Below are 57,671 nucleotides of genomic sequence, written 5' to 3'. Positions count from 1 at the left end.
ATCAGGCCCTTGCGGTTGAAGCCGTTCTGGTACACCGGGTGCTGGCGGCGGGTGGCGCGGAAATCAGCCAGAATCCAGGGCGTCATGCCGCGCAGGCCGGCTATTTTGCTCAGCATCAGGAGTTGATTTTGGTATAGCGCCTCCTGGTATTCCTCGCTCCAACGGGTGTTGGCATCGCCGTGGTAGCCGGCCAGGGCATCACCGCCAAATTCGCTGATGACCACCGGCTTGTTGTATTTGATGTCGAAAGTGTAGTTGGGCACGTCGCTAAGCTTGTCGCTCCAGTACCAGCCGGCGTACTCGTTGAAGCTGGTCAGGTCTAGCTCGGCGCCCAGGGCGTCGTCTACCGTCACCTGGGAGCCGTCGCGGTGCAGCTCCAGGGCCGCCGCGATGAGGCGGGTGTCGTCCAGGGCGCGGGCTTTGCGCACCAGGCTGGTCATGAATTTCAGGCGCGCCTCGCCGGGCGGGGTTTCGTTGCCCACCGACCAGACCACGATGCTGGCCCGGTTTTTTCCCATCGAAATCAGGTCGGAGAGCTGGGTTTCGGCGTTCTGGTAGGTGGCCGGGTTTTGCCAGGCGATGGTCCAGTACACGGGCACTTCGGCCCAGACCAGCAGCCCCATTTCGTCGGCCAACTTGAGCATGATTTCGTTGTGCGGGTAGTGGGCCAGGCGCACATAGTTGCAGCCCAGCTCCTTGGCCCAGGTGAGGAGCATGCGCAGGTCGCCCTCGCCGCGCGCCCGGCCGGGAATCAGCGGGTTCTCGTCGTGAATGGAAATGCCGCGCAGGAAGAGGGACTTGCCGTTCAGCAGAATGTCCTGGCCCTTGGTTTGAATGGTGCGGAAGCCGATTTTGTCCTGCACCGTTTCGCTGCCGTTAGTCAGCGTCACGGCGTAGAGCTTGGGACTCTGCGGCGACCACAGCTGGAGCTTCCGGGCCGGGATGCTGAAGGTGGCCCGGCCATCAGCATCGGTTTTGAGGCTTTGCCTGAGGCCGGCTTCGGCGATGTTCAGCGCGACCAATTGGCCGGATTTGCCCGCGCCATCAAGCTGCACGTAGCCAGTGAGCCTGGTGGGGTCGTTTTTGGCCAGCTGCACTTTATAATCGACAATAAACGTCTCGGGTGCTTCGGCAATGAATACGTCGCGGGTGATGCCGCCGTAGTTCCACCAGTCGGTGTTGATGGTCGGTACCGCCTCCGGGTGGCGGGTGTTATCGGCCTTCACCACCACGAAGTTGTCGCCACTCGGGTTCAGCTTGCCCGTCACCTCAAACTGAACGGGCGTGAAACCGCCCTGGTGCATGCCCAGCTTCTTGCCATTGAGGTAGATGTGGGCCTCGTAGTTTATCGCCCCGAAATAGAGGAAATACCGTTTCCCGGCCGCCGGCTTCAGCTTGAAATTCTTCTTAAACCAGATGGTGCCCTCGTAGTACAGCAGCTTGGCATCCTGCGAGTTCCAGTCGCCGGGCACTTGTAGCGCCGCTGAGTGGTCGAAATCGTACTCAATCAGCTCGGGCTCCTGCGCCGTGCTGGGCTTCTGGTTGTCGTAGTAGCCGCCCTTGCCCGACGGAGACTGGTCGAAGGGCATGCGGCGGTAGTCGTAAAAACCGGTTTCGTAGGGGTCGAGGATGTAGTTCCAGCTGCCGTTGAGGCTGAGCACGCGGCGGGCCGGCGCATTCTGAATCAGGCTGGTTTGGGCCAGCGCTGAGGGGCCGGCGAGGATGCCGGCCATCAGTGATAAAATGGCAAAAAGTTGCAGCAGGGCGGGTTTATTCATGAAGCGAACAGAGGTGTTATGAGGCAGGAGAAACGGGAAGACAACGCCATTGGACCATTGCAGTGGCCCGGCGGCGATGGGTAGAACTTCCCATTTCGCCAGTTCACCAACACGGTTAAAATGTGGAAACAGCTGGTAAAAGCCGGCTGGCCGCGAACCCTGCCCAACAGGAAATCGCGTACCGGCCGCGTTGGGTTTAGTAGCCCGGGTTTTGCGTCAATCCGCCGCCCACGTTCCGGTCAATTTCCGACTGTGGAATGGGCATCAGCAGGTTTTTCGCCGTCAGGTTCGTCACGTAGATGGGGTTGCCGTTCAGGCGCAGCGTGCGCGACACCAGGGTGCCGGTGCGCACCAGCGTGACACGGCGCTGCTCTTCGCCGATGAGCTCGCGGGCCCGCTCGTCCAGAATGAAGTCGAGGTCGATGCTGGCTGCCGATACCGGTGGGGCCTGGGCGCGGGTGCGCAGCACGTTGATGCTGGCGGCGGCTCCACCGGTGTTGCCCTGCTTAAACTGGGCTTCGGCCAGCAGCAGGTAGGTTTCGCCCAGGCGCATCATCGGCAGGTCTTTGACGGTAGGGAGGCCGAACTCATCGAGCGGGTTGTACTGGTTCCACTTCGTGATGTAGGGCGTGATGCGGTAGGCCGTGTCCGAGCCGGTGACGATGACGCGCCGGCCGAAGAGCGTGGGCTTGGTGGGGTCGTTGTAGTAGAAGCGCCGCCGCAGGTTGTACCTGGAGTTGCGCATGTCGCCGGGGGGGTACAGGCGGTAGTCCACCCACTGGCTCAGGCGAATGCGGCCAATGCCCCGGCCCCCGAGCGAGTCGGCGATGAGCATGCCGTTGATGGCGTAGTAGCCCGGTATCCACACGCGGCGCTGCTGGCCGCCCTGGTAAGTGGCGGGCTCGATATGCACGCCGCCGGGCACGTTCAGCTGCTGCTCAATGCCCCAGATGATTTCGGTGTTGCCCTGGTTACGGCGCTGGTTGCCCACCACGAACATATCCGAATAGTAGTCGCCGGGCGAAGTGGCTTTCACGCCGTAGCGGGCCCGAATCAGGTTGTACTGGCTGCTGCCCAGAATGGCCTGGCACTGCTGCTCGGCCAGGTTGTCCTGGTTGGTGCGCAGGTACACTTCGGCCAGCAGCTGCCGGGCCGCGCCCTGCGTGATGCGGCCCGAGGCGGCTTTGCTGGCCAAAAACAGGTTGGGGATGGCCGTGGTCAGGTCGTTGACGATAAAGGTATTCAGGTCGGCTACCGGGGTGCGCGTGAAATCGGTGCGCGGCGTGGTCACCGGTTCCTGCACCAGGGGCACGGCCCCGTAGAGCGTCGTCAGGAAGTTGTAGGCGTAGGCGCGGTAGAAGCGGGCTTCGGCGCCGATGCGGTTTTTGTAGCCCTGGCGCACCGTGGCCGGGGCGTTGGCCGCGGCCTGGATGAGGATGTTGGCGTTGTTGATGATGCGGTAGCAGGCCGTCCAGTAAAAGGCAGCGCCCGCGTCCTGCGACTGCAGCTTCTCGTAGTTGTAGTAGGGCACTTCGGCGCCCTGCGGCGGGCCGGCAATGCTGGCCACGTCCGTCCCGACCTGCATCACGGCCAGCAGGGCCTGCGGCTCGGTGGTGGTGTACATGTCCCGCATTATCGACATGAGCCCGGCCATGCCCGCCTCAATGCCCAGCGAGTCGACCAGCGTGGTTTGGGGCGTGTAGAGCGACTGCGGATTTTCGTCGAGGAAGTCTTTTTTGCAGGAGAAGAGCACCTGGGTCAGGCCCAGCAGGGCCGCGACGCTGAGTAGGATTCGTTTCATGGGAATTCTGAGAGAAGATGGTGGGAGTTAGCGCAGGCCCAGGTTGATGCCGAACACGTAGGAGGCCACGTTGGGGAAGTTGGGGACGCTTCCGAAGGCGCCTTCGGTGTTGCCGGCCCCGAAGCCCTGGGCGTAGTTCTGCTCGGGGTCGTAGCCAATCCACTTCTTCCAGGTGTAGAGGTTGCGGCCGCTCACGTACACCGAAAGGCTGCCCAGCTTGGCGCGGTCCAGCAGCGCCGTGGGGATGGTGTAGCTCAGCGTCACGTCTTTGAGGCGGGTGTAGCTGGCGTCGCTGGCATAGCCGTAGCCGCGCGAGTTCGTGTAAGTCAGCGAGGGCCGGTCGTTGCTCATATTCTCAGCCGTCCAGTAGCCGATGTTGGCCGGCTGGTTAATTTTCCAGGCGTAGTCGCCCCGGTTCAGCAGGTCGTTGTTCTTGAGAATGCCCTGGGCCGTCTGGAGGAACACGCGCAGGCTCAGGCCTTTGTAGGTGAACGTGTTGGTGAGGCCCGCCGTGTAGTCGGGCAGTGTCGAGCCCAGGTACTTGCGGTCAGTGGCGTCGATTTTATGGTCGCCGTTCTGGTCCACGAACTTCAGGTCGCCAGGCTTGGCGCTCGGGTCCGTGCCCGCCACGTCTTCGCCCACCTGCCACACGCCCGCCAGCTCGTAGTCGTAGACGGCTTCCAGCGGCTTGCCGATAAAGCGCTTGCTGCCGATGTCATCGGCCCCGTTGCCGAGCAGTTCCAGCACGCGGTTGCGGTTCGCCGAGATGTTAAAGCTGGTTTCCCAGGTGAAATCATTGTGCTGCACGTTCACCGTGTTCAGCGTCACCTCAATGCCGCGGTTCTGCACCGAGCCAATGTTGTCGAGGATGTTGACGTAGCCCGTGATGGTAGGAAGGTTTCTTTGCAGCAACAGGTCCTTGGTAGTGGCATCGTAGTATTCCACGGTACCGCTGATGCGGTTTTTGAGGAAGCCAAAGTCCAGGGCCACGTTGCCGCTGCGGGTGCTTTCCCACTTCAGGTTGACGTTGCCCAGGTTGCCGGCCCGCAGGCCCACGGTGCTGATGCCGCCCGACACGTAGTTGAGCTGGCTCTGGCCCGTGATGGTCTGGTACGGGTTGATGCCCTCGTTGCCGGTCAGGCCGTAGGACAGGCGCAGCTTGAGCAGGCTGAGCACCGGATTGTCCTTCAGAAAAGCCTCGTTGGTAACGTTCCAGGCCAGAGCCGCCGACGGGAAGGTAGCGTACTTGTCCGTGCCCGCGCCAAACACCGTCGAGCCGTCGCGCCGGGCCGTGAGCGTGAGCAGGTAGCGCCCGTCGTACGAGTAGTTCAGGCGCCCCATCTGCGAGACCAGGGCCCGGCGCTCGTCGTAAGAGCTGATGGTGGACGGGATGCTGCCCGCCCCGATGTTGTTGTAGCCGGTGGCGTCGTTGATGAAGCCGCTGCCGTTCTCGGTCGTCGTGATGAACGTGTTTTCCTGCGCGCTGTACAGGGCCGTCAGGTCGAAATGGTGCTTGCCGAAGTCCTTGTTATAGGTCAGGATGTTTTCGAGCGTGTAGTTCCGGCGCAGGTCGTTGGTGATGGTGGCCGCGCCGTTATTGTTGTTGTCCTGCCGGCCCCGGTAGTTGGCCGAGTAGTATGGGCGGTTCGAGTAGTTCCCATTGAGGCGGTAGGTTAGCCCATCCACGAACGTAGGCTTGACCTCGAGGTAGCCCGTGCCCACCAGCTGGTTGTTGCGGTTCACGCGCTTCTGGGTCAGGTCGATGAGCGGGCTCGAGAAGTTGCGCTCCGGGAATTCGGGGAAGATATTGTAGGTGCCGTCGGGGTTGTACACCTGCCCGTAGGGGCTGGAGGCCAGAGCCAGCGAGAGGCTGGCGCGCCCGCCGTCGTCGTTGGAGTTGGCATAGAAGGCAGAAGTGCCCACGCGCAGCCACGGCGTCACATTGGCATCGATATTCGAGCGGAAGCTCACCCGCTGAAACTGAAAGCCTTTCACGGTGCCCTGCTGCTTGAAATAATCACCCGAGACGTAGTACTTCACGTCGGGCGTACCGCCCGACACCGACACGTTGTGGTCCTGGATGTAGCCCTGCTGCGACACTTCCTTTATCCAGTCGGTGGTGGTCCCGGCGTTGAAGTTGGGCAGCTCGGAGGAGTAGGGAGTGGGCTGGGGGGTGATTTTGGCCTGCACGGTGTAGGCCTTGTACTTGGCCAGGTACTCCTCGCCGCTCATGGGCTTGAGGGTGTTCACCATGTACTCGGGGCCGCCGTAGCCGGCGTAGCGCACCTGCGGCTTGCCGGTTTTGCCGCGCTTGGTGGTCACCAGAATTACGCCGTTCGAGCCCCGGGTGCCGTAAATGGCCGTGGCCGAGGCATCCTTGAGAATCTCAATCGAGGCGATGTCGGTGGGCGTGATGTCATTCAGGTTGCCCGGAAACAGCGGCACCCCATCCAGAATGATGTACGGGTCGGCATTGGCCGTAATGGAGCGCACCCCGCGAATGCGGATACTGGGCTGCGAGCCCGGCACGCTGGAGCCCGACGTGACCGTAACCCCCGCCACGGCCCCCTGAATAGCCGCCGCGACGTTGGCCACGGGGATGCGTTCCAGCCGGTCCTGCGGCACCGACGTGACCGAGCCGGTCACGTCCTGGCGTTTCTGGGTGCCGTAGCCCACCACCACTACCTCGTCCAGGGATTTGGTGTCGGTGGCCAGCACCACGTCGAGCGTGGGACCAGTCACGGTTTTCTCTAGGCTCACAAAGCCCACCGAGCTAAACACCAGCGTGGCGTTTTCGGGCACATTCAGGGTGTAGCGCCCGTCCACGCTGGTAGCAGTGCCGTTGGAAGTGCCTTTCACCAGTACCGTCACGCCGGGCAGGCCCTCGCCGTTGGCCTGGGTTACGCGGCCCGATACGGGCACTTCGGCCAGGGTGGTCGGGATAGTGGGCGTGGGGACCGACGAGGAAGAGAGCGCCGGAATCGATTGCGGAATGGGCAACGTCGAAGTTTCTCCTGGGCCCGTGGCCGGAATGGGGGCATTCTGCGGCACAATGACGTACAGGCCATCTTTCAGCAGCTCAAACCGCAGGCCGTTGTGCTCCGAAAGGTAGCGCAGGGCCGCCGGCAGCGATTTAAACGCGGGATGCGCCGGGTCCAGGTACTTGCCACTCATCACCTCGCCCCGATAGAAGAACGTGACTTTGTAGCGGGTTTCCAGTTCCTTTAGCACGCCGGACAATGGCTGCTGCTGGGGCATGGTGCGGAATCGGCCCTGTTCCGCAGGCGAGGTCTGGGTGACCAGGGCCAGGGTTCCTTGGGCCCGGCTGGCCCCAACGGGCAGGCTGCCCAGCACAAGCGCTAAGCAGGCGTAGCGAGTAAAATTTGCCATGAGTAAGCAATGGGTGGGATAATGAGAATGAGACAGAGCAAGTACTAAACCGCGCTAGCGGCTGGCGGGCAAAAATCGTACGTGACTCCCGTTGCGTACAATCTTTATTTCTAATGATTTAGCTAGTGCGTCCAGTAACACGTCGGGGGTAGTAGTGGGCACCTGGCCTACCACCGTCTGACGCATAATAGCCGGGTCCGTTACTTCCACTTGCAGGCCATACGAATCGCGCAGCAGCTGCACGACGTCCCGCATGGGGGTTTGGTCGAATTTCAGCCGGCCCTGCGTCCAGTCTGAATACAGGGCCGGCCGCACGTGCCGGCGCGTCAGCCCAGGCTGCACCGCCGAAGTTTCCACCAGGTCGCCGGGCTGCATCAGTAGGTTCTCGCGGGTGAGCAGGGCCTGGCGCTCCACTGCCACCTTGCCCGAGCTGAGCACTACTTTGGTACTGCCCGGCCGGCTGTTCACGTTGAACTCGGTGCCCAGCACGGCTACGTTCAGCCCCCCGGCGTGCACCACGAACTTCACATTGGCCGGCGCGCCGGCAATATCCATGACCGCCGGCGGCGCCAGGTGCGTCACCTGGAAGTAGCCTTCGCCCGTCAGCCACACCTCGCGGGGCGAGGCAGGGGTCCATTGCGCGGCGGTCGTGAGGGTGGAGTTACCGTTTAGCACCACCACCGAACCATCGGGGAGCGTGAGCCGGCGCTGCTGGCCGTGGCGGGTAGCAAACCGTGCGGCTTTCCCGGCTGGCGCGGCGGGACGATGCAATTGCCACCAGCCCAACCCCACCAGCAACAGGAGCACCGCCAAGGTCCCCGTGAGTACCCGCAGACGCCTTTGCACGCGCAATTGGGGCCGGGCTGCGGGGATATTCAGGGCCAGGCGCAGGCGCTGCAGTTCCTGGGGGAGCAGGTAGTCGGCCAGGGGGTAGGGACGGGCCTGGCGCAGCCCCTGGACCAGTACGAAGGCCTGGTCAGCTTCCGCTTTTTTCTCGGGGTGCTCGCTCAGCCACGCCTGCCAGAAACGGCCTGCTTCGGAATCAGCCAGCGCCACGAAGGCCTGAAACGATTCGTCAACAACAAAATCATCAACCGAGTACTGGGTAAAATCCATGAGCGGGGTAGTAGAGGCCTCGGCCGTTTGCTTCTACCATGGTGCTCCCGCCGTTTTGTACTCGTTACCAGGCCAACTTTTTTTGAAAAATATCAAAAGCCGATGGTTATCAAAGTGTTAATTTAAAAGGCCTTTGAAAGCCGCGGCTAATTGTCCCGACAGCAGGAGTAGCAACATGGGCAGGGTGAGGCTTTGCCGCAACAGCTTGATGCCCTGATGCACCAGGTTGCGGATGGACTGCTGGTTGAGTCCCATAATCTCCGAAATCCGCTCATAGTCAAACCCATCGAAAAACTTCAGGTAAATGGCTTCGCGCTGCCGGTTGCTCAGGCGCCCCAGCGCGGCCAGCAGCTGCGTGTGCTGCTCGGCCGTGAGCTGCTGCGCAATCAGGAAATCCTCGGGCGAATACTGGATTTCAAACTCCACCGGGTAGTTGCTTTCCAGCAAGCTGCGGCGCTGCTGCGCCTTTATTTCGGCCGCCACCTCGTGCCGCATCGACTTGAAGAGGTAGGGCTTTATTTCCTCGACGGCGCTTAGGTGCTGCCGGCGGTGCCACAGCCGCTGAAACAAGTTCTGGATGCAGTCTTTGGTCAGCTCCTCGTCGCTGGTCAGGCGCAGGCCGTAGCCGAAAAGCTCCCGGTAATGCGCCTGAAAAATAGCCTCAAAGGCTTGCTCTTCCCCCGCCAGAAACCGATTCCAAAGGGTGGCATCAGACGAGGGCATTATCCGCAAAGCCTAAAGTGAAGGAGGGCCCGGTTGGCAGGGTGAACGAGCAAGTTGATAAATGTATTTGGTAATCTGGTAATGTCGGCTGGTGCCGTTGCGATTTTGGGCGGGCGGGGTGGCGTTGAATGACCGATTGGGACTAAGCAAGCGAAGCGGCGACCCGTTAGTGGGCGCCGCTTCGCTTGTTTTGCCAGAAAGTAATCAGTTGGTTTTGAGCAGTCTAATGCGCTGTTGGGCGTGGCCGGCGCCCTCCACCGTCAGCACGTAGCTGCCGGCGGCGTAGGGGCGCAGGTCCAGGCTGAGGGTGTTGGTACCCGGCTTTTCGGTCAGGGCTTCGGTGCGCACCACCTGGCCGGTAGCGGTGGTCAGGCACCAGCGGCCGGGGCCCGCCGTGGTGGCTTGCCAGTGCACGGTGGCCTGGTCGGTGGCCGGGTTCGGGAAAATGGTGGCGGCGTCCTGGGGCTGGGCGGCTTTGGCCGCCAGCGTGGTGGCAGGGCCAAAGGCTTCCATTTCCCAGAGCGAGTAGCCGAACGTGCCGGAGCGCCGCGTGCCGGTAATGCGCAGGTAGCGGCCCTGGCCGCTGAGGCCGGTAAGGTCGTCCACGCCGCCGTCGCTGTTCACCACCGTTATCAGGTTGGTCCAGCTCAGCCCATTCACCGAAGCTTCCACCCTGTAATCCACGGCATACGAATTCTGCCAGGTGAGCAGGACGCGCGAAAAGGTTTTGCTCGTGCCATAGTCGAGGGTAATGGCCTGCGGGTCGGCAAAAGCGCTGCTCCAGCGGGTGTTGATGTCGGTGTCGACGGCGTTGGCCGCGCCCAGCGTCGCGCTTTCCTGCGAGGTGGCGCTGGCCGAAACCGGCACCAGCTTGCCCGCTTCCCAGCCCACGGGCGCGGCCACGTATTGCTGGCCCAGGGCCGTGAGCTGGCCGGAAGCAGGGGCCAACAGGTTGATATTCGGAATCTGGCCGTTGCGGCCCGAAAACCAAGCGTAGCGACCAATGATGGGGTCTTTTTCCAGGTAGTTTACCGCGTCCAGCATGTATTTCTGCTGCATGGCCAGCGTGATGCCGCTGCTGGGCGTGAAGTCGCCGCAGGCAAACTCGGTGAGCCAGATGGGCTTGTTGTATTTGCGCAGCTCGTTGATTTTATCGCGCAGGTATTTCTCCTGGCACACGTAGGTGTGCACGGCAATGGCGTCGACCCGGGCGGCGGGGTAGGCCGCAAAAAAGGCGTCGAGCCACTTCACCGGTGAATTCATGGTCACCCCGTTTTCCACCACGCAGCTGCCGCAATAATTCAGGGCGGGCGAGATGAGCAGCAGGTTTTTTTGCTGGGCCACGGCTTCGAGCACCGGCCACAGGGCGGCGGCCTGGCTCGGCGTCATATTGGCCTGGCTGGTGAAGTTGGGCTCATTGAACCCCAGCAACGCCTGCGCGCCGACGGGAATGCGGCCGGCCAGGGCGGCCGTGGTCACGGTGGTGCCGTTCAGGCTGCCGTTCCATTGCATGGGGGCGTACTCCACGTTCAGGCCGGGGTACACGCTGGCCGCCCCGGCGTCAGGGATGGACGACCAGTTGTACCACCAGCTCAGGCCGGGGGCCAGCACCTGCAAATCGGCGGCGGAATTGTAGCCGTAGGCCATGCCCCGCTTGGCACTTTTGGCTGCGGTCTGGGCCTGGGCGGCGCTGGCTATTGCCAGCAACAGGGCCAGGACCACGTAGCAAATACCGGCGTTTAGCGGAGCTTTCCGGGGAGCATGGGTAGCCATTATCATAAGCGGTGGGGGTTTAGCAACCGGCTTCAGCGCCTACCTGAAGTGATTGCGGTGGGGATTTTGGGCAGCAGCAAATCTTCGCGCGAATCGAAAGCATGAATGGCAAATGCAATGTCATCTGCCGAGTGATTCAGAAAGTCGGGCCAGGGGGTAGAGTGTGGCCATTCGGTTCTACCATGGCCGACCTGCGTTTTTGTACTCATCAAAAGCCCGAATATTATTTGGATAACCAGGAAAAGCTCTGTAAAACAGTTGATTAATTTAAAAATTATGCCGTATAGCTATGGTTGTCAGTCTGTTGAAGTTAGAATAGCCCCTGAAAACGTTTGCGTAAATAAATTGGCCTTCGCCTTCAGGTTTTACCGATAAATTGCCCTAAACTTGCCGCCGACTCACCGGTAGCCTACTGCCGGTAAGCAAGCCGCCTCCGGCCCAAAAACCTGATGACCAGCGGTTGCTGCTCAAGCAATCAGGCTCCTGCTGCCTCACGGGCACCTAATTCCCTCTCCATGCAATTCCTATTACCCGGCCGAATAGGTCGTTGGCTGGCCGTTGCGGCCGGGCTTTTGGGCGCTATGCCCGCGGCTGCCCAAGTATATAAAAACCCTAAAGCACCGGTCGAAGAACGGGTGTCGACCCTGCTGGCCGACATGACGCTGGCCGAAAAGCTCGACTACATTGGCGGCTATAAATATTTTTCCGTTCGCGGCATCGAGCGGCTGGGGCTGCCGGAGATTCTGCTCAGCGACGGGCCGGTGGGCTTGCGTGGGGAAGGCAAATCCACGGCCTACCCGGCCTCCGTTCTCACGGCCGCGTCCTGGGACACGGCCGCCGCCCATGCCCTGGGCCGCGCCCTGGGGCAGGATGCCCGGGCCCGCGGGGTGCACGTGCTGCTGGGGCCGGGCGTGAACATCTCCCGGGCACCAATGAATGGCCGCAACTTCGAGTACCTGGGCGAGGACCCCTACCTGGCGGGGCAGCTGGCCGTCAGCTACATCAAGGGCGTGCAGGGCCAGGGCGTGGTGGCGACCGTGAAGCACTTCGCCGGCAACAACCAGGAGTGGGACCGCAACCACGTCAGCTCCGACATCGACGAGCGCACCTTGCAGGAAATCTACCTGCCCGCCTTCCGGGCGGCTGTGCAGCAGGGCCACGTCGGGGCCGTGATGAACAGCTACAACCTGGTGAATGGCGAGCACGCCACCCAGAACAACCACCTCAACCGCGACATCCTGAAAGGCCAGTGGGGCTTCGACGGCATCCTGATGTCGGACTGGGTGGCCACCTACGACGGCGTGGCCGCCGCCAAAGCCGGCCTCGACCTGGAAATGCCCTCCGCGGCCTTCATGAACAGCGCGACCCTGCTGCCCGCCCTGCAAGCCGGCACGCTGTCGGAGGGCGTCATCAACGACAAAGTGCGCCGCATTTTGCGCATCATTTTCCGGTTCGGCTTCTACGACAAGCCGCAGTTGGCCCGCACCATTCCGGCCGACAACCCCGCCACGGCGGCCGTGGCGCTGAATCTGGCGCGGGGGGGCATCGTGCTGTTGAAGAACGAGCAGCATATCCTGCCGCTCGCCGGCTCCGTGAAATCCGTGGCGCTCATCGGACCCAATGCCAAGGCCTACGCGGCCGGGGGCGGCAGCTCCCTGGTGCCGCCGTTTCACTCGGTGTCGCTGCTCCAGGGCCTGCAGGCGCTGGCACCAGGCGTGCGGGTGAGCTACGCGGCGGGGACCACGCCGCCGTTGGAAGAGCTGGCCGAAAAGGCTCCGTTTTACACCGCTCCCGGCTTGTCGGTGGCCGGGCTCAAAGCCGAGTACTTCGCTAACCAAACCATGGAAGGCTCCCCGGCTGCTACACGCACCGAGGTCGTTATCAACCACGTGTGGCCGGCCGCGCCGGACGTGGCGGGCCTGCCGGCTGACCATTTCTCGGCCCGGTACACCGGGGTGGTGCGCCCCGCCAAAGCGGGCCTCTACAAGTTCGCGGTGAAAAGCGACGATGGCACCCGCCTCTTTGTGGACGACAAGCTGGTTATTGATAACTGGCACGACCAGGGGCCCACCCTGCGCAGCGTAGCCTTGCCGCTGGAGGCCGGCCAGGAACACGCCGTGAAGCTGGAATACTACGAAAACGGCGGCGGGGCCCAGGTAACGCTGGCCTGCTACGTGGAAATGCTGGACTTCAGCGAGGCCACCCGGGCGGCTGCCGCGGCGCAGGTGGCCGTGGTGGCGGTGGGTTTCGACAACACGTCGGAAGGGGAGGGCTCGGACCGGACTTTCGCCCTGCCCGAGCACCAGGCCGCCCTCATCAGCGCCGTGGCCAGGGCCAATCCCAACACCGTGGTGGTACTTAACGCCGGGGGTAACGTGGACATGGCCACTTGGCTGCCCGCCGTAAAGGGTCTGGTGCACGCCTGGTACCCGGGACAGGAAGGCGGCACGGCCCTGGCCGAAATCCTGCTGGGCAAGGTGAACCCCAGCGGCAAGCTGCCGGCCAGCTTCGAGCGCCAATGGGCCGACAACCCCACCTTCAGCAACTACTACGACGCGGATGGCGACAAGCGCGTAGCCTACAAAGAGGGCCTCGCCGTGGGCTACCGCTACTTCGACCAGAGCCCGGTGAAGCCGCTGTTTCCCTTCGGCTTTGGCCTGTCGTACACCACGTTCGGGTATTCCAATCTGAAGGTTCAGCGCACGGGTAAGGGGGCCGCCACGGTCAGCTTCACCCTCACCAACACGGGCCCGGCCGATGGGGCCGAAGTGGCCCAGGTGTACGTGCATCAGGCCAGCAGCCCCGTGCCCCGGCCGGTAAAGGAGTTGAAAGGCTTCGCGAAAGTCTTCCTGAAAAAAGGCGAGTCGCGCACCGTGACCGTGCCGCTGGACGCGGCCGCCTTTTCCTATTTCAAAACCGACAAAAACGCTTTTGGGTACGACCCCGGCACTTTTGACATCCTGGTGGGCTCGTCGTCGGCGCTGGTCAAGCTGAAGGCCTCCGTCCAGATACAATAAGCCAAGCCTACACACTGCGGAAAATACAGCGTACTCAGAAAAACCGTCATGCTCATCTCGGGTCCGCGCAGCCGAAGCATCTCTACCGCTTCGTTTCAACGGCTCATACGAAGCGGTAGTGATGCTTCGGCTGCGCGGACGCGAGATGAGCATGACGGTTCCGGGAGCTTCCCAGCCGGTTCCGAGTGATTTTTCCAAATGACGAAACAGCCTTCCTTCTAAAAATCAAATGCTCACACGTTTCGCCTTGCTACTCGCGCTGATAACGCGTTTGGCCCTGCCCACACTGGCCCAAACGCGGGTACTCGAGTCCATCAATACCAACTGGCAGTTTCGCAAGGGCGATGGCCAGGACTTTGCCAAAACCCCTCCCCCGGCCGACGGCTGGGAGAAAGTATCCCTGCCCCATACCTGGAACACCACCGATGTGCTCGACGACCAGCCCGGCTACTACCGCGGCGTGGGCTGGTATCGCAAAACCATTTTCGTGCCCGCCGCCTGGCGGGGCCAAAGCGTGTACCTGCACTTCGAGGGCGCCAACCAGGAAACCGATGTGTATGTAAATGGGCAGCTGGCCGGCCGGCACGCGGGCGGCTACACGGCGTTTCGCTTCCCAGTCGATAAATTACTGAAATTCAGTGCCGATAAGCCGGCGGCCAACGAGGTGCTGGTAAAGGTGGACAATAGCCATAACCCGGCCATTCCGCCGCTTTCGGCGGACTTTACGTTTTACGGCGGCATTTACCGCGACGTGTACCTGCTGGCGGCCAACCCCGTACATTTCGACCTCGATAACCACGCCTCCAGCGGTACCTTCATTACCACCCCAAGCGTGTCGGCCCAGGCGGCGCAGGTGGTGGTAAGCGGCACGCTGGCCAACGAAACCGCCGCGCCGCGCAATGTGGTCATACGCACGCGCCTGCTCGACCACCAGGGCCGGACCGTGGGCCAGCAGCGGAGCCCGGTTAGGCTAAAGGCGGGCCAGAAGCAGCCGTTTCGGCTGGCCTTCGGCCAGCTGAGCCAGCCGCACCTGTGGTCGCCCGACGACCCGTATCTGTACCGGGTGGTGACTTCCATTGAGGAAAAAGGCCAGCCGCTCGATGAAGTTTCGAGCCCATTGGGGCTGCGCTGGTACCGCTTCGATGCCGCCGAAGGCTTTTTCCTGAACGGCCAGCCGCTGAAGCTCGTGGGCACCAACCGGCACCAGGATTTTCCGGGCCTGGGCAATGCGCTGCCCGATGCCCTGCACGAGCGCGACATTCGGCTGCTGAAGGCGATGGGCGGCAATTTCCTGCGCATCTCGCACTACCCGCAAGACCCGGCCCTGCTCGCGGCCTGCGACCGGCTGGGCCTGCTGGCCTCGATGGAAATTCCCATCGTGAACGAGATTACCGACTCGCCGGAGTTCTTCCAGACCTGCGCAACCATGCAGACTGAGATGATTCGGCAGAACTTCAACCACCCCAGCATCATCATCTGGGCCTACATGAACGAGGTGCTGCTGCGCATGCCGGAGAATACCCGCCAGGACGACGCCCAGCGGCAGACCTACCTCGGCCGGGTGGCCGACCTGGCCCGGCAGCTCGACGCCCTGACCCGGCGCGAAGACCCGGCCCGCTACACCATGATAGTGAATAACGGCGTGTTCGACCTGTATCATCGCGCCGGCCTCACCACCATCTCGCAGCTGGTGGGCTGGAACATCTACGCCGGCTGGTACGGCAACAACACCAAGCTGGAGGACCTGAACAAAATTCTCGACCGCCACCACGAGGTGCTGCCCACCGTGCCGCTGCTCGTGACCGAATACGGGGCCGACGCCGACCCGCGCCTGCATTCCTTCGCGCCCCGGCGCTTCGACAAAACCCAGGAGTACGCCAACCGCTACCACCAGTACTACCTGAAGGAATTCCTGGCCCGCCCCTACGTGGTGGGCACCACGGCCTGGAACCTGGCCGATTTCAACTCCGAGGGCCGGCAGGAAGCCAACCCGCACGTCAACACCAAAAGCCTGCTCACCACCGACCGCCAGCCCAAGGACACCTACTTGTTTTACCAGGCCCATCTGCTCAAAACGCCGGTGGTGAAAATCGGCTCGCGGGCCTGGACGCTGCGCAGCGGCCCCGCCGCCGGGCCCGATTCGCTGTTCTGCCCGCAGCCCGTGGAGGTGTACACCAACCAGCCCAGCGTGCGCCTGAGCCTGAACGGCCGCGACCTGGGCAGCCGCCCGGCCGAGTTCGGCATTGCCCGCTTCCGGGTGCCTTTTGGGGATGGCGAGAACCTGCTGGTGGCCCAGGCCCCCGGCCAGGCGGTGCATGACGAGGCCACCATCACCTTCCAGCTGCTGCCCGCCAACCTGACCTCTGAAAAGCTGCCCTTCCGCGAGCTGAACGTGAGCCTGGGCGACGAGCGCACGTTCACCGATGCCCCGCTGAACCAGGTGTGGGTGCCGGAGCAGGCGTACCGGCCCGGCGGCTGGGGCTACGTGGGCGGCCGCGTGCTGGTGCAACCCGGCAGCCTGCCCTATGGTTCGGGCCGCAACATTCTCGGTACCGAATACGACGCCATCTACGAAACCCAGCGGGTGGGCCTCTCGCAGTTCCGCCTCGACGTGCCCGATGGGCAGTACGAGGTGACGCTGCACTTTGCCGAGCTGGAAAGCGTACCCACCGCCGAGCAGCTCATTTACAACCTGGAAAAGCCCACGGGCCCGGCCGCCCCCATCAGCCGGACCGGTCGCTCGTTCGACGTGCGGCTCAACGGCCAGGCCGCCCTTACCGGTCTGGGCACGGCCACGGAACTGCCGCCCCTGCAAGCCACCAGCTTTAAATTTCCGGTGTCGGCCAGCGGCGGGCAAGGCATTCGCGTCGACTTCAACCCCACGGTTGGCGAAGCCGTGCTGAACGGCATCCAGGTCAAACGGCTCTACTAATTGAGTCTTCCTGCAGCACGTACTATCTCTCTCCAATGAAAAAACGTGCTGCCTTAGCCAGGCTGTCGGCCCTGATTATCCTGGCCGCATTCCCCTTAGCAGCTACCCGCCCGGCACCCCCGCAGGCCGTGAAGGTGGAAGTGCGCCAGGTCAACGGTCGCTACCAGCTGCTGCGGGCCGGCAAACCCTACTTCGTGCGGGGGGCCGGGGCAGCAAGTACCCCGAGCGCATGCCGCCTACGGCGGCAACTCCATCCGCACCTGGGGCACCGCCGATGCGCCAAAGGTGCTGACTGCCGCCCACGCCAACCACCTGACCGTGATGATGGGCCTGGATGTGGCCCGCGAGCGCCACGGCTTCAACTGCGAAGACCCGCAGGCCGTGGCGGCGCAGCTCCAGAAAATCAAGGCCGAGGTGCTCAAATACAAAGACGACCCGGCCGTACTGCTCTGGGGCAGCGGCAACGAGCTGAACCTGGCGTACAAGAACCCCAAGGTGTGGGACGCCGTGAACGACATTGCCCAAATGAGTCACCAAGTCGACCCCAACCATCTGAGGTGGTCGACTAAATCTGGACAGAACCGGGCAGAAGCTTTCCTCTGTCATGAAAGACACGCCAAAACCTGACAAACGCCGCAAGGACGATGTGGCCTTCCGCGCCGAAGCCTTGCGCCTGGCCGAGCAAAGCCGTTTGACCCAAGCCGCAACGCGGGCACTGAACCTGGATCCGAAACGCCTCTGCCAGTGGCAGAAAGCTGCCCAAGCGCCGGTGGTGGCCGCATTGGGAGCCGCTCTGGACCCGGCCACGGCCGCCGAACTGCCTTGGCCCGGCGGCAGGCGCAGGAATTGGAGATGTTAAGAAAGCCATCGCCATTTTTTCGCAGACGCCGGACCAATGAGCTGCTACAAACGCTGCTACGGCACCCGCCGGCTGCAAGTCGCCTTGCGCCGGAACGGGCACCGGGTGGGCCGGCAGCGCCTGCGCACGGCTAGGCGCAGGCGGGGCTTGCGCGTGCTGCAACCCTGGGCTTTCGCCCCGCGCACGACCGATTCCACCCACGGGCTGCGCTGCGCCCCCAACTGCCTGCTGGACCACCCCGCACCTCATCGTGCACTCCGACCGCGGCGGCCAGTACTGCGGCAAGGCATACCGCCCCCTGTTGCACCAACATGGAGCGGTACGCTCGCAGAGCCGACGGGGCGAGTGCTACGACAACGCCCAGGCCGAAAGCCGCTGGTTCCGCCTCAAAACGGAGGTGCTCAAACTCCGGGAGTGGCCCGTTTTTGCCAACCTGGCCGACGCGCAAGCTACCGTTGCCGACTATTTTGATTACTACAACCACGACCGACTACACTCCAGTATTGGCTACCAGACTCCGTATCCCACTCATCAACACCTTCTTCAAACCACTGCCCTAAACTGTCCGGCCTAAATGGACCACCTCAGGTACTCCCGTCTCCGGTACAATGCAAAAAGGCCCGATGCAGCTTGCATCGGGCCTTTTTCTTTAAATACGCGGCTTTTACTCCCGCACCACGCGGCGCGTTTCCAGGCTATTGGCGGTGCGCACTTGCAGCACATACAGGCCGGTGCTCAGGCTGGTCAGGTCCAGGGCGTGGCTGGTGCTTTGGGGGTTGGGAGTGGCAACGGAAGCATGGGCTACGGTGCGGCCCAGCGCATCGAGCACCGTCAACTCGACGGGCTGGCTGTAGCCGGTCAGGATGACGCTGAAGCGGCCGTTAGGCGTGGGGTTGGGCACTACGCTCAGGCTGGTGCCGGGCAGGGCGTGCTGCGTAGCCAGCGCCGCTAAGGGCGCTGATGGCGCCGACGTGCAACCGGCTGACCCTGCCGCCGCGACGGTAACGGTATACGCCCCGTTGAGGGTAGGAGTGAAGGTCTGGCCCGTGGCCCCGGCAATGGCCTGGCCATCGCGGAACCACTGGTTGCCCGTGGTGGCGCTGCTGATAAGCGTATTGCCGTTGCGGGTGACGGTGGGCGTGGCCACGGGGGGCAGCACACGCACCACGATGGAGGTGGTATCGCCGCAGCCGGGGCCAAAGCCGCTGATAGGGTTGATTTGCAGGCGGTAGCGGCTGGTGACGGTGGGAGTTACGGTGATGTTCTGCTGGGTTGCCGTGGCGGTGTTGAAGCCGTTGCCGCTCACCAGCATCCACTGGTAGGCATAGGTCTGGAGGAGCGTGGTGTTTTGAGCGAAGCGGCGCACCGAGTCGGGCCGCAGCACGCTGCCGCGTATCGTGAGGGAGCCGCTGCCCGTGCAGATGGCGGGACTGGCTCCGCCGCCCGTGGTGGCGAGGGCCACCGCGAAATTGCCCCGCCGGATTTTGATGAGGACGACGCGGTTTTGCACGCCTTTGATGGGGCAGGCGTTGTCTTCGACCCGAATATTAAGGCGAATGGTGCGCCCCACGGTGGACGCTGATGGCTGGAAGAAGAAGGTGCCCACGGGGTTTTCGGTGCCGTTGCCCGCCAGGGTAAAGCTGCCGATGTCGCCGGAGTCCAGCAGGTTCGGGTTGGTGTTGATATCGGTGGGCAGCGTGACGGTGAGCAGCTGGTGGGCACTGGGGAGGCGCAGGTTGTCGGGGTCGGTGAAGCTGAGCCGGACGCGGGAGTAGCTGCACGAAACCACGCTGAGTTGAGTGGTGTCGATGTTGTTTACGGTCAGGGTGTTGGCATTAGGGGTTTGGGGGGTGGCGGTCACTGGATTGGGGACGGTGTTACCGCCGCAATCCGTTACAATCAGGTTGGCCTCGCGGCGCACGGTGCCGATGACGCGGCGTACGCCGTTGATGCGGCGGTATTCGGTAATCAGTACCGCGATTTGGTACTTGTTCAGGCCCAGATTCGTCGGCGAATTGGGAACATACACACTCGGCGTAAGTGAGATGGTGCGGGCCTGCTGGTTGAATACGAAACGGGGTATGCCCGTTTTAATTGGGCAATTGCCAAGCGTGTCCAGGCTCACGGGAATGGGCATAGTTGGCGTAAAGTTTCCGGGGAGGCTGGGGGGACGAAACAGACAAAGTGGACTCGATGATAGGACAACATCGCCGACGGTCAGGCCATTGTTCGCGTTGTAAGTAACGGGAGTGCCGCAGGCCTCCAGCGGGGCCGTCAGCGAATACACCAGCGAGTCGCCGTCCGCCTCAGTGGCCGAGTAGGTGATGGTGGTGGGCTGGCGCCAGCACACGTACTGAATCGGAATGTCCTGCACGTCGAACTGGGGCGAGTTGTTGGCCACGGCCGCGCCGGTGGCCGAGTTGCGGTTGTCGAGCGTGGCCTGCACGTAGAGGTTGCCGGCCACGATGTTGGCCAGCGAGGGGCGCGCGCCCTGGTCGGTGCTCAGCGTCCACTGCCCGGGGGGCAGCGTGACGGTGGCCAGGTAGTTGTACACGTCGTAGTTGGGCAGGCCCGTCGGGCCCAGGCACGGGCCCGAGGACACGGCCGCGCAGAACGGATTGCCCGCTTCTACCCCGCCTTGCTGCACGAAGAGGGCCGTAACGGTGGCCGTACCGTTGCAGCCGTTGGTGTTGCAGGAAAGGATGAAGCCGCTGGGCGTGATGCCGGTGCAGTCGCGGTAGAGGCGGAACTTGACCCGGTACTGGTTGTTGCCCAGCGAGAGGTACGTCATGTCGCCCCCCAGCAAGTGGGTCGCGCACGCCGCCTGCAAGCCACCTAGCAGGCTGAGGATTAATAAAATGAAAAGGACAAAGGGTAAGCGCTGCTTCATGCGGAGTGAAGAAAAGAGGCTGGAATGGGACGGACGAAGATTGAACAAGCCGCAGTGAGCGCTGGGGCCGGAGCCACAAAAAAACCACGTTCAGTATTTATTTAATTCACAATTTTAATTACAAAATCACATAAATAAATACCCACGTTGAGTTTGTTTTGCAGGACCCCAGCTTTTTTGCACGAGGAAGTAGTATGGCCGGGCGCATGAGGGCCCCGCCATAGGCGATGGGCCCGGTGAAGGGCCGTGTGCCGCGGAGACAATGCCGCCGCTACGGGCGGGGTGAACGCGGCCCAAAACCCGCCCGGAACAGGACATATAGTGCGGCCACCGGCAGCGGGCTCACCACAAAATCCAGGATTTGGCGGCTCAGTTGGTAGGCCCAGGGAGCGTCGCCGCTGAGCTTGCCCACGAGCGCAATGCCAACGTACACGGCCAGGATGCCGGCGTACAGGCGCAGCACGAGGCGCCACTGGGCCGGGGCGGGCAGCAACACGCGCAGCAGCAGCAGGCAAATGCCCAGGTACAGCAGCGCATAGGTGGCCACGGCGGGCAGCAAGCGCTTGGTAATGCCCCCGTTGATGCCTTTTTGTAGGGCCTCGGCTTGCTGGCGCAGCCCCACCGCGGCAAGTCCTTTTTGCCACAAGACAGTGAAGCTCGCAATGATGGCCTCGTCGTAGACGCCAACCAGTAGCAGCGCGATGACCAGCCCGCCTACCAAGGCCCACCGGCCAGCCTGAGTGAGCCGGGTTGAGCGGGAAATAAGTTCGTTAGGCACCAGGGGCGTCGGTCGGAGGGTGGAGGGGGAGCGGGGGAGAGGCTGGCAGGGCCAGGCGCCGGGCCCACAGCATCCAGAGGCCAAAAATGAAGCCGTACACCACGAAAAGGAAGGTGTAGTGGTGGTTGAAATCGAGGGATTCGTGCGCGTAGTGCTGGTTGATGGCCAGGGCCGCCACGCGCACCACATTCAGGCACCAGATGAGGGCTATGCCCAGTGGAATAAACCACAGCTTGCGCTGCCAGGGACCGGGAAACGCCAGCACGAAGCCCCCAAACAGGGCGTAGAGCACCAGCCCGTTGCAGGGCGTGCCCACGATAACAGACGGCTGGCCGTTCATCAGCACCAGTGAGGCGTAGGTGGGACTGACGGTGGCGGCAAAGCCCACGGTCCGCAGCACCGCCACACTGGCCCGGGTGATTTGCGTGCACAGGGCGGAGTCCAGGCGGCCGTCGTGGGCCAGCCATTGCTCATAGCCGAAAAACCAGCCCAGGTACATGATGCCAGCCACGAGCAGAAAGCGAAACAACAGGCGGTTGCCAGAGGCAGCGCTATGGACGGGGGTGGAGGTTTGCATACGGCTGAAGGGAAGGGGGCAAAACTGCAAAAAAATGACGGCTGTTCCCAGGCGGAAGAGCCGTCATTTTGGTCTGTTAAACGCTGGGATTAGGCTTTCTTGCGGCGGTTGCGCAGGTGCTTGATGCCGTAGGCCACGCCGCCGGCCAGCAGCAGCGAAACGCCGCCATCGAGAGGAGTATCGGTGGGGGTGGTTCCGGGAGCCGGGCCCCCGCTGCCGGGCTGGGCCAGCGCTGCTTCACCAAAAGCTAGTAGTACGACTAAAGCAGGCAGCAAACGAATGAGGAGAAATTGTTTCATACAGGAAAGCTGGGGTAAAGTGAGGCAGATGACAAATAAGCTATGGGCAAAGCACAGTGGCAAATGTAGAAGAATATATTCGCTATAAATCCAGTTGGCAGTGAACCAGCCAGATTTATATCGAACATTTTTATTCAACAACTACGCGTTTGGTCAATGCTTGGTTATTAGTCTGTAGCTGAAGCGTATATACTCCACTTGCCAGCGCTAGGGTCGCGAATTCGGCCGTGGCGCCGGCCGCCGTCAAGGAGATGGTGCGGCTGAGCACTACCTGGCCCAGGGCGTTGACCAGACTGGCGCGCACTTCGTGCTGGCCGGCCAGCGGCGGCAGCAACAGCGTGAAGCTGGCGTGGGCCGGGTTCGGGTACAGGCTAACCGAAGCAGAGCTCAGCTCCGAATGCGTGGCCGTGACGGTGGCCGGCCGGAACACGACGCTGAAGCGGCCGGTACCGGCCGTGGCCGTGGCCAGGGTGAACGCATAGCGGGCCCCCGGCGCCAGCACTTGCCGGGTGCCGGTCAGCGCGTCGCGCAGGTACACCGTGGCCGTGCCAAAATTGGCCAAATTCGCTGCTTCGAGGCTAAAGCTGCCGGCCTGCGGCACGCGCAGGGTGAGCGGCACGACCACATCCGTATTGGCCAATGGGGCCAGGCCGTTGATGGCCAGCGGCGTGGTCCCGCTGAGCGAGGCCAGGTCCAGGCCGGCGGGGTTAGGGAGCTTGGTGGCGTCGTACGGCGCATCGAGGCCGGCGGTGGCGCCGGCTTCCAGGTAGAGGAAGGCATCGTCGAGCAGGCCCGCGCCGGCCAGCTGCAGCTGCAATTGGGGCCGGGCATCCGCCGCGCCGCGCCCGAAGGTGGGCTGGGGACCGAAGGTGGTGACGCGGTTGGCGTTGGTCAGGTTCACGGCGCCGGGGGTGCCGGGGGCGCTCACGCGGGCAAAGTAGCCCGAGCCGGCGTCAATCAGCGGAGAAGCCCCGATGCCGTTGTCGTAGCTGCGGTAGGTGCCGGCGTATTGGCCGGTGCTTTGGTAGACGTACATGGCGCCGTCCATGCCCGGGCGCTGGGCGGCGGCCACGGTGCTCCAGTCCAGCGGGCTGGGGTAGGGGTTGCCCAGCAGCTGCCAGCCCGCCTGCGCATCGGTGCCCCGATTCAATGCGCCCGAGTTCTGGGCAGCGTTATTGAACGTGCCCACGAAATCGATGGGCGTGGCCGTGGCCGGGGCATTGGCGGTATAGCCGCGGGTGGGCTGCATCAAATCGGTAGCGCCGGCGGGGGAAAACCAGCCTTTATCAAACGCTCCGTAATTCGACGTGACCGTGGCTAGGCGCGCCTGGTCGTAGCCAAACACCGTGGGAAAGGGCGTAATAAGACTGGGCGTGGCGCTGCTGTTATAAGCCGGGTTGAGGGTGGGCGCAAAGCCGGTTGTGCTCAAATCGCCGAGCGTGGTGTTGGCCACGGGCGCGCTGAAGTGGCGGTAGGCCGGCCCGGTGATGGCATTGGTCACGGCGCGCTGCATGGTGCCGGTGCCGATGACCACGCCACCAATGTTGTCAATCAGGGCGGTGCCCGTGGCCGAGGAAAGCAGGGTGAAGCCCTGGCCGCTGGTGGCCAGGTTGCCGCTTTGCAGGCGGGCGACTTGCGTAATGCTCACGCCCTGGCTCAGGGTGAGGCCGGGGGCGTTGTTCACCGTCAGGTTGCGCACCTGGGCGGGCAGGCCCGCGCCGGTGAGCTGGGCCGCCGTGCCGTTGTAGGTATAGGAAGCATCGGCAGCGTAGGTGCGGGGGCCGGTGACCTGAATGGCCCCCGTGGCCCCGGTTGCGGCAATGCCGGCCGGTTCACAGATTTGCAGCTCGCCCCCGGCTTGCAGCACGAAGCTGCCCGGACCCGTCAGGGGTTGGCAATTCTGCGCCAGCACGCCGCCGCTTTGCACCGTTAGGGCGCCATTGACGGTCAGCGCACCGGCCAAAGTAGCCACGCCGCCACTCAGTACGGTCACGTTGTTGTAGGTACCGCTCACGTTTTGCGGCGTGCTCACCACCAGGTTGGTTACCGGTGCGGCGCAGGTCAGGCTCAGGCCAAAGTTGAGGTCGGAGCTAAAGCCTTGCACGAAAATGTAATACTGAGTGCCCGCCGTGCTGGTAAATGTCACGCTCGATGCTAAGCCATTGGTGCACAACAGGGTGTCGTCGTTGCCGTCGACGCAGGTGAGGGCGGTGCAAGTGCCGCGGAAGACGAAGAGCTTGGTGTCGCCGGTGGTGGCCGTGGGGCCGGCGCAGGTGGTGGCCGTCACCACGTCGCCGGTGCCGGTGAAGGCGTAAAACACGCCGCCCTGGCTGCTGACGGTCGGCCCGCAGGTGGCCGTTGGGTCGCCGCTCATCGTGGCCCCGAGCGTGGTCCCGGCCAGGGTTTGCCCGCAGGCGATGGCCACCGCCCCGCTGCATTGGTCGTTGGCCGGGGGCGCAATGGGCGTGGTGAATGCGCCGGGGCCGGCCGGGGCCGTCAGGCCCGCGCCGCAGGTTTGCACCACGTAGAACTGGTACGCCGTATTGGCCGTCAGGCCCGTCACCACCTGGGGCGAGGTGGCGGCGGCAATGGTCGTGCCCGTGCCGGGCGTGAAGCCCGTGGGGCCGTATTCCACGGCAAAAGTGGCCCCGCCGGCGCCGGCTACCCAGCTCAGGCGGGCCGTGGTGGGGCTGGGGGTAGTGGCCGCCAGGGCCGTGGGCGCATCGCAGGAAGTAGCCACGCAGATGGTGAAACTACCCGTGCCGGAGCCGGAGCCGCCGTGGTACACCCGCACGTAGTACACGCTGCTGACGGTGAGGCCCGTGAGGGATACTGTCTCAAGGCCGCCGGTAGAAGTGCCGTTCACGCAGCTGGTAGACCCCAGACTGCCGCAAGCGCCCGAGAAAACCTGCAGCACGGCGTCGAAGCCGCTGGCGCTCTGCACCGTGATGGTTTGGGCCGTGGCGGTGGCCGTGAACCGGTACCACACGTCATCATCGGCCGTGCCGGTGCAGGCCGTGATGCCCGCCGAGGCCGTGGCCCCGAGCGTGGTGCCCGTGGTGGGCGCGCACGTGCTGGTGGGCGTGAGGCCAATGGCCCCGGCGCACTCGTCATTGGCCGGAATGGCAGGCGTGGCAAACACCGAAAGAACAAACGTGCCGCTCGTGCCCGACCCGGCGCCGGCTTCAAACACCCGCACGTAGTAGGTGCCGGCCGGCAGGCTGGCGTTGGCGTAGGTTTCCGTGAGGCCGGGGCCGGTGGCGTTTTGGCAGGCCACGGGCACAAGGCTGCCGGGCGTGCCCGAGAAGAGCTGCAGCACGCCATCGTAGCCGCCCGAGCTGCGCAGGGCCAGGGTGGTGTTGCCCGCGCCGGGCAGGCTGAACGAGAACCACACGTCATCGTCGGGCGTGCCGGGCGCGGCGGCCGCGCAGGCCGCGATGCCGGGCGTGGCCGTGGCATTGGCCGAGGTGAACACGGCGCAGAAATCGGTGGGCGCGGCCGAGCCCACCGCCAGGGCCAGCGCGCTGGCGGGCTCGTTGTTGGCTGGGGCGGTGGCTACGGGGGCGGGCCCCGACGAGAACGAGCCCGCCGGCACAAACTGTACCTGGCTGAAGCAGCTGGGCACGACATTCAGCCCGTTGGCGCCGGAACCCAGCGTGCCCGCGTTGGTATTGGCGAAATAGGCCGAGTTGGCCACTTGCTGCGCCAGATAATTCCCCATGGCTACATTCGCCAAGCCGTTCAGGCCCAGCGAGTAGGAATACGTGTAGTCGGCGCTGCCGTCAAAGCCCGACATGTTGCCGTATACGTACTGGATGGTGCTGGTGCCCTCGTAAAGCCTGACCTGGAAATTGAGGCTGGGCCCGGGGTTGTTAAACGTTTCCATGCCAATCCACTCCACGGTGAGCACCCGGCTGCCGGCCGGGCCCGTGAGCTGGTATTTCATGGACGAAGCCAGCGCCGCCGCCGTGCCCGGATTGCCCTGACACACCAGGTCTTCCCAGAACGGGGCCAGCTGCTGCGTGATGCTGCCGCTGCCCAGGTTGTTGTTGTAGGCCGTGCTCGTTTCGGCGGTATTGAAGGTGAGCCAGCCGTTGGTACAGGCTTTAAACCCCGTAACGGCGGTGCCGAGGTAATTAAAGTTGAAGCCGGTCAGGCTCACCGCGTCGCTGGTATTATCGTCGGTGCTGGTGCCCGAAAAAATGAAGCTGCTGCCCGTGCTGGCAATGGACGTGTAGGCAGCGCTGGCGCTCCGGGTTACGGCAAAAGCCGGCGGCACTACCAGGGTGGCGAAGGTGGTGCTGGCAGCGGCCGACGTGGTGCTGCCGGAGCAGTTGCCCGCCACCGATACGGCATAGGTGGTGCCGGGCGTCAGCCCGCTCAGCACTACGAATGGGGCCGTAGGCGCGGGCGAAACGGTGGTAGCAGCGCCGCCGGCCGGCGTGTACGTCACCGTGTAGCTCGTGTTGCCATTGCCCGCCGTGAAGGCAATGCTGGCGCTGGTAGGTGTAATATTGCTGATGCTCAGGCCCGTTGGGGCCGCACACGCCAGCGGCACCAGGCCGGCCAGCTGCAGGTTGGGCCGGAACGTGCCAAGCGAGCCGGTTCCGGTTGGGGCCAAGCCGTCATTCTGCCACGATTCAAACCGGGTAGCTGCGCTGGTTGAGGTGAACCGGAAAGTTTTGGCAGCGGAGCTTTCCGTGCCGCTGCCGCCGCCATTGGCCTCCACCACCACCTCGAGGTTGTCGGTGCCATTGTAGGCGAAGGGCGTAGCCAGCGTGACCGTCACCCAGCCCGCGGCCCCGAACGACGCCGCGGGAATGGTGGCATCATACACCAGGGTGGCGCCACCCTCCTCGGTGGCCACCGTGGTAGCCGCCGCGAAGTCCGGCGCCGTGGTCGTTTTCAGGTATATCCGGGCCGGCGTGGCGGCCGCTCCGGAAGCTGCTTCCAGGTAAAAGCCCACGCTGGTAATCGTGCCGCTCCCGCTGATTTCGTTGGCGGTGTACAGCGCCGCACTGCGCTCGTAGCCAAAGTAATTGCCGTAGGGCTTGCGCGAGGTGCTGCCGACTGGGTTGCCCGCCGGAACGGTGATTTGGGCCCAGGCCCCCGTGAGGCCCGCCAGCCACAGCACCAGCAGCAGTGCCACCCGGGCACGCCACCCGCCAGCCGGAGCCGCGGGCCGCAGCACATCAAGTTCAGCCGCCATCAGTGACTGGGGTAACCCCCCGGTGAGTAATTTTCTTTTCATGCCACAGACAGATTGAAGAATGAATGATGTAGGCCTGCCTGCCGGCAACGAATAGCCGCCTGCGCAAGGGCGAGCAAACCGGGTGAATTCCCGGTAAATACCCTTAGCACATCGCCAAAGCCGATTTCGGGCCATCGATATCGGAGTAACGGACTATTGCAGACTGTAAGTAGCATATTTTTTGTAAAATGCCAACCGCAGTCCTGAAATAATTTGTGCCCGGCTTCCTTGCCTTCAAGGTATTATTCTGCGGCCGTTTGCCCTTCGTGCCCGTTCCGTCGCACTCGCCGCCGTACGGTGTCGCAGGTTTCCGCTAGCGCCGGGTGTGGCAGCGCGGGCGGGCCGTGGGGCTGCCGGCCGGGGCTACCCCGCCCGCCGTACCCCGGCCTTGTGCCTACCTTGCGCCTTTAGTTTCGCCTGTTCCTGCCTATGCTTCCCGCTTCCGACGCTCCAGTTTCGCCGGCCGCCCCGGTCGACTACCACCCCCTCATCCGCCAGGTATTTGCCGAGATGGGCAAGGTGGTGGTGGGCCAGCAGCCGCTGCTCAGCCGCTTGCTCATTGGCCTGTTCACCGGCGGGCACATCCTGCTGGAGGGCGTGCCCGGCCTCGCCAAAACCCTCACCATCTCCACCCTGGCAAAGGTGTTGCACCTGCACTTCCAGCGCGTGCAGTTCACCCCCGACCTGCTGCCTTCCGACCTGGTGGGCACCATGATTTACAACCAGAACCAGTCGGTGTTTGAGGTGAAGAAGGGGCCGATTTTCGCCAACCTCGTGCTGGCCGATGAAATCAACCGCTCGCCGGCCAAGGTGCAAAGCGCCCTGCTCGAAGCCATGCAGGAGCGCCAGGTGACCATCGGCGACACCACTTACCCGCTCGACCTGCCCTTTCTGGTGCTGGCCACCCAAAACCCCGTGGAGCAGGAAGGCACCTACCCGCTGCCCGAGGCCCAGGTCGACCGCTTCATGATGAAGGTGCACGTCGATTACCTCAAGAAGGCCGACGAGCTGGAGGTGATGCGCCGCATGGCCAACCTCAGCTTCGTGGAAGACGTGCAGCCCATCCTCACCAAGGCCGATATTTTTGGCATTCGCCAGCAAATCAATCAGGTGCAGATTTCCGATACGCTGGAGAAGTACCTGATTGAGCTGGTGTTCGCCACCCGCCGCCCGGCCGACTACGACCTGCCCGAGTTTGCCCAGGCCGTGCAGTTTGGGGCCAGCCCGCGGGCCAGCATCGCCCTGCACCGCGCCTCCAAAGCCGTGGCCTACCTCGAAGGCCGCGACTATGTGCTGCCCGAAGACATCAAAGAAGTAGCCGCCGACGTGCTCAACCACCGCATCCTGCTCACCTACGAGGCCGAGGCCGACGGCATCCGCACCCAGGATTTGATTGAAGCCATTTTGCGCAAGGTCCCCATCAGCTAAGCGCCTCCCAATACTAGTTGCTCGTTATTAGTTGTTAGTGAGCTAATAATTAATAGCTTAAGCAGAATATGAAAAAAGGGCTGACCGTGCGGTCAGCCCTTTTTTGGGAGAAGCGGGGGGGAATTATTCCACCACGATGCGCTTCACGACCAGGTCGTTGCCGGATTTCAGTTGCAGCGAGTACACGCCCGCCGCGAGGCGGCTCACGTCGAAATCGGCGGTGCCACCGGCGGCGGGCAGGTTCAGCTGGCGCGTGAGTACCACCTGGCCCAGCGCATTGCTGAGCACGGCCGAAGCCGCGTGGAGGCTGCCAGCCGGCACGCTCAGCTGGAAGCTCTGGTGCGCGGGGTTGGGGTACAGGCCCACGGCAGCGGCCAGGGCCTCGTTGCGGTTGGAGGTGAGAACCCGCAGCTGCAGGTTGTCGATGCCGAGGTCGTCGTTGCCAAAGTCCGACGTGGCCAGGAACCGGATAACCGTGGTGGCCGAGGTTATGCTGCTCAGGTTCAGGGTTTTGGTAATGAACGTGGCGTTGGTGGTGGCGGTCAGGGCCGGCGAGGCGGCAAAAGTGGTGCCGCCGTCGGTGCTCACGAATACATCCAGCTTGTCGGTGCCCGTGGGGTTGATGTAGTCGAAGGTCAGTATTTTACTGGTCGCGTTGTTCACGCTCATATTCACGTACAGGTTGAGCGCACCGGATGTGCCGGTGTCTGAGCCATAGGTGTGAAAGCGGGCGGAGTGCGAGCCCACGCTCGAACGAGTGACGTACGGCGGGGCAGCAGAGGTTTCGGCCCCCACATAGCTCCAGTTTGATGACGTGAACCCGTCATCTTCGCGGCGCCACGAGTTGTCGCCAATGGCCGGCGAGTTGCGCCAGTTCACCGTGGGCAGGTCGCGCGTGCCCAGGCCGTTCACCCACGGGCCTTCAAAACCCTCCGAATACGGCAGCGTGGCGTAGGTGGCCGGGGCGCCCGTGCCAGTGGTAGTGGCCGCGCCCCTCAGCACGGCACCAAAGGTACCGCCCGCGCACACGCTTTGCACCGAGATGACGTACGTAGTGCCGGGCAGCAGGCCCGGAATGGTAATAGGCGACGCGGTGGGCGCCGGCGTCAGGGTTTGCACGGGACCGCCGGCGGTGTAGGTGACGTTGTAGCTCGCGTTGCCCGCCCCTGGCGTGAAGGTGAGCTGTATCGACGTGTTGGTGGTGGTGATGGCAAATGCCGTGGGGTCGTTGCAGAGTGCGCCGGGAATGAACCGGTAGGTGCGGCCCGCGTCTGGCAAAAAGGTCGAGCGAACGTTGTGGCCGTTGCCGGCCGTGGGGCCCAGATAAGGGCCAGCGAAGAAAGCAGCCACGGACCAGGTATCCGACGAACCTTTGGTTGCCAGCACCGATGCTGTGGGCGCCGAACCTTTGATGCCCACGGCCGCGTACTTGGCCGCGACCGTGCCAGTGCCGGCCGTAGCGGTGCCGTACACGAACTCAATGTTATTGGTGGTTTCGTAGAGCTTGGCCTGGAAAGAGAAGTTGGCCAGCTGGGTGGCGATGGACGTAGCCACGGTGGAAGATGCCGCCTGGGGCTTGTCGGCCACGTTTTTCCACTGAATGGTGCACACCCGGTTTGGCGCGGTGCCGGTGGTTACCACGCGGTACTCGGTGCCGCCGGCCGTGCCGGGGCCCAGGTCCAGGTTGAAGGGGGCAATCAGGTTCACATCGGCCGCGTTGGTGCCGGAAATGGGGCCGGTGTCGGGGGCCTGGGCATAAGCCGGGAAGTCGGCCGCCGCCGAAGGCGCCACACTGCCCAGGCGGATAAACCCGTTCGTATTCAATACGAACTGAGTGAAGGCGGCGCCGTTGAAGCTAAAGCTGAACCCAATGGCCTGCGCCGCCGAATTATCGTCGTCCGTGTTGGCCGTGGCAATGGCCGTGCCTGTAGTGCCAAGGTCCGAGTAAGTGCCCGCCGCGTTTACCGTATTGCTGGGCAGGTAGTTGAATTGGGCTTGTGCCGCGAAGGGTAGCAGGGGCAGCAAGGCTACCGGCAGCCACCGGCCGGCGCGTTTCAGCCGGGTTTGTAGGGATGTGAACATGAAAGTTGGGGAAAAGTGGGAAATAGAAAAAAAGGAAAAATGTGTGACGGCTATAAAACGGCTGCCGGGCAACCGTAGGATTGGAAAAACTCAAATCGGCAAGCAACATACGACACGCACGGGCAGGGCGGGCAATAATCTCGAGTCGGAGGAAACCGATTGCGCGCAACAGGCCCGCCGCTAACCAGCTGGTTGGTCTGCTGTCGCCAGCATTGGCCGGCCAATGAAGGCACACAAAAAAGGGCTGACCAACTGGCCAGCCCTTTTTAAGGAAGCAGGGTACGAGGCCGACTACTCGACTACCACCCGTTTCACAACCAGCGTTTCGCCGGTTTTCAGTTGCAAGGAATACACGCCAGTTGCCAGATTGGTTACGTCGAAATCGGCGGTGCCACCGGCGGCAGGCAGGTTCAGCTGGCGCGTTTGCACCACCTGGCCCAGGGCGTTGATGAGGCTGGCCGAAGCGGCGTGGAGGCTGCCGGCGGGCACGCTCAGCGTGAAGCTGCGGTGGGCCGGGTTCGGGTACAGGCCCACCGTGGCCGCCAGGGCCTCGTTGCGGTTGGCCGATAGCACGCGCAGCTGCACGTTGTCAAGGCCAATGTCAGTGAAGCCGAAATCACTGGTGGCCCGGAACCGGATAACCGTGGTGGCCGAGGTACTGGCAATGGCCACCGTTTTGGCGGTGAACGTGGCGTTGGTGGTAGCGGTGAGCACGGGCGTGGTACCAAAAGTGGCCCCGCCGTCGGTGCTCACCAATACATCTAATTTGTCGGTGCCGCTCACATTCACGTAGTCGAAGCTCAGCGTTTTGGAGCCCGCGCTGCTCATGTTCACGTACAAATCGAGGGTGCCAGTGGCGGCAGATGTAGCGTCGTAGCTGTGGAAGCGGGCTGCGTGCGTGCCTTGGCTGCTGGCTGGGGTGAAAGCACCTAGGTTGCTGGCCCAGTTGGCCACAGTGCCGTCGTCGTCGCGGCGCCACGAGTTGTTGCCGGTGGCCGGCGAGTTGCGCCAGTTCACCGTGGGCAGGTCACGCGTGCTCAAGCCATTCACCCACGGGCCTTCGAAGCTTTCCGAGTAGGGCACGGTGGCATAGGTAGCGGCGGGGGGAGTGCCCGTGGTGCTGGCCGTGCCCGTGAGTACGCCACCCAGGGAACCGCCGGCGCACACGCTTTGCAGCGTGAGCGTGTAGGTGGTGCCGGGGGCGAGGCCGGTGATGGTGATGGGCGAAGCCGTGGGGGCCGGCGTCACCGTGGTGGCCGCCCCGCCGCTGGAGTAGGTGACGATGTAGCTGAGATTGTTCAGGCCGGGCGTGAAGGCCACTTGCAGCGAAGTATTCGTGGCCCCGCCAATGGTGGCCGCCGTGGGGTCGCCGCACGTCACCGGAATGGTGCTGCTGGCGCAAATGGTAAACGCACCCTGCGTATCGGCCGAGCCGTAGCCCGATACGAACACGTAATACGTCGTGCTCGGGGCCAGGCCCGTCAGGTTCAGCGGAGCCGAAACGACATTGTTCGCGCCGCTTGAAGCACAGCCAATCTCCGTGAACGGACCAGCCGCGCCGCCCGTCGTCGAGAATCCGCGGAGGTAACCGGCCGCGCTGCCCGTCACCTGTATCGAAACGGAGGTGCTGCCCGCGCCGGTAGCCGCCGTCGTGAACTTGTACCACACGTCTTTGGGGCTCACGGCAATGCCGCAGCTGGCGCTGGAAGTCGGGTTCACGTAGCCGGCGGGCGTGGTGGTAGTGGCACCGGCGTTGGTGCCGCTCACCGGCGTGCAGGTGGTGCCAATTGCCAAGGTAACAGCGCCGGCCGGGTCGTCATTGGCCGGGGCCAGGGCGGGCGTCGTGAACGTGGCGGTGAACGGGGCAGTGGTGGCGCCGCCCGAGCAATTGCCCGTTACCGACAGCGTGTAGACCGTGCTGGGCGTCAGGCCGGTCAGGTTGATGGGCGAACCCGTGGGGGCGGGCGTTACGGTGGTGGCCGTGCCCCCGGCGGGGGTATAGGTCACGGTGTAGCTCGTGTTGCCGGGGCCGGGGGTAAACGTGATGGCCGCCGTGGTGCCGGTGATGCCGGACAGCGCGAAGTTGGTGGGCACGCCGCAGGCCGGGGGCGGCGTGAGGCAGATGGTGAAGGCGCCTTGCGTATCAGCCGAGCCGTAGCCCGATACGAAGATGTAGTAGGTGGTGCTGGGCGTGAGGCCACCCGACACCAGCGCGGGGGCAGCCGTGTTGTTGGTGGTGCCGGCGGCGCAGCCCACTTGCGTGAACGGGCCAGCTGCGCCACCCGCAGTCGTGGTAGAAAACAAGCGCACCTGGCCCGCCGGAGCACCGGTAACGGTGACGGTGATGCCCGTGCTGCTGGCGCCCGTGGCATCGGTCGTGAATTTAAACCACACGTCCTTGGGGCTGGTGGCCGCGCCGCAGCCGGGGTTGGTGTAGCCGGTGGCCGTAGTAGTGGTAGCGCCAGCGTTAGTGCCGTTGACGGGGGTGCAGGTGGTTGCGATGGGCAGCGTGATGGCCCCCACCGGGTCGTCGTTCAGAATGGGCGTGGTGAAGCTGGTCGTGTTCGCCGCCGACGTCGTGCTGCCCGCGCAGTTGCCCACCACGCTCAGCGTATAGGCCGTGCCGGCCGCCAGGCCGGTCAGGCTCACCGGCGAGGCGGTCACGGTTTGGGTGACGGCGGTGCCGCCCTGCGGGGTGTAGGTGAGCGTGTAGCCCGTGTTGCCAGTGCCCGCGGTGAACGTAACCGTGGCCGTGGTGGCCGTAGGCGTGGCCACGGCCAGGCCGCTGGGGGCCGCGCAGGCCGCCGGCGTCAGGCCGATGAGCTGGATGTTGGGGCGCGTGAGGGCCACGGTGCCGGCGGTGGTGGGGGCCGCGTTATCAGCCTGCCAGCTCTGGAAGCGGTTGACGGCCGTCGAGTGGAAGCGGAAGGTCTTCGCTGCGCTGCCTTCGGTGCCGGTGCCGCCGCCGTTGGCTTCCACGATGATTTCCAGGTTGTCGGTGCCGTTGTAGGCGAACGGGGCCGTCAGGGCCACCGTCACCCACGTGCTGGCCGTGAAGGCCGTGGCCGGAATGGTTGCGTCGTATACCAGCGTTGCGCCCGTTTCCTCGGCCGCCACCGTGGTGCCCGCCGCCGCAAACGACGTGCTGGTGGTGGTTTTCAGGTACACCTTGGCGGGAGTCGCGGCCGGGGTCGAAACGCTCTCCAGGTAAAAGCCCACGCTGGTGATGCTGCCGCTGCCGCTGACATCGGCCGCCGTATAGATGGCGGCGCTACGCTCGTAGCCGAAGTAGTTGCCATAGGGCTTGCGGGAAGTAGTTCCCGTGGGGTTGCCGGCCGGAATGACAACTTGGGCCCAGGCGGCCGGGGCCAGCAGCAACGCCGCCGCAAGCATGGGCAGCTGGCCCCGTAGCCGCGAAGCCAGGCGCTGGGTGGTTGTGTACAAAAGTGTACGCATAGGATTGGAGTGGGGAAAAGTGGGGAATAGGGAATGAGAAAAAGGGAGTGAATAAATAACCGGCTTCGTGTCGAAAGCCGGCTGGATAGACTCAGATGGGAAAGCAAATTATGACATTTTCAGGCAAAAGCGGTTGCCTGGTGTTGAGCTTTTTTGCGGCTGGCCGTGGCCAGGCTGCCGGGCGCTCCGCGTAGCCCGGCATTTACCTGGGCACGGCGCTCGTCGCCCGGGCTAATTCAACTGCATTTTGGGCGGGGTCGCAGCTGGGAACGGGAATAAAAGTCCGCACTGGCTCCTCGGGGCGTGGGGCCAGGCCGTAGGTGTAGGTCTTGTCGTAGTAATCGAGCACCAGCTCCACCATTTGGGTGAAATCACCGGCCTCGACGGCCGCCAGGGCCTGCTTGGTGGCCAGGCCGCCCAGGCGCTTTTGCAGCCGCTCGATGGCGGCCGCCAGCTCGGCCGGTTCTTCGGCGCCGTACTCGGCGGCCAGCTTGGCCACGCGGGCGGGGCGGGGCACTTCCAGCACCCAGCGCGGCGCGGCCCGCATTTGGGCAAACAGGGCGGGCGGAATGGTGAGCCGGCCAATCTGCCGGCTTTCGTCTTCTACCCAAATGGGCGCATCGGTGGGCAGCGTGGCCAGGGCGGCAGCCAGGTTGTTTTCGAACTGCTCCTGCGTGGGCTGCACCGGCTGCCCGATGGCCCCGAAGGCGGACCCCTTGTGGCTGGCCAGCCCTTCCAAATCGAGCACCTGCTGGCCGGGCATGGCCGCCAGGGCGTGCAGCACGTCGGTTTTGCCGCTGCCGGTGAGGCCGCCCAGCACGCGCCACTGCCGGGGCGTAGCGAACGAAGCCAGCACCGCCCGCCGAAACTCCTTATACCCGTGGTCCAGCAAATGCACCTTGAAGCCGCCCAGCTCCAGCAGCCACAGCACGGCCCCGCTGCGCATGCCGCCGCGCCAGCAGTGCAGCCGCACCTCCTTGCCGGGGGCCAGCTTCTTGGCCAGCTTCACCATCGCCGACATCTTCGGCCCGAAGAATTCCAGGCCCAAATGCACGGCCCGCTCCTGGCTCACCTGCTTGTAGGTGGTGCCGATGCGGGCCCGCTCCTCGTCCGTGAACAGCGGCAGGTTAAGCGCCCCCGGCACATGGCCCTGCGCAAACTCAATCGGGGCCCGCACGTCGAGAATCGGGTAGGGCAGGGCCTCAAATTCGGCCAGAGAGTGACGGGGCATGGCTACTGTTGTCAGGTAAGTACGCGGGCAAAAGTAACCGTCGTGTACGGCCGCCGCGCGCGTCCGGTGCTTCTCAGGGGGGCAAGAAGGGCCGGACGCCGACGGCGGGTGCCTCTTACCCCCTCAAGAAGGGCCGGACGTCGGCGGCGGGCCCTTCTTACCCTCCCAAGTATGGCCGGACGCCGGCGGCGGGTGCTTCTTACCCTCCCAAGGGTGGCCCGCCACCGGTGGCGGGCCTATCTCATCGTTCCAGGCGGCATCGGGCGGCGCTGGTTGCCCTACTTCAGCTGCCGCTTATACAGCTGCACGGTGTTTTCCAGGCCCAGGTAAAGAGCGTCGCACACCAGCGCGTGGCCGATGCTGACCTCGGCCAGCTCGGGCAGCTGCTGGTGCAGCCAGGCCAGGTTGTCGAGGTCGAGGTCGTGGCCGGCGTTCACGCCCAGGCCCAGCTGGCCGGCGCGGGCGGCGGCGGCGCGGTAGGGGGCCACGGCGGCTTCGCGGTCGGCGAGGTACTGCCGGGCGTAGGCTTCGGTATAGAGCTCGATGCGGTCGGTGCCGGTGGTGGCGGCGGCTTCCACCAGGGCCAGGTCGGGGTCGAGGAAGATGCTCACGCGGCAGCCCAGGGCCTGTAGCTCGGCCACCACGTCGCGCAGGTACTGCTGGTGCGTCACCACGTCCCAGCCCGCGTTGGAGGTGATGGCGTCGGGCGCGTCGGGCACCAGCGTCACCTGCTCGGGGCGCACGGCGCGCACCAGGTCCAGGAAATCGGGGGTGGGGTTGCCTTCCACGTTCAGCTCGGTGGTCACCACGGCCTTCAAATCGAGCACGTCCTGGTAGCGGATGTGGCGCTCGTCGGGCCGGGGGTGCACCGTGATGCCCTCGGCCCCAAACCGCTCAATGTCGCGGGCCGCCTGCAGAATATCGGGCCGGTTGTGGCCCCGGGCGTTGCGCAGGGTGGCCAGTTTGTTGATGTTGACGCTGAGCTTAGTCATGAGGGAGGGGAGGAGGGGAAGTTTGGAGTTCGGCGGGTAAACAGATGAGGAACTCAAATGGCTTGCGGAGCCACTGCCGTAGCTTCGGGCGAAATTACGCCTTCCCCACGCCCGGCCCCCCACACCCCCATACCCTCACCCCCTAAAAAAACTCCCATGCTCAAAGACACCATCGACGCCGCCATCAAGCAAGCCATGCTGGCCAAAGACAAAGTGCGCCTCACCACCCTGCGCAGCATCAAATCGCAGATTATGCTGGCCGAAACCGCCGAGGGTGCTCACGGCGCCGCCCTCACCCCCGACGCCGAGCTCAAGCTGCTCAACAAAGCCGCCAAGCAGCGCCGCGACGCCGCCACCATCTACAAGGAGCAGTTCCGCTCCGAGCTGGAAGAAAACGAGCTGGCCGAGCTGGCCATCATCGAAGAATTCCTGCCCGCCCAGCTCTCCGAGGCCGATTTGGTCGAGCGCCTCGTGCACATCATCCAGCGCGTAGGTGCCACCGGCCCTTCCGACCTGGGCAAGGTAATGGGCGTGGCTGCCCGCGAGCTGTCCGGCCAGGCCGACGGCAAGCGCATCTCCGACGTGCTGGGCCACCTGCTCAACAACACCAATCTGTAGGTCAGTAAAGGAAATAAGGCCGTCATGCTGAGCGCAGCCGAAGCATCTCGCGTGCTCAAGTAATCCAATCAGTTGAGTTACTGCCACAAGCGAAATGCTTCGGCTACGCTCAGCATGACGGTTCTTTACTTCACCCATTAATAACCATGACTGCCCTCGACATTCTGCTGCTGCTCCCGCTCGGCATCGGGGCTGTGAAGGGCTACCGGCGCGGGCTGGTGCTGGAGGTAGTGTCGCTGCTGGCCTTCGTGCTGGCCGTAATTGGCGGGCTGAGCCTGTTGTCGGCCGCCGTGCCGCTGGTGCGGCACTACGTGGGCGATGCCTTCGGCCTGCTGCCGCTGGTGTCCTTTGCGCTGGTATTCGTGGGCATCATGTGGGGCGTACACCTGCTCGGGGGCTTGCTCAAAACCGCCGTGCACCTCACCCCGCTGGGCGTGCTCGATAATTTGCTGGGCGGCGCGGCCGGCGTCATCAAGTGGATACTGGGACTGAGCCTGCTGCTGCACGGTACCGCCCTGGCGGGCCTGCATTTGCTCTCGCCCAGCCTGGTGGCCGGCTCCCAGATACTGCCCATCGTGCAGCAAGCCACGCCCATGGCCCTGCAAATCACGGGCTACGTGCTGCCCTTCGCCCAGAACCTGCTGGTGCAGATGCGCAAAGCCTTTGTGAAAAGTTGATGTTATTAGAACGTCATGCAGAGCGCAGCGAAGCATCTCGCGTGTGGCAGTGACTCAATCGAAAAAAATAGTGGCGGCACGCGAGATGCTTCGCTGCGCTCTGCATGACGTTCTAGTATTCTCTGCCAAATGCGCCTGCTGCTGCTCGATAATTTCGACTCCTTCACCTTCACCCTGGCCGATTACCTGCGCCAGCTCGGGGCCGAAGTGCTGGTGCGCCGCAACGACGTGCCGCTGGCCGAGCTTCAGGAGCTGGCCTTCGATGGCATCGTGCTTTCGCCCGGCCCCGGCACGCCCGCCCAGGCCGGCGTGATGCCGGCCGTTATCGAGCACTATCACCAGCACAAGCCCATGCTCGGCGTGTGCCTGGGCCACCAGGGCCTGGGCGAGTTCTTCGGCGCGGCGGTGGTGCGCGCCGCGCGGCCCATGCACGGCAAAGTGTCCGAGATGCGTTGCGATACCGCGGAGCCGCTTTTTGCCGGCCTGCCCGCCCTGCAGCCGGTCACGCGCTACCACTCGCTCATTCTCAGCGAGCCCCTGCCGCCCGCGCTGGTCCCGCTGGCCCACATCACCGGCCCGGCCCCCGAGCTCATGGCCGTGCGCCACCGCACGCTGCCGCTCTACGGCGTCCAGTTTCACCCCGAAGCCCTGCTCACCCCGCACGGGTTGGCAATTTTGGCCAATTGGCTCCGCTGTTGTATCATTGCCAAAACCGCCGCGAATTGACGAAAGACGAGATGGAATTGCGCCGCCAGCACCAACATGGGTACGAGTTTGTGGATGAGGGCCAGGGCCCGGTGCTCCTGCTGCTGCACGGCCTGTTCGGCGCCCTCAGCAACTGGGAAGACGTGGTGCAGGAATTCTCGCCCGACTACCGCGTCATTATTCCCCTGCTGCCCGTCTACGACATGCCCCTGACCCAGGCCGGCGTACCGGGCCTCGTCGCCTACGTCGAAGGCTTCGTGAAAGCCATGGGCCTGCCCGATTCGTTCACGGTACTGGGCAATTCGCTGGGCGGCCACATTGCCCTGGTTTATACCCTGAACAATGCCCAGCGGGTCAGCCGCCTCGTGCTCACCGGCAGCAGTGGCTTGTTCGAAGACAGCATGGGCGGCTCCTTCCCCAAACGCGGCGACTACGCCTACGTGCAGGAGCGGGTCGGCTACACTTTCTACGACCCTTCCGTAGCCACCAAGGAGCTGGTGGATGAAGTCTTTAACGTCACCAATTCCAATTCCAAGTGCCTGCGCATCATTGCCATTGCCCGCTCAGCCCAGCGGCATAACCTGAGCAAAGAGCTGATGAAAATTACGGTGCCCGTACTATTAGTGTGGGGCCTGAACGACACCATCACCCCGCCGCCCGTCGCCCACGAGTTTGCGCGCCTGCTGCCCCACGCCGAGCTGCGTTTTCTCGACCACTGCTGCCACGCGCCCATGATGGAGCGCCCTGCCGGGTTCAACGCCTACCTGCGCCGGTTTTTACGTACTACCGAATGGGCCCCTGCCGTAGCTGCCTAAAAGTCGGGTATCATTCTGCCGGCTCGATTGTTGTTCACCGAAATCTGGTTGGTTAGCTTGCAATGTGTCGGATTACTACTTCTCCTTTGCTATCCATCCCACCCAATCCAACGTTTATAATTCAGCATCCATAAATTTCCGAAACGATGCCCGCCCTGCTCGCCGAAGATTTACTCAACGAAATGATTCCGCCTCTGAAGGGCACCGATTCGGCGGGCAAAGCGGCGCGCTGGCTCGATGAGTTTCACGTGGCCCAACTGCCCGTGCTCGATGACCGCCACTACCGCGGCCTCGTTACCGAAGCCGACCTGGCCGACTTCGACGACCCCGAAACCCTGCTTTCCGAGCTGCCCCTGGGCTACGCCGACACCTACGTGCGCCCCGACCAGCACTTTTACCGCGTGATGGAGCTGGCCATTGAGAATAAAATTCAGCTGGTGCCCGTCGTCGATGAGCGGCACGAGTACGCCGGCGTCGTCACCATTGCCGATGCGCTGGCGGCTTTCGGGCAGCATCCGGGCGGCGGCCAGGGCGGCATCATCGTCCTCAGCATGGAAGAGCGGGACTATTCGCTCACCCAAATCAGCCGCTACGTCGAGGAAAACAACGCCAAAATCATCAGCGCCATTGTGGCGCAGGACGAAATCGACCCCTACCGCATTCGTCTCACGCTCAAGCTCAACACCGATAATCTGGCCCGCATCACGGCTACGCTGGAGCGGTTTGGCTACACCGTAACGGCCCAGTTCAGTGGCACCGCCGTGGCCAACGAAGACGAGCAGGAGCGCTACGATGCCCTGCTGCGGTACCTGAGCGTCTGATAGCGGGTGTTAGGAATTCTGTTGTCGTTGCGGGTGCTGCTGGCCAGCCTATTATGCGTGCAGGCCCCGGCCGATACCTTGCCGCACGCCCTGCGTCCCGTAGTTGCCCCCACCGATACGCTGGTGCGCATCGTGCCCTGTCCGGAACTGGTGCGGGCGCCAGTCGGCGCCATCCTGTTCGCCGGCAACGCGGTCACCAGAGAGCGCATCCTGCGTGCCGAGCTGGACATTCACGAAGGCGACACCCTTACGCTGGCCGATTTGCCAGCCCGCCTCGAAGCGAACCGCCGCCGGTTATTCAACCTCCAGCTATTTCATGCCGTGGTGGTGCAGGCCAGCTGCGCGGGCAACCGGCTACTCATCGTTTTTGGCGTGCAGGAGCGTTGGTACACGTTCCCGGTCCCCATCCTGTCGTTGGCCGACCGTAACCTGCGCTCCTGGCTCGACCGCTCCGACCGCTGGCGCCGTGTCGATTACGGCGTCCACCTCACGCGCAGCAATTTTCGCGGCCGCAACGAGCAGCTCATCGCCAACCTCCAATTAGGCTTTAATCGTAAATACGAGCTGTTCTACGAAGCCCCCGGCCTGGGCCATTATCGCCGCCTGGGCATTGGCGTGGGGGCCTCCTTCTACCAAAGCCATACCCTCGACTACATCACCCGCGCCGACCGCCTCGTCCCCATTCGGGCCGATGAAGGGTTTCCCATTCAACGCTTCTACGCCACCGCCGGGCTGCGTTTTCGTCACACCGTTCAGTTTCTCACCGCCTTCGACGTCTCCTATCACCGCGAGCAAATCAGCGATTCCGTCCGGTTCTACAACCCCGACTATTATAAGGGCCGCACCCAGCGCGAATACCTCGACCTCACGCTCACCAGCACCCGCAACCAGCGCAACACCTTCGCCTACCCGCTCACCGGCCAGTTTGCCCAGGCCGCCCTCACGCATCGCGTCTTTCTGGACGGCACCACCCCCAGCCTCACCACCCTGCACCTGAACTACGCCCGCTATGTGGCCCTCGGCCATGAATTCTACTACAGCCTCGGTCTGAGCGGTCAGGCCCGGCTCACCGGGCACCTGGCTTATGCCGATTCGCGGGCTTTGGGGTATAATGATTTGGTGCGGGGCTACGATGAATACGTCATCGACGGCCGCCACTACGGCCTGGTGCAGCAAGGAGTGTCTTACCGCTTGCTCCGCCCCAAGCCCCTGCGGCTGCAATCCGTTGATAATCCCAAAATCAACACCATTCCGCTGGCGCTTTACCTGAATACCTTTGTCGATGCCGGCTACGTCGTCGCGCCCGGCCCATTGCCCCAGAACCGCCTTCCCAACCATCTATTAAGCGCAATTGGCCTTGGCTTGCACCTGGTAACTTTTTACGACCGGGTGTTCACCGCCGAATACACCCTGAACGGACTGGGCCAGACCGGCTATTTCTTTCGGGCCGAGTTTCCGATTTGACACTTGCGTCTCGCTTGTTCGGTTATTTATTTGTTACGTAGCCCAGTTTCCTGTTACGTAATCAGTTTCTTCTTTACCGCATGAAAATCGCCATCCTCGGCAAGCCATTCGACGACGATGCCGCTCCGGCCATTCAGGCCCTGCTCGACGACCTGGCCACGCGCCGGGCCGAAGTGCGCATCGGCGAAGCCTTCCGCACCTTCCTCGACAACCGCCTACGCCTACCCGAAGGCACCACCGAATTCCGGCGTGGCGACTCGCTCCGGGGCGTCCAATACGTCCTCAGCATCGGCGGCGACGGCACCCTGCTCGACACCGTTACCTACGTCGGCAGCCTCCAAATCCCGATTTTGGGCATTCACACCGGCCGGCTCGGCTTCCTGGCCACCATCACCCCCGACCGCATTGCCCAAGCCATCGACGCCCTCTACAAAGGCCATTTCACCATCGAAGAGCGCAGTCTGATTCGCGTCGATACCGACCCCGACGTCTTTGGCAGCCTCAATTTTGGCCTCAACGAATTCAGCGTCCTCAAACGCGACACGTCCTCCATGATTGTCGTGCACACGTACATCGACGGCGAATACCTGAATTCCTACTGGGCCGACGGCCTGGTGGTGGCCACCCCCACCGGCTCCACCGGCTACTCCCTGAGCTGTGGCGGCCCGGTTATGCTACCTCAAACCAACAATTTTATCATCGCTCCCGTATGCCCCCACAATCTGAATGTGCGCCCCCTCGTGGTATCGGACCAAAGCGTGATTTCCTTCGAAATAGAAGGCCGAAGCACCAGCTATATGCTGGCGCTTGATTCCCGCTCCCTCCCCGTCGAAGCCTCCGTTCAAATTGCCGTTCGCCGCGAAACTTTTAACGCCCGGCTAGTCAAGCTAAACCACGTTAACTTCCTGACTACCTTACGCAGTAAACTCAATTGGGGCCTTGACCGTAGAAATCCGGTAGGGATTCAATTGTAATAGCCGAGGTTTTTTTGTTAAAAAAAATCTGGAAAGTTTTTTTAGTTCCCGATAACGCCTACTTTTGTCACCGTCTGAAACTGCGCAATCACAGCACTGCCCTCAACACCTGCTCCTAGCATCCTCATCTTTAGTTGCCTTATGAAGAATATTTTCACTTATTCCACAGCCTTTGTGCTCGGATTGGGCCTATTGGCTGCACCTGAGGCGGATGCTCAGCAGTTCAGCAAGCGGAAGCAATACAATTCTGTAGGCTTCAGCCTGAACGCAATGAACTATTTCGGCGACGTCACGCCGTACACCAACTTCACCAGCTTGCGCTTTGGCGCAACTCGCGTTGGTGCCGGTGTTTCCATTACCCGTCGATTCTATCCCCGCGTTTCGGGTCGCTTTGGCCTGTCCTACGGCCGTATTTCCGGTAACGACGCCGATGCTGCTGATAAGAACGACCCGGATGGCAAATTTCGTTACAATCGGAATTTCGACTTCCGTAACGACATTCTGGAAGCGTCAGCTGTTGCCGTTATCGACCTGATTGAGAACCGCAACAACTATCTCAAGCGTCCTGACTTTGTCCCTTATGTATTTGCGGGGGTAGCCGGCTTCTATTCCAACCCTAAAGGCAAAACGGCTTCAGGTGACTACATTGCTTTGGCAGATTTGAGAACCGAAGGCCAAGCCAAAGCCTACAGCCAGACGCAATTTGCAATTCCTTTCGGTGGTGGTATCCGCTACCGCATTAACCGTAACTTTGATGCCAGCCTTGAAATCGGATGGCGCAAAACATTCACCGACTACCTCGATGACGTAGGAGGCAAGTTCGCCGGACCAGCTGCTCTGGGCGTTACGCCCGGCCAGCCCGTAGCGTCGATGAGTGCTCAGCAGTACTTTGGCTATGGTATTACCCGTAGCGTATCGAGCCCTGACCCGGCGGCTCCCTTCACTGGCTTTACGAATGCCGGTGAGCAGCGCGGCGACTCGGGCAATAAAACCGACTGGTACATCGTAACAGGTGTGACGTTGAACTACATCTTGACGCCCCGCATCAAGAATCCCAAATTCCGCTAGCCAGCGGCCGCCGGCTGAGCTTCTTTTTTTCAGTCAGCAGTTAGTTTAGATGACGAATTCAATTTTCCGAAGCGCACTCCTCGTTTGCATGCTGCAGGCGGGGAGTGCGCTTTTTTGTGCTTCTGCCCACGCCCAAAATACCAGTGAGGTAGGTATTGGCCTCGGTGCCACCAACTACCGTGGGGAAGTTTCTCCTGCGTACCAGCTCCAGAATAACCGCCCCGCATTCACAGTTTTTTATCGCAAAGATGTGTCGGTGCCCATTACGCTTAGGGGTGGGTTCACGGCGGGCCTGTTGCGCGCCGATGACGGCAACGTGGAAGGAGTGAATGGCGGCGTGCCTCCGTTGCAGAACTACCGGCAAGTGAATACCAAGGGAAGTATACTGGAAGCTTCGGCGGTAGTCGAGTATAACTTCATGGATTATCACTACCGCACCGATAAGGTCCATTTTACGCCTTATTTGTTTGCCGGGATAGCCGGGTTTTACGCCAACACAACCAGCGTAAGTAACAACACAACCCTTGGTGGTGCTTTCAACCGTAGCGGCTCCACGTTGGGCTTTGCCATTCCGGCCGGTGTCGGGTTTAAATACGCGCTTTCGGAGCACATCAATCTGGGTTTGGAGGTAGGCGTGCGCAAAGCCTTTACTGACCAGCTCGACCATTTGGCCGACCAGGACCCTCTGCTGGTAAACTCCCATGACCAGGATTGGTATTACTACAGCGGACTAAGCTTGTCGTATACCTTCTTTAAGATTCGGTGTCCTGACCAATATAAAAAGAATAAAAAACTGCTGAAGTAGCAGTTAGCAGACGAACCGCTTATGTGAAGCGGGGATAGTAGGGGCGACCCATAGCGTATCGCTGTTGGCCCGACGCGGCTGCTAAATGCAACCATTTCCGTAACTTGCGGCCTCTTTTAGCGAAACCGCAAGTGATGACCGGCAAGGCCGAAATAGATACTCATAATATTCCCGCCCACGTGGCCGTTATCATGGATGGTAATGGGCGATGGGCCAAGCAACGGGGAGGGCTGCGCGTGTTTGGACACCAAAGCGCCATCACCGCCGTGCGCGAAACCGTAGAGGAAGCGGCCGAGCTCGGTGTGCGCTACCTGACGCTGTACGCCTTTTCGACTGAAAACTGGAATCGGCCGGCACTTGAGGTAATGGCGTTGATGCAGCTGCTGGTGCACACCATTCGCCAGGAAACGGCCACATTGCTCAAAAACAGCATTCGTCTGGAAGCCATTGGGGACATCAGCACCCTGCCGGGCAGCTGCCAGCGCGAGTTGGCCGAAGCCATGGAGCTGACCAAAGCTGGTTCGCGCATGACCCTGGTGCTGGCCCTGAGCTACAGCGGACGTTGGGACCTGACCCAGGCCGCCAAGCGCATGGCTGCCGATGTAGCCAGCGGCCTTCTGCTGCCTGCTGCCGTGACCGAAGCCACGGTAGCAAGTTATCTGGTTACGGCCAAGATGCCCGACCCGGAACTGCTTATCCGAACCAGCGGCGAACAGCGAATCAGTAACTTTTTGCTGTGGCAGCTGGCTTATACAGAGCTTTATATCACCGATTTGTTGTGGCCCGACTTTAGGAAGCAGCATTTCCAGGAAGCCATTCGGGCTTACCAGCGCCGGGAGCGGCGCTTTGGCAAAACCAGCGAGCAAATCGCTGTATCTTAACTTTTTGTAATGATTATTGTGCGTAATTTATTCGTAAGATGTGTGCTGACTTTAGCGGTGCTGGCTGGCCTAATGGGCCGCTCGGCACTGGCGCAGCAAACTGCGCCCACTGGTGGCGCCGATGAGCCCAAGAAATACGAATTGGGTGGCATCACCGTGAGCGGAGCTCGCTACCTCGACCCCAATACACTTATCAGCCTCACGGGTTTGCGAGTGGGCGACCCCATTAACGTGCCGGGTGAAGAAATTGGCAAATCCATTCGAAAGCTGTGGGCTCAGGGAATTTTGGGTGATGTGAGCGTGACCATTGCCCGCATTGAAGGCACCAAAATTTTCCTGGATTACAACCTGAAGGAGCGGCCGCGCTTGTCCAAATTCACGTTTACCGGCATTCGGAAAAGCCAGACGGAGGACCTTACCAAGAAGATTACCCTGATTCGCGGCAAAGTGGTGACGGATGCTTTGCTGAACAACACGCGTACGCAAGTGCGCAAATTCTTCGTTAATAAAGGCTATCTGGATGCGAAGGTGAATGTGGTGCAAGTAGCCGACTCAGCCTTGTCCAACAGTGTAGCCTTGCGCATTGATGTGGATAAAGGTTCGAAAGTTCGCATCCACGACATTTCGTTTGAGGGGAACAATGCGTTTACGGACCGCAAACTGAAGGGCAAGCTGAAAAAGACCAAGGAGCGCAAACCCTATAAATTTCTGACCGCAGGTAAGTTTCAGCGTAGCGAATACGAAGAAGACAAAAAGAAATTGCTGGAGTTTTATAATGCCGAGGGATACCGGGATGCCGCTATCGTTTCGGATACGCTGATGCGTGACGACCAGGGACTTGCCCTGCGCATTAAGATGGACGAAGGCCCGAAATATTATTTCCGCCATATCACCTGGAGCGGCAACTACTTGTACGATGACAAGACACTTGCCAACGTGCTGGGCATCAAGCCCGGTAGCCCCTACAGCAAGGAAATACTGGATAAGCGCCTGAACTACAACCCCACTGGGCAGGATATTTCTTCGCTCTACCTGAACGATGGCTACCTGTTTTTCACCATTGACCCGGTCGAAACCAAAGTGGAAGGGGACTCGATTGATATCGAGATGCGGCTCAGCGAGGGCGTGCAGGCGCACATCAAGGATATTAACATCTCGGGCAATACCAAAACCAGTGACCATGTGCTGCGGCGCACGCTGCGCACGCTGCCCGGCGATAAATTCAACCGGGAATTGCTCATCCGCTCGCAACGCGAGATTGCTACTTTGGGTTATTTCGACCCGGAGAAAATTGGTATCAACCCCGTGCCAAACCAAGCCGATGGTACCGTGGACATCAACTACACCGTAGTAGAAAAACCCTCCGACCAAGTAACGCTATCGGGCGGCTGGGGTGGCTATGCGGGCTTTATTGGCACGGTAGGGTTGGTGTTCAACAACTTCTCGCTGCGCAAGGCCGGGACGTTGCGCAACTGGACGCCCGTGCCGGCCGGCGATGGCCAGCGGTTGTCGCTCAACGTGCAGGCCAACGGCGTTCAGTACCAAGCGTATTCGCTCTCGTTCACGGAGCCGTGGCTGGGCGGCCGCCGTCCCAACTCCTTCTCGTTTAGCCTGAACCACAGCATCCAACGCACCGGCACCAGCCTCGATGCTTCTTCCGACCAGTTCATTAAAGTGAATAGCGCCACTATTGGTCTGGGTCGCCAGTTGCGGGTGCCGGATGACTACTTCACGCTCAGCAATTCGCTGTCGTATAGCCAATATCAGACCCAGAATTACGCGCTAATACCGGGCTTCTCGACGGGGTACGCCAATAACATTACTTTCAACACCACGCTGGCCCGCAATAGTATCGACAACCCCACGTACACTCGCCGGGGTTCGTCGCTGAGCTTGAGCGTGAACCTGACGCCGCCGTATTCCCTGCTGAATCCCAACCACCCCAATACCAGCCAGTGGATTGAGTTTCACAAATGGATTTTTGATGCTTCGTGGTTTACGCCCATCGTGGGCAAGCTGGTGCTGAACACGCGGGCCCACTTTGGCTATCTGGGCAGCTACAATTCCAACCGCGCTATCGGGCCATTCGAACGGTTTAAAATGGGCGGCGCGGGCTTGGGTTACAACGGCGGCGGCAACTTCCTTGTGGGTACCGACTACGTGGGCCTGCGCGGCTACGACGACCCGAACAGCGCTTTTGCTATCCCAACGGCCCAAAGCGGCCAGAGCGGCGGTATCGCCTTCAACAAATACGTGCTGGAGATGCGCTACCCCGTCAGCCTGAACCCGGCCGCCACGGTGTACGTGCTGGCCTTCGCCGAAGCAGGCAATGCCTACGACTCTTATCAGAACTACAACCCCTACAAGCTATACCGCTCGGCCGGCGTGGGTGCCCGCATTTTCATGTCGGCATTTGGTTTGTTGGGCTTTGACTTCGGCCACGGCTTCGATTCCGTGATTCCACCGGTGGGTACGGGGGCGGGCACCAAGCAGGACCCCAACCACTTTCACTTCATCATCGGTCAGCAAATTCGCTAGCAGGGCACTAGCAGGCGGTATTTCACGTTTCCTCCAGTATGAAGAATCTCGGTGGCCTGCTGCTGGCCTTGTTGTTGTTAACTGTTGCACCAAGTGCGCGGGCCCAAAAATTTGGCTGGGTTGACTCGGAGGCCATTATGGTCAAAATGCCCGAATATGCCAAAGCGCAGGTGGAGCTGAATAATCTGTCGGAAACCTGGCAACGCGAAATCGAAGCCCAGAAGAAGGACTTAGACAAGCTCTACCACAACTACCAGGCAGAGGAAGTGGTGCTGACCGAGCCCATGAAAAAAAAGCGGCAGGACGAAATTCTGAAAAAGGAGCAGGACATTAAGACCTACCAGAACAAGCAGTTTGGCTACGAGGGCCAGCTGTTCAAAAAGCGGCAAGAGCTTAACAAGCCCGTGCAGGACAAGGTGTTCGAAGCCGTGGAAAAAGTGGCCAAGAAGAAGCAGCTGGCTGTGATTTTTGATAAATCCGGCGACTTGACCATGCTCTATACCAATCCAGCCCACGACTATACTGAATTTGTGCTCGAGGAACTCGGCCTGGGCGCCGAAGACCGCAACCAGCCCGGTCCTAAGGGCCCACAAAAAACCGTGGCAACCCCCAAAACACCGGTTGACCCCAATTTCGAATCCGATTCGGGGACTCCCGACCCAGCTTTGGGTACCAAGCCCACGCGTTCGACCAAGAACAGCCCGAAGTAATTACCTTTGTCCCAACATTTTTCTGACCCTTTTTCTTTTTGATGAATCTCGTGAAAATTTTTCGTCTGACGCTCGCCGCCGCTCTGCTGACCGCCGGAACCCTGGCCGCCACTTCCGCGCAGGCCCAGGCCCCCCTGAAAATTGGCTACACCGACGTCCAGTACGTGTTGGCCCAAATGCCCGAAAGCAAACAAATTGAATCGGAGCTGAAGACGTACAACGACCAGCTAGCGGCCCAGCTCAAAAGCAAAAGCACCGAATTTGATACTAAGTTGAAGGCTTACCAGCAGGGTGGCCCAACCATGACTGAGGTGGTGAAAGCCGATAAGGAAAAGGAGTTGCAAAGCTTGCAACAGTCCATTCAGGAGTTCCAGCGCAGCGCGGAGCAGTCGTTGCAGCAAAAGCAGCAGACGCTGTTGAAGCCGGCTTTGGACAAGCTGCAAAAGAACATTGATGCCGTGGCCGAAGAAAACAGCTACACCTACGTGTTCAACTCCGACGGTGGCGGCAGCCCACTGTTGCTGCACGCTCCCAAAGACGGTGACATTTCGGATTTGGTGTTGAAGAAAATGGGCATCACGCCCGGTGCTGCGGCACCCATTAAATCGGGTCCGGCTGCTCCAGCCGCTCCAGCTCCGGTTGCTCCCGGCGTAAACAAGACCAAAATCAAAGCTAAAAAATAAGCGGCACCTGCCGCCAACCTGCGAAAAAGCCGGAGCATTTGCTCCGGCTTTTTTCATATACAACCGAGCCAGATATGATAAACGACGAGCTAGACGCCGAAGAGTTAGACACCGACGCAGACGAAAACGAAAGCGGTGATGAACTCTACGAACACCACCGCATCCTGGTAGACCGCGGCCAGGAGTTGTTGCGCATCGATAAATTTTTGCAGGCCCGGCTCCGCAACACCTCGCGGAATAAGGTGCAAGAGGCCATCCGGGCTTTGGCCGTGGAAGTGAATGGTACTGCGGTGAAGCCTAACTACCGGGTGAAGCCGCAGGACATCATCACCATCACGCTGCCCGAGCCGCCACGCGAGGGCCGTGTGGTACCCGAAGAAATGATGCTGGACATTCGCTACGAAGACCCGGAATTGCTCATCGTGAACAAGCCGGCTGGCTTGGTGGTGCACCCTGCCTATGGCCACTGGCAAGGCACACTGGTGAACGGCCTGGCGCACCATCTGGCCAACCTGCCCACTGGCCGCAACGGCGAAATCCGCCCGGGACTGGTGCACCGCATCGATAAGGATACGTCCGGCCTGCTCGTAATTGGCAAAACGGAATTCGCGATGACGCACCTTTCGCTGCAATTCTTTCACCACACCATTCAGCGCAGCTACCTGGCGCTGGTGTGGGGCACGCCACCCGGGCCCACGGGCACAATTAGCGGCCATATTGGCCGCAGCCTGCGCGACCGCAAGGTGCAGACGGTTTATCCCGATGGCGAGCACGGCAAGCCTGCCGTGACGCATTACGAGGTATTGGAAAGCTTCGGACCCGTCACGCTCGTGCGCTGCGTGCTCGAAACCGGCCGGACCCACCAGATTCGGGCCCATATGCAGCACATCGGTCACCCACTGTTTTCGGATGCTACTTATGGCGGCGACCGAATTCGCGTAGGTCAAAATACCGGCACTTACCGAGCGTTTGTTGAAAATGCTTTTCAACTCATGCCTCGGCAGGCACTCCACGCCCGCTCCCTGGGCTTTACTCACCCCACGTCGGGCGAGCAGCTGCTATTCGAAGCCGAGCTTCCCGAAGACTTTGCAGCAGTGCTGGTAAAATGGCGAAACTGGGCGGCCTGATATAAGCTGATGCAGAATATTACAAAAGCAAAAAGCCCCACCGCGCTAGCGGTGGGGCTTTTTGCTTTTGTAATAGCTAACCGTTATTTCTTCTTTGCAGGAGCTTTTGCAGGAGCTCTCGGAGCGGCCTTCGGTTTTGCTTTGAGGATGTTGATGTTGTTCTCAGCGCCCTTGTTTTCGGGGTCCATGGCCAGTACCTGCTCAAAGTAGTTCAGGGCAGCAGCCTTGTCGCCTTTCTGGAAGTTATAAACGCCCAGGTAACCATTGGCTTCTACAACGCCTTCCTTGAATTTAGTCGGGTCAGCACCTTCGGCTTTCGACAACTCAATGTATTTTTCGTAATACGGCTTGGCAAGGCCCTGCTTGGCCTCAGGGTCGATGTATGAATTCACTTTGGCGCGAGCCAAATAGCCGGGAGCATACGTTGGCTTAGCAGTCAAGATGATGTTATAAACGCTATCGGCGCGGGTGTACTGCTTGTCGCCGGTGAGTGCCGTGGCCAGACGGAACTGGTCAGTCAGGTCGCCTTTGCAGTTTATCAGCTTGTAGCTATACACGCGTGCTGCGCCTTTGTAGTCCTTCTGGTTGGCATAGATAGACGCCAGGTCATTCTGGAAATCGCAGGCTTTGGAAGGGTCTTTTTTAATCAGGTCGCTAATACCCGCAATGGCTTCGTTGCCTTTGCCAGTCTTGCTCATGATTTTATACTTGTAAGCCAAGTCCTCCGGGATAACCTTGTCGGCAGGCGCTACTTTCATGTAGGTATCCATGGCCGTGCTGGCATTGGCGAAATCACCGGTCTCGTACAGCAAGTACGGCTTTAGGCGATTCATCGTCAGGTTGTTGGGGTCGGCTTGCAGAACCTTGTTAACCTCGGTCAGCGCATCGGGATATTTTTTGGTCAGATACAGAAATGAAGCGTACTGCGCATCAGTAGCCGATGATTTCTCAGCCAAACCAATATACTTCTGGAAGCTGCTCAGTGCAAGGTCGTACTGGCCGGCGTAGTAATACATGTCCGCCAGTTCGCGGTAGGCCGGAGCATAGCTGGGGTCCAGCTCAACGGCTTTATTCAGGCTTTCGCGGGCTGCGTTGAAGTTGCGTGAGCGGACGCTCAGTGCGCCTTTTTTGTAATAGGCCTGTGCGTAGCTGGGATTGGCAGCGATGGCTCGGTCGAAGCTGGTCATGGCTTCGCCACCGCCTTGGTCCGAGTGCAGGAAGATGTCGCCACGGGCTACCATCAGCGCCGGCTCGTCCTTTTTGTTCACGACCTGGGCCGCGTTCAAATAGGTTTGTGCCTTGCCGGTGTCTTTCGCGTCGGATTCGCCGTAGGCCTGAGCAATCATGGTCAGAACTTTGGCGTCTTTGTTCTTTGTGGCTTTGGCGGCCGCGTCAAACTGCGCTTCAGCCGGGCCTACCTGGCCTTTGGCCAGCAGGGCCCGGCCAGCGGCCACCTGGCCAAAAGGAGTAGAGCCAGCGGCTTTGTTAAAGAAAAAAGCGGCCGAGTCGGGCATGTCGCGCATCTGATAAAGTCGGCCAAGCTCAAACGCCGTTTCGGGCGAAGAACCAGGGCGAAGCATCGCGCGGGCTTCGTTATAGCGGCCTAATTCGATGTCGCGTTGAGCCGTTTGTACGTTTTGGGCGGTGGCCGCCGTAGTGCCAGCTACCATTGCGAAGGCGGCCAGCAGCGGCTGTTTCCAGGGCTTGAAACTCATAGGATGGGAAAATGGATGAAAGAGCAAAAGTTGAATATAGAATACGCGCAAAAGGCGCTTACAGTTTAGGCGTGGTAATAATGCGGGCCTGCATCTGGGCCGGTAGCAGGCCTGATTTCTGAAATATCAGCTGTCCGTTCTTGCCTGCCACAAAGGATGCAAACCCCGTGCCCAACCCCGCCCGCGCCTCTCGGCTGATAACGTAAAGGTTGCGCCGAAGCGGGTAATTCTGCAAATCGGGATGCTCGGCAAGTTGCTCGGGGGTCTTCTCTGCCAGATATACCTGGTAGGGCTGAATATAGTCATTCGGCTTAGGATTGGGGCGGGCGGTGATGCTGGCCACGCGCACCTTGTTGAAGAATTTCATGGCAGCCGGGTCGTCGCGGTCCGAAATCCAGTTCACGCCCACTACGCCAATCGCGTTGGGATGGGTTGCAACATAATCAAGCAGGGCCGGGTTCGAGGTTGCCGCAAACACCCGCGTGGTTAGGGCCGCGCCGCGCGTCACCGAATCACGCACAAAGCGCGCCGTGCTGCTCCGGTTGGCATCAAATACCACGTTAATGGCAGCAAGGGCCTTCTTGCCACTCACCTGGCTCCAAGTGCTGGTTTTACCGGTGAAAATATCGGCTAGCTGCGCCACCGTAAGCAGTGAATCGGGATTGGCCCGATTCAGCACAATAGCCAGCCCATCGATTCCGATGCGAATCGTGCGTGGAGTAATGGTCTGCTTGGTGAAATCCGCGGTTTCTTCGGCGGTCAATTCCCGCGATACTACGGCTAGCTTCACCTTATCGTTAACGAGGTCCAGCATCACCTTTTCTTCGGGCTGGAAAGTCATCTTGACGTGTGCGTTGGGATAAAGCTTCGCAAACGTGTCTATTTGCGCCTGGAGGATGGGTGCAAAGGTTTCGTCTACACTCACGGCCACGGTGCCACTGGTGGGCGTGTCCTGGGCGCCTGGTGAGCCAGGACCGTTGCAGGACACAATGGCGATGGCACCAGCCAGTACCACAGCGGCACCAGTAGTCAAAAGGTGAGCGGATTTAATCATTGTCGTTTGAAGAGGTGTTTTTGCGAAAATGAGCCTGGTAGCCCCGGCCGAATCGCACCAGCCCGTAAAGAATAAAAACCGCACCCAGGATGCGCTGGGAAGTCGGGTTCAGTTTGGCCAAAACATCGCCGGCCGGCCGCCCAACCGACCACAACAGCCAAATGCCCAGTCCCACGTACACCAGGGCCATAAACAACACAAAGTAACGCATCAGCCGCTGGGGCGACTTACCAAGCCTTTCTTCGGTAGTAGGAATGTTGAGCATAAAAAGGAAAATACAGGAATGGAGATGTTATAAACCGCAAATCGGCCGCTAAAGGTTCGGCCAAATAATCAGGTATAACGGAACCAGCCCACAAAAAAGCTGAAATTTAGCCGCTTTTCATAGCAACAGCTAAATTTCAGCTTTTTTGATTTGCGTAGCATCAAGCGCCTTCGATGAGGGTTTCTATTCGTACTGAAACGTAATTGGCAGAGTAAACCGCACCGGTACCGAGTGATGGTTTTGCGTGCCCGGCGTCCAGGCGGGCATTTCGCGTACCACGCGGGCCGCAGCTTCCTCAGTGCCATACCCCAGCCCTTTCAGTACCGTCACCTCGCCGATACTGCCATCGGTCTGAACTACAAAACTCACGTACACCCGTCCCGAAACCTGTGCTGCCAAGGCCGCGCCCGGAAAGCGCAAGTGTTTTTGCAGGTAGCGTTGCAGCGCCGGGCGGCCGCCCACAAAATCCGGCATCACCTCCGCAAATAACACGGCTTCGGGAGCTGCAGCCGGAGCCGGGCGGGCCGAGTCGCTGCCAGTACCAGAAACTGTGCCGGTGCCTCCAGTTGCACCACTTGGGTTGGCTACCCCGATAGTGGCGGGGCCTACTGCACCCACGCCCCGCGGTAGCGTTGAAATAGCAGTTGGCTTCACCTCTTCGTCAGGCACAACGTGAGTCAGAATGGTTGAATGCGGCGTTACTATTATGGTTGGTGGTGCAGCGGCGGGGGGCGGCAGCGGTTTTGCTTCCGGCACCGTATAGTTGCCCGGCTGTACAGCAGGGTTGTGAGGAATGTCAATGGGGCGTGCGACAACTATTTCAGGAAGGAAATAGCGAATGGCCAGCGGCAGCAGTAGCAATATTAAACAAACCACTACGGTAATGCCCAAGGCCGTGCCTAAATGGCGCTGGTAGGAGCGGCGCAGTTGAAACGCACCATATGCCTGATTGCGGCCTTCGAAGACAATGTCGTCGAGTGAGCCCGTGAGAGTGATAGGCGTTGACATGAGCGGCAATGGGTTGAAGTGAGTGAATTGAGCCATAGCCAGTGGGCGAGGCATCCGCCGCTGACTTGCTTCATCTCCTCAACGCATTAATCTTCCATAATTGTATGCAAGCATACAAATTTCCCTCAATCTTGTAAACTCATTTACAATGAAAAACCCCGGACCAAGCCAAAAGGCCTAATCCGGGGTTTCGTAACATCCCGGCTTGCGCCGGAGCAACAATTACTGAATCTTAAAGGTAATCGGCACGGTAAACGATACGCTAACTGCGCGACCGTTCTGCTTGCCGGGGATAAACTTAGGCAGCGTTTTCACTGCCCGAATCGTCTCCTCGTCCAAGCCTGAGCCCAAGCCTTTTACCACTTTCACATCCGAAACGTCGCCCTGCGGGTTCACCGTGAAGCTGACGAAGATGCGGCCTTCTACTTGGTTGCGGAGAGCCAGCGGTGGGTATTTGGTTGCTTTCTGAATGGCTGCTACAATGGCGCCGTTACCGCCGCCACCAGGCAACTGGGGCATTTGCTCCACGTAGGTGTAGACTTTGTTTTCTACTACCTCCTCAACAACCTTATCACCAGTGCCGGAAAGTTCCGATAAGTCAGGTGCATCCGTGTTGCCTTTAACGGTTACGGTCGACACGGTTTTGTCTTTCAACTCTTCCTGGTCCGGTACCTCTTCCTTCTTCACTTCCTCATCCTTTTTCACTACCGGAGGAGTGAATTTGATGGTAGTGAGCTTGGGCGGAGGGGGTGGGGGTGCCTCCGGGGGCGGAGGGGGGGGCGGGGGCTTGGTGTCGTCCAGGGGAGGAGCATCCATCAGCACGTTCTCCTGCAGGTTTTTCTTGGGCTCCTTTGGCAGCTTATCTTTCAGATACTGCGCGATGAGCGGAAAGAAAACCAACAGCGCGAACACCGCCGTAGCAATAATGAGTGCCCGCGTAACGTGCCGCTGGTATAAGCGGCGCAGTACGTAAGCCCCATATGCCTTATTACGACCCTCAAAAACGATATCGTTCATGCTGGCCTTGGCAATTTGCGCATTGTCCATCATAATGCTGAGTCTTTAATAAGGTCCAGGTCGTCTTTGGGGGCCTTCACCAACGCGTATTTCTTCTGGTTAGTGATGTTCATCTCGTCCAGAATATCCACCATGTTTTTATACTTGGCTTCTTCGGTCGGCTTGATGAGGATGATGGGCTCTGGCTTCTGGCGCTGGCGGTCCAGCAAGACCTGCCGGATGCCGTTAGCGGAGAAGTTGGTCACCTTCAACTCGGGCTTGGCTACCGTTTTGTCATTCGGGGTGTTGAGCCCAAAGTAGTAGTAAGCCTTGTTGTCTTTGCCGAGGAGGATAGTCATGGCTTGCGAGGCCTTAATTTTGGTATCCTCCACGTCGTCGGTCTTCTTCACCGGCATCGTGAGCTGCATCACGTTGGGCTTGGCGAAGGTGGTGGTAAGCATAAAGAAAGTGAGCAGCAAGAAGGCCAAGTCCACCATTGGTGTCATGTCGATTTTGGTCGACATTTTTTTGGCCCGTTTCTTTCCTCCTTTACCACCGGAATCCGCTTTTCCTTGAATTTCTGCCATGGTATTTACTTAAGTGAGTAGAGCAGGAAACAACCCCGTAGGAGCATGCACGCGCTAGCGCGCAGCAGCCACCGGCTTGTTTTCCATGTCCGTGATGAGGTTAAAGCGGTTGATGTCCTTCTCCTGAAGCACTTTGATTACCTGTTGCACCGTAGGTACGTCAGCATCGCCATCGCCTTTAATGGCAATGTAGGTGGGCTTATGGAAAATGGCTTGGTTGGCGGTACGGGCTGCAATTACCCAATCAACCAATTGGTTGTTGAGCGAATCAAGCGGCACGCCGGGCTGTTTGGCATTTACCTGCTTGCGGTCCTCTTTGGCCATGTTCAGATAAGAGCCAAGCTGGCTGATGGGCAAGCCAAAATTGGGCAGGTTACTAAACTCCTTGGCTTGCGCTGCAGTAAAGTTTACGCCATACTTGGCCGCTACTTTCTGCAAGGCCTGGATTTTAGTTTGCGGCGCATCTACGCCGAAAAACACGCGCTTATTCTTATCGACCGTGAGCGTGATGACGTTGTTCTCGGGCAATTTCAGGTCCGAAGTGGAAGACGGCGTGTCCACCACTACCGTTTCTTCGGGGGCAAACTTGGTGGTGAGCATAAAAAATGTCACCAGCAAGAAGGCCAGGTCCACCATCGGCGTCATATCGAGTGACGGCGAGGTACGGTGCGGTTTTACTTTGGGCATTGCGAGGTGGGGTTAAAAGGGGGCGATTCGCTCTGAAGAACGAACCGCCCCGCGTTTTAGTGCATCAGCGAAAAACCGTCAGACGGAATTAAACCGTCTGAGCAGTTGCCGTGCTGCCATGCTGACCTGCGAAGGTCTGGATGATGCTGAAGCCGGCCTCGTCGATGCTGTAGGTCAGCTCGTCAATCTTGCTGGTAAAGTAGTTGTAGGCAATGATGGCCAGGGCCGAGGTACCAATACCGAGAGCCGTGTTAATAAGAGCTTCCGAGATACCGTTGGCAAGTGCTACGGCGTCGGGAGTGCCGGCCTGCGCCAGAGCGGCGAAGGCGCGAATCATGCCGAATACCGTGCCGAGCAGACCCGTCAGCGTGGCGATGGATGCGATGGTGGAAATGATAACCAGGTTCTTCTCCAGCATTGGCAATTCCAGGGCCGTGCTTTCCTCGATTTCCTTTTGGATGGCGAGTACTTTCTGGTCTGTGGTCATGTTATGCTCACGAATCATTTCGTTGTACTTCATCAGGCCAGCTTTCACCACGTTGGCAACCGAGCCTTTTTGCTGGTCACAAGCAGCCAGGGCACCGTTGATGTCGTTGGCGTTCAGCTTCTGGCGCACGGTGCGCACGAAGCTTTCAATGCCTTTCGACCCTTTGGCTTTGGCAATGGTCAGCATGCGCTCAATCGAGAACGTGATTACGCAGAGGAACATGGTGAGCAGAAACGGAACAATAAAGCCGCCTTTGTACACCACGCCGAGGTAATCGCCAGGGTTGGGATTGTTTTCGTTGTTGCCGCCCTGGAAGTGGCTGGCATCACCAAAGACGAATTTATAAACTACATAGCTAACGACAAAAGCCAGGATGATAACTATGACGGAGAACAGCGAGGCACCACCGCTGCTTTGGGCTTCGGCTTTGGCGGCCGTTGCGGCGGGCCGTGGGCTCGTATTCGTGGCATTTTTCTGTTCCATTGTTCCGGAGTGTTTGGAGGTTGTTGAGTGGAGTAGTTGAATTGAGTGGGTAAAGAAAAAGCAAAAAGTTGACTGGACGCGCGTGGTGCAGCAAAAGAACAATCGATAATCCCGGATTGAAACGACCAAA

43 protein-coding genes (1 of these 43 only partly in view) are annotated in these 57,671 nt (G+C 61.1%); 20 read left to right on the top strand and 23 right to left on the bottom strand.

The window, feature by feature from the left end:
• The 6 genes from J4G38_RS17710 to J4G38_RS17685 form a co-directional block, all read right to left on the bottom strand.
• On the bottom strand, window positions 1–1,778 hold the 5' portion of the coding sequence (locus J4G38_RS17710; RefSeq protein ID WP_210519254.1) for a glycoside hydrolase family 2 protein. 85 nt of this gene lie to the left of the window's left edge; 1,778 of the gene's 1,863 nt are visible here — the first part of the coding sequence; its start codon is at window positions 1,776–1,778; the stop codon falls past the left edge of the window.
• A gap of 196 nt (window positions 1,779–1,974) precedes the next feature.
• Window positions 1,975–3,579 carry a RagB/SusD family nutrient uptake outer membrane protein gene (locus J4G38_RS17705; protein ID WP_210519252.1) on the bottom strand — a complete coding sequence of 535 codons (1,605 nt, stop codon included), beginning with the start codon at window positions 3,577–3,579 and terminating at the stop codon, window positions 1,975–1,977.
• A 27-nt stretch (window positions 3,580–3,606) separates the two neighbouring features.
• On the bottom strand, window positions 3,607–6,969 hold the full coding sequence (locus J4G38_RS17700; protein WP_226163520.1) for a SusC/RagA family TonB-linked outer membrane protein: 3,363 nt from the start codon (window positions 6,967–6,969) through the stop codon (window positions 3,607–3,609).
• 54 nt (window positions 6,970–7,023) lie between these two features.
• The gene (locus tag J4G38_RS17695; protein ID WP_210519250.1) at window positions 7,024–8,085 is read right to left on the bottom strand and encodes a FecR family protein; all 1,062 of its coding nucleotides are present in this window, start codon (window positions 8,083–8,085) and stop codon (window positions 7,024–7,026) included.
• A gap of 117 nt (window positions 8,086–8,202) precedes the next feature.
• A complete protein-coding gene (locus J4G38_RS17690) occupies window positions 8,203–8,808 on the bottom strand; it encodes an RNA polymerase sigma factor (RefSeq protein WP_210519249.1) in 606 nt (201 codons plus the stop codon).
• A gap of 204 nt (window positions 8,809–9,012) precedes the next feature.
• Window positions 9,013–10,587, bottom strand: a complete 1,575-nt coding sequence (locus tag J4G38_RS17685; protein ID WP_210519248.1) for a glycosyl hydrolase — start codon at window positions 10,585–10,587, stop codon at window positions 9,013–9,015.
• A gap of 509 nt (window positions 10,588–11,096) precedes the next feature.
• Between J4G38_RS17685 and J4G38_RS17680 the strand changes: the two genes are divergently transcribed.
• The 5 genes from J4G38_RS17680 to J4G38_RS17660 all read left to right on the top strand — a co-directional run bounded on the left by J4G38_RS17680 (window position 11,097) and on the right by J4G38_RS17660 (window position 17,963).
• Window positions 11,097–13,598: a beta-glucosidase family protein gene (locus tag J4G38_RS17680; RefSeq protein ID WP_210519247.1), complete on the top strand. Its 2,502-nt coding sequence runs from the start codon at window positions 11,097–11,099 to the stop codon at window positions 13,596–13,598.
• 229 nt (window positions 13,599–13,827) lie between these two features.
• On the top strand, window positions 13,828–16,530 hold the full coding sequence (locus tag J4G38_RS17675) for a glycoside hydrolase family 2 TIM barrel-domain containing protein (protein WP_210519246.1): 2,703 nt from the start codon (window positions 13,828–13,830) through the stop codon (window positions 16,528–16,530).
• 285 nt (window positions 16,531–16,815) lie between these two features.
• Window positions 16,816–17,157, top strand: a complete 342-nt coding sequence (locus J4G38_RS17670; protein ID WP_210519245.1) for a glycoside hydrolase family 2 TIM barrel-domain containing protein — start codon at window positions 16,816–16,818, stop codon at window positions 17,155–17,157.
• A complete protein-coding gene (locus J4G38_RS17665) occupies window positions 17,135–17,389 on the top strand; it encodes a hypothetical protein (protein ID WP_210519244.1) in 255 nt (84 codons plus the stop codon). Before J4G38_RS17670 ends, J4G38_RS17665 begins: the two co-directional genes overlap by 23 nt.
• A 250-nt stretch (window positions 17,390–17,639) precedes the next feature.
• Complete coding sequence (locus J4G38_RS17660; protein WP_210519243.1) at window positions 17,640–17,963, top strand: integrase core domain-containing protein; 324 nt, start codon at window positions 17,640–17,642, stop codon at window positions 17,961–17,963.
• 90 nt (window positions 17,964–18,053) lie between these two features.
• Here the strand turns inward: J4G38_RS17660 and J4G38_RS17655 are convergent, their stop codons facing one another.
• The 5 genes from J4G38_RS17655 to J4G38_RS17635 form a co-directional block, all read right to left on the bottom strand.
• Complete coding sequence (locus tag J4G38_RS17655; protein ID WP_210519242.1) at window positions 18,054–20,279, bottom strand: T9SS type A sorting domain-containing protein; 2,226 nt, start codon at window positions 20,277–20,279, stop codon at window positions 18,054–18,056.
• 271 nt (window positions 20,280–20,550) lie between these two features.
• Complete coding sequence (locus J4G38_RS17650; protein WP_210519241.1) at window positions 20,551–21,057, bottom strand: XrtX-associated membrane protein; 507 nt, start codon at window positions 21,055–21,057, stop codon at window positions 20,551–20,553.
• Window positions 21,050–21,634, bottom strand: coding sequence for an exosortase X (gene xrtX / locus J4G38_RS17645; RefSeq protein ID WP_210519240.1), 585 nt, complete (start codon window positions 21,632–21,634; stop codon window positions 21,050–21,052). Before xrtX ends, J4G38_RS17650 begins: the two co-directional genes overlap by 8 nt.
• Window positions 21,635–21,723: 89 nt before the next feature.
• Window positions 21,724–21,933 (bottom strand): PID-CTERM protein-sorting domain-containing protein, encoded by a 210-nt coding sequence (locus tag J4G38_RS17640; protein ID WP_226163519.1) that lies wholly within the window; start codon window positions 21,931–21,933, stop codon window positions 21,724–21,726.
• Window positions 21,934–22,063: 130 nt separating this feature from the next.
• A complete protein-coding gene (locus tag J4G38_RS17635; RefSeq protein WP_210519238.1) occupies window positions 22,064–27,142 on the bottom strand; it encodes a fibronectin type III domain-containing protein in 5,079 nt (1,692 codons plus the stop codon).
• A 471-nt stretch (window positions 27,143–27,613) separates the two neighbouring features.
• Between J4G38_RS17635 and J4G38_RS17630 the strand changes: the two genes are divergently transcribed.
• Window positions 27,614–28,612, top strand: coding sequence for an AAA family ATPase (locus J4G38_RS17630; RefSeq protein ID WP_210519236.1), 999 nt, complete (start codon window positions 27,614–27,616; stop codon window positions 28,610–28,612).
• A gap of 123 nt (window positions 28,613–28,735) precedes the next feature.
• Here J4G38_RS17630 and J4G38_RS17625 read toward each other — a convergent pair whose 3' ends face one another.
• From J4G38_RS17625 to J4G38_RS17610, 4 genes are all read right to left on the bottom strand, one after another.
• Window positions 28,736–30,694 carry a T9SS type A sorting domain-containing protein gene (locus tag J4G38_RS17625; RefSeq protein ID WP_210519234.1) on the bottom strand — a complete coding sequence of 653 codons (1,959 nt, stop codon included), beginning with the start codon at window positions 30,692–30,694 and terminating at the stop codon, window positions 28,736–28,738.
• A 291-nt stretch (window positions 30,695–30,985) separates the two neighbouring features.
• The gene (locus J4G38_RS17620) at window positions 30,986–34,150 is read right to left on the bottom strand and encodes a fibronectin type III domain-containing protein (protein WP_210519232.1); all 3,165 of its coding nucleotides are present in this window, start codon (window positions 34,148–34,150) and stop codon (window positions 30,986–30,988) included.
• A gap of 202 nt (window positions 34,151–34,352) precedes the next feature.
• Window positions 34,353–35,381 carry a tRNA 2-selenouridine(34) synthase MnmH gene (gene mnmH, locus J4G38_RS17615; RefSeq protein ID WP_210519230.1) on the bottom strand — a complete coding sequence of 343 codons (1,029 nt, stop codon included), beginning with the start codon at window positions 35,379–35,381 and terminating at the stop codon, window positions 34,353–34,355.
• 278 nt (window positions 35,382–35,659) lie between these two features.
• On the bottom strand, window positions 35,660–36,373 hold the full coding sequence (locus tag J4G38_RS17610) for a pyridoxine 5'-phosphate synthase (protein WP_210519228.1): 714 nt from the start codon (window positions 36,371–36,373) through the stop codon (window positions 35,660–35,662).
• A gap of 156 nt (window positions 36,374–36,529) precedes the next feature.
• On the opposite strand from J4G38_RS17610, the gene J4G38_RS17605 reads away from it, so the two are divergent.
• From J4G38_RS17605 to J4G38_RS17540, 14 genes are all read left to right on the top strand, one after another.
• Complete coding sequence (locus J4G38_RS17605) at window positions 36,530–36,991, top strand: GatB/YqeY domain-containing protein (protein WP_210519227.1); 462 nt, start codon at window positions 36,530–36,532, stop codon at window positions 36,989–36,991.
• A gap of 146 nt (window positions 36,992–37,137) precedes the next feature.
• A complete protein-coding gene (locus tag J4G38_RS17600; protein ID WP_210519226.1) occupies window positions 37,138–37,668 on the top strand; it encodes a CvpA family protein in 531 nt (176 codons plus the stop codon).
• 129 nt (window positions 37,669–37,797) lie between these two features.
• Entirely contained in the window at window positions 37,798–38,394 is a 597-nt protein-coding gene (locus J4G38_RS17595; RefSeq protein ID WP_210519225.1) for an anthranilate synthase component II, read from the top strand.
• A gap of 11 nt (window positions 38,395–38,405) precedes the next feature.
• The gene (locus tag J4G38_RS17590) at window positions 38,406–39,188 is read left to right on the top strand and encodes an alpha/beta fold hydrolase (protein ID WP_210519276.1); all 783 of its coding nucleotides are present in this window, start codon (window positions 38,406–38,408) and stop codon (window positions 39,186–39,188) included.
• Between the two features lie 146 nt (window positions 39,189–39,334).
• Window positions 39,335–40,009: a CBS domain-containing protein gene (locus J4G38_RS17585; RefSeq protein WP_210519223.1), complete on the top strand. Its 675-nt coding sequence runs from the start codon at window positions 39,335–39,337 to the stop codon at window positions 40,007–40,009.
• 6 nt (window positions 40,010–40,015) lie between these two features.
• Entirely contained in the window at window positions 40,016–41,473 is a 1,458-nt protein-coding gene (locus J4G38_RS17580) for a BamA/TamA family outer membrane protein (protein ID WP_210519221.1), read from the top strand.
• Window positions 41,474–41,553: 80 nt separating this feature from the next.
• The gene (locus tag J4G38_RS17575; RefSeq protein WP_210519220.1) at window positions 41,554–42,447 is read left to right on the top strand and encodes an NAD kinase; all 894 of its coding nucleotides are present in this window, start codon (window positions 41,554–41,556) and stop codon (window positions 42,445–42,447) included.
• A gap of 141 nt (window positions 42,448–42,588) precedes the next feature.
• Window positions 42,589–43,515 (top strand): DUF6089 family protein, encoded by a 927-nt coding sequence (locus J4G38_RS17570; RefSeq protein ID WP_210519219.1) that lies wholly within the window; start codon window positions 42,589–42,591, stop codon window positions 43,513–43,515.
• A 49-nt stretch (window positions 43,516–43,564) separates the two neighbouring features.
• The gene (gene porG, locus J4G38_RS17565) at window positions 43,565–44,320 is read left to right on the top strand and encodes a type IX secretion system protein PorG (protein ID WP_210519218.1); all 756 of its coding nucleotides are present in this window, start codon (window positions 43,565–43,567) and stop codon (window positions 44,318–44,320) included.
• Between the two features lie 134 nt (window positions 44,321–44,454).
• Window positions 44,455–45,201: an isoprenyl transferase gene (locus J4G38_RS17560; protein WP_210519275.1), complete on the top strand. Its 747-nt coding sequence runs from the start codon at window positions 44,455–44,457 to the stop codon at window positions 45,199–45,201.
• Between the two features lie 42 nt (window positions 45,202–45,243).
• A complete protein-coding gene (bamA, locus tag J4G38_RS17555; protein ID WP_226163518.1) occupies window positions 45,244–47,739 on the top strand; it encodes an outer membrane protein assembly factor BamA in 2,496 nt (831 codons plus the stop codon).
• Between the two features lie 38 nt (window positions 47,740–47,777).
• Window positions 47,778–48,449 (top strand): OmpH family outer membrane protein, encoded by a 672-nt coding sequence (locus tag J4G38_RS17550; protein WP_210519216.1) that lies wholly within the window; start codon window positions 47,778–47,780, stop codon window positions 48,447–48,449.
• 50 nt (window positions 48,450–48,499) lie between these two features.
• On the top strand, window positions 48,500–49,132 hold the full coding sequence (locus tag J4G38_RS17545) for an OmpH family outer membrane protein (protein ID WP_226163517.1): 633 nt from the start codon (window positions 48,500–48,502) through the stop codon (window positions 49,130–49,132).
• A 74-nt stretch (window positions 49,133–49,206) separates the two neighbouring features.
• The gene (locus tag J4G38_RS17540) at window positions 49,207–50,259 is read left to right on the top strand and encodes an RluA family pseudouridine synthase (RefSeq protein WP_210519214.1); all 1,053 of its coding nucleotides are present in this window, start codon (window positions 49,207–49,209) and stop codon (window positions 50,257–50,259) included.
• 83 nt (window positions 50,260–50,342) lie between these two features.
• Here J4G38_RS17540 and J4G38_RS17535 read toward each other — a convergent pair whose 3' ends face one another.
• The 8 genes from J4G38_RS17535 to J4G38_RS17500 all read right to left on the bottom strand — a co-directional run bounded on the left by J4G38_RS17535 (window position 50,343) and on the right by J4G38_RS17500 (window position 57,541).
• Complete coding sequence (locus tag J4G38_RS17535) at window positions 50,343–51,974, bottom strand: tetratricopeptide repeat protein (RefSeq protein ID WP_210519213.1); 1,632 nt, start codon at window positions 51,972–51,974, stop codon at window positions 50,343–50,345.
• A 58-nt stretch (window positions 51,975–52,032) separates the two neighbouring features.
• Entirely contained in the window at window positions 52,033–53,028 is a 996-nt protein-coding gene (locus J4G38_RS17530) for a PstS family phosphate ABC transporter substrate-binding protein (RefSeq protein ID WP_210519212.1), read from the bottom strand.
• The gene (locus tag J4G38_RS17525) at window positions 53,021–53,293 is read right to left on the bottom strand and encodes a hypothetical protein (RefSeq protein ID WP_210519211.1); all 273 of its coding nucleotides are present in this window, start codon (window positions 53,291–53,293) and stop codon (window positions 53,021–53,023) included. The genes J4G38_RS17530 and J4G38_RS17525 overlap by 8 nt, the downstream gene beginning before the upstream one ends.
• 183 nt (window positions 53,294–53,476) lie before the next feature.
• Complete coding sequence (locus J4G38_RS29010; RefSeq protein ID WP_226163516.1) at window positions 53,477–53,962, bottom strand: energy transducer TonB; 486 nt, start codon at window positions 53,960–53,962, stop codon at window positions 53,477–53,479.
• Window positions 53,963–54,523: 561 nt separating this feature from the next.
• Window positions 54,524–55,351: an energy transducer TonB gene (locus J4G38_RS17515; RefSeq protein WP_226163515.1), complete on the bottom strand. Its 828-nt coding sequence runs from the start codon at window positions 55,349–55,351 to the stop codon at window positions 54,524–54,526.
• On the bottom strand, window positions 55,348–55,821 hold the full coding sequence (locus tag J4G38_RS17510) for an ExbD/TolR family protein (protein WP_317198210.1): 474 nt from the start codon (window positions 55,819–55,821) through the stop codon (window positions 55,348–55,350). Before J4G38_RS17510 ends, J4G38_RS17515 begins: the two co-directional genes overlap by 4 nt.
• 117 nt (window positions 55,822–55,938) lie before the next feature.
• Window positions 55,939–56,571, bottom strand: a complete 633-nt coding sequence (locus tag J4G38_RS17505; RefSeq protein ID WP_210519208.1) for an ExbD/TolR family protein — start codon at window positions 56,569–56,571, stop codon at window positions 55,939–55,941.
• A gap of 88 nt (window positions 56,572–56,659) precedes the next feature.
• The gene (locus J4G38_RS17500) at window positions 56,660–57,541 is read right to left on the bottom strand and encodes a MotA/TolQ/ExbB proton channel family protein (RefSeq protein ID WP_210519207.1); all 882 of its coding nucleotides are present in this window, start codon (window positions 57,539–57,541) and stop codon (window positions 56,660–56,662) included.
• Window positions 57,542–57,671 lie beyond the last annotated feature (130 nt).

The organism is Hymenobacter terricola (assembly GCF_017921975.2).
GTDB lineage: Bacteria > Bacteroidota > Bacteroidia > Cytophagales > Hymenobacteraceae > Hymenobacter > Hymenobacter terricola.
Note: the sequence above shows the minus strand (reverse complement) of the source record. Positions and strands in the feature narration are given on the sequence as shown.

Excerpts from the sequence above, each read along its gene's own strand:
- J4G38_RS17705 (WP_210519252.1), bottom strand. The coding sequence starts at position 3,579 with ATGAAACGAATCCTACTCAGCGTCGCGGCCCTGCTGGGCCTGACCCAG.
- J4G38_RS17700 (WP_226163520.1), bottom strand. The coding sequence starts at position 6,969 with ATGGCAAATTTTACTCGCTACGCCTGCTTAGCGCTTGTGCTGGGCAGC.
- J4G38_RS17695 (WP_210519250.1), bottom strand. The coding sequence starts at position 8,085 with ATGGATTTTACCCAGTACTCGGTTGATGATTTTGTTGTTGACGAATCG.
- J4G38_RS17690 (WP_210519249.1), bottom strand. The coding sequence starts at position 8,808 with ATGCCCTCGTCTGATGCCACCCTTTGGAATCGGTTTCTGGCGGGGGAA.
- J4G38_RS17685 (WP_210519248.1), bottom strand. The coding sequence starts at position 10,587 with ATGATAATGGCTACCCATGCTCCCCGGAAAGCTCCGCTAAACGCCGGT.
- J4G38_RS17680 (WP_210519247.1), top strand. The coding sequence starts at position 11,097 with ATGCAATTCCTATTACCCGGCCGAATAGGTCGTTGGCTGGCCGTTGCG.
- J4G38_RS17675 (WP_210519246.1), top strand. The coding sequence starts at position 13,828 with ATGCTCACACGTTTCGCCTTGCTACTCGCGCTGATAACGCGTTTGGCC.
- J4G38_RS17665 (WP_210519244.1), top strand. The coding sequence starts at position 17,135 with ATGAAAGACACGCCAAAACCTGACAAACGCCGCAAGGACGATGTGGCC.
- J4G38_RS17655 (WP_210519242.1), bottom strand. The coding sequence starts at position 20,279 with ATGAAGCAGCGCTTACCCTTTGTCCTTTTCATTTTATTAATCCTCAGC.
- xrtX (WP_210519240.1), bottom strand. The coding sequence starts at position 21,634 with ATGCAAACCTCCACCCCCGTCCATAGCGCTGCCTCTGGCAACCGCCTG.
- J4G38_RS17640 (WP_226163519.1), bottom strand. The coding sequence starts at position 21,933 with ATGAAACAATTTCTCCTCATTCGTTTGCTGCCTGCTTTAGTCGTACTA.
- J4G38_RS17635 (WP_210519238.1), bottom strand. The coding sequence starts at position 27,142 with ATGGCGGCTGAACTTGATGTGCTGCGGCCCGCGGCTCCGGCTGGCGGG.
- J4G38_RS17630 (WP_210519236.1), top strand. The coding sequence starts at position 27,614 with ATGCTTCCCGCTTCCGACGCTCCAGTTTCGCCGGCCGCCCCGGTCGAC.
- J4G38_RS17625 (WP_210519234.1), bottom strand. The coding sequence starts at position 30,694 with ATGTTCACATCCCTACAAACCCGGCTGAAACGCGCCGGCCGGTGGCTG.
- J4G38_RS17620 (WP_210519232.1), bottom strand. The coding sequence starts at position 34,150 with ATGCGTACACTTTTGTACACAACCACCCAGCGCCTGGCTTCGCGGCTA.
- mnmH (WP_210519230.1), bottom strand. The coding sequence starts at position 35,381 with ATGCCCCGTCACTCTCTGGCCGAATTTGAGGCCCTGCCCTACCCGATT.
- J4G38_RS17610 (WP_210519228.1), bottom strand. The coding sequence starts at position 36,373 with ATGACTAAGCTCAGCGTCAACATCAACAAACTGGCCACCCTGCGCAAC.
- J4G38_RS17605 (WP_210519227.1), top strand. The coding sequence starts at position 36,530 with ATGCTCAAAGACACCATCGACGCCGCCATCAAGCAAGCCATGCTGGCC.
- J4G38_RS17600 (WP_210519226.1), top strand. The coding sequence starts at position 37,138 with ATGACTGCCCTCGACATTCTGCTGCTGCTCCCGCTCGGCATCGGGGCT.
- J4G38_RS17595 (WP_210519225.1), top strand. The coding sequence starts at position 37,798 with ATGCGCCTGCTGCTGCTCGATAATTTCGACTCCTTCACCTTCACCCTG.
- J4G38_RS17590 (WP_210519276.1), top strand. The coding sequence starts at position 38,406 with ATGGAATTGCGCCGCCAGCACCAACATGGGTACGAGTTTGTGGATGAG.
- J4G38_RS17585 (WP_210519223.1), top strand. The coding sequence starts at position 39,335 with ATGCCCGCCCTGCTCGCCGAAGATTTACTCAACGAAATGATTCCGCCT.
- J4G38_RS17575 (WP_210519220.1), top strand. The coding sequence starts at position 41,554 with ATGAAAATCGCCATCCTCGGCAAGCCATTCGACGACGATGCCGCTCCG.
- J4G38_RS17570 (WP_210519219.1), top strand. The coding sequence starts at position 42,589 with ATGAAGAATATTTTCACTTATTCCACAGCCTTTGTGCTCGGATTGGGC.
- porG (WP_210519218.1), top strand. The coding sequence starts at position 43,565 with ATGACGAATTCAATTTTCCGAAGCGCACTCCTCGTTTGCATGCTGCAG.
- J4G38_RS17560 (WP_210519275.1), top strand. The coding sequence starts at position 44,455 with ATGACCGGCAAGGCCGAAATAGATACTCATAATATTCCCGCCCACGTG.
- J4G38_RS17550 (WP_210519216.1), top strand. The coding sequence starts at position 47,778 with ATGAAGAATCTCGGTGGCCTGCTGCTGGCCTTGTTGTTGTTAACTGTT.
- J4G38_RS17540 (WP_210519214.1), top strand. The coding sequence starts at position 49,207 with ATGATAAACGACGAGCTAGACGCCGAAGAGTTAGACACCGACGCAGAC.
- J4G38_RS17535 (WP_210519213.1), bottom strand. The coding sequence starts at position 51,974 with ATGAGTTTCAAGCCCTGGAAACAGCCGCTGCTGGCCGCCTTCGCAATG.
- J4G38_RS17530 (WP_210519212.1), bottom strand. The coding sequence starts at position 53,028 with ATGATTAAATCCGCTCACCTTTTGACTACTGGTGCCGCTGTGGTACTG.
- J4G38_RS17525 (WP_210519211.1), bottom strand. The coding sequence starts at position 53,293 with ATGCTCAACATTCCTACTACCGAAGAAAGGCTTGGTAAGTCGCCCCAG.
- J4G38_RS17515 (WP_226163515.1), bottom strand. The coding sequence starts at position 55,351 with ATGATGGACAATGCGCAAATTGCCAAGGCCAGCATGAACGATATCGTT.
- J4G38_RS17510 (WP_317198210.1), bottom strand. The coding sequence starts at position 55,821 with ATGTCGACCAAAATCGACATGACACCAATGGTGGACTTGGCCTTCTTG.
- J4G38_RS17505 (WP_210519208.1), bottom strand. The coding sequence starts at position 56,571 with ATGCCCAAAGTAAAACCGCACCGTACCTCGCCGTCACTCGATATGACG.
- J4G38_RS17500 (WP_210519207.1), bottom strand. The coding sequence starts at position 57,541 with ATGGAACAGAAAAATGCCACGAATACGAGCCCACGGCCCGCCGCAACG.